This is a genomic window from Paenibacillus sp. FSL H8-0537 (genome assembly GCF_038051995.1).
In the GTDB taxonomy this organism is placed as follows: domain Bacteria; phylum Bacillota; class Bacilli; order Paenibacillales; family Paenibacillaceae; genus Pristimantibacillus.
Genome location: NZ_CP150290.1, coordinates 6,650,858 through 6,708,528, shown reverse-complemented (window position 1 = coordinate 6,708,528; position 57,671 = coordinate 6,650,858). Strand labels below are relative to the sequence as shown.

Annotated in this window: 48 protein-coding genes (1 of these 48 cut by a window edge); 35 read left to right on the top strand and 13 right to left on the bottom strand. The window is 48.4% G+C overall.

Annotated features, from left to right (window positions below; genetic code table 11):
• Both MHB80_RS28410 and MHB80_RS28405 read right to left on the bottom strand, forming a co-directional pair.
• A protein-coding gene (locus tag MHB80_RS28410; RefSeq protein WP_341280062.1) for an NAD(P)H-binding protein crosses the window boundary here: on the bottom strand, positions 1–230 show its 5' end (the start). 397 nt of this gene lie to the left of the window's left edge; the window shows 230 of its 627 coding nt (coding positions 1–230); it begins with the start codon at positions 228–230; its stop codon lies off the left edge, out of view.
• Positions 231–240: 10 nt separating this feature from the next.
• Complete coding sequence (locus MHB80_RS28405; RefSeq protein ID WP_341280061.1) at positions 241–1,815, bottom strand: histidine kinase N-terminal 7TM domain-containing protein; 1,575 nt, start codon at positions 1,813–1,815, stop codon at positions 241–243.
• A 458-nt stretch (positions 1,816–2,273) separates the two neighbouring features.
• On the opposite strand from MHB80_RS28405, the gene MHB80_RS28400 reads away from it, so the two are divergent.
• The 3 genes from MHB80_RS28400 (at position 2,274) to MHB80_RS28390 (ending at position 4,973) form a co-directional block, all read left to right on the top strand.
• On the top strand, positions 2,274–3,656 hold the full coding sequence (locus tag MHB80_RS28400; protein WP_341280060.1) for an MATE family efflux transporter: 1,383 nt from the start codon (positions 2,274–2,276) through the stop codon (positions 3,654–3,656).
• Between the two features lie 90 nt (positions 3,657–3,746).
• Positions 3,747–4,508 carry a threonine/serine exporter family protein gene (locus MHB80_RS28395; protein ID WP_341280059.1) on the top strand — a complete coding sequence of 254 codons (762 nt, stop codon included), beginning with the start codon at positions 3,747–3,749 and terminating at the stop codon, positions 4,506–4,508.
• 21 nt (positions 4,509–4,529) lie between these two features.
• Positions 4,530–4,973 carry a threonine/serine exporter family protein gene (locus MHB80_RS28390; RefSeq protein ID WP_341280058.1) on the top strand — a complete coding sequence of 148 codons (444 nt, stop codon included), beginning with the start codon at positions 4,530–4,532 and terminating at the stop codon, positions 4,971–4,973.
• A gap of 104 nt (positions 4,974–5,077) precedes the next feature.
• Here the strand turns inward: MHB80_RS28390 and MHB80_RS28385 are convergent, their stop codons facing one another.
• On the bottom strand, positions 5,078–5,770 hold the full coding sequence (locus MHB80_RS28385; protein ID WP_341280057.1) for a DUF1295 domain-containing protein: 693 nt from the start codon (positions 5,768–5,770) through the stop codon (positions 5,078–5,080).
• A gap of 144 nt (positions 5,771–5,914) precedes the next feature.
• Between MHB80_RS28385 and MHB80_RS28380 the strand changes: the two genes are divergently transcribed.
• Positions 5,915–6,526, top strand: coding sequence for a TetR/AcrR family transcriptional regulator (locus MHB80_RS28380; RefSeq protein ID WP_341280056.1), 612 nt, complete (start codon positions 5,915–5,917; stop codon positions 6,524–6,526).
• Between the two features lie 180 nt (positions 6,527–6,706).
• Here the strand turns inward: MHB80_RS28380 and MHB80_RS28375 are convergent, their stop codons facing one another.
• A complete protein-coding gene (locus MHB80_RS28375) occupies positions 6,707–7,564 on the bottom strand; it encodes a lipoate--protein ligase family protein (RefSeq protein ID WP_341280055.1) in 858 nt (285 codons plus the stop codon).
• 184 nt (positions 7,565–7,748) lie between these two features.
• On the opposite strand from MHB80_RS28375, the gene MHB80_RS28370 reads away from it, so the two are divergent.
• Complete coding sequence (locus MHB80_RS28370) at positions 7,749–8,312, top strand: CatB-related O-acetyltransferase (RefSeq protein WP_341283105.1); 564 nt, start codon at positions 7,749–7,751, stop codon at positions 8,310–8,312.
• A 134-nt stretch (positions 8,313–8,446) separates the two neighbouring features.
• On the opposite strand, the gene MHB80_RS28365 is transcribed toward MHB80_RS28370, so the two are convergent.
• Entirely contained in the window at positions 8,447–10,732 is a 2,286-nt protein-coding gene (locus MHB80_RS28365; RefSeq protein ID WP_341280054.1) for an ATP-binding protein, read from the bottom strand.
• 243 nt (positions 10,733–10,975) lie between these two features.
• Complete coding sequence (locus MHB80_RS28360) at positions 10,976–11,479, bottom strand: hypothetical protein (RefSeq protein WP_341280053.1); 504 nt, start codon at positions 11,477–11,479, stop codon at positions 10,976–10,978.
• Between the two features lie 275 nt (positions 11,480–11,754).
• Between MHB80_RS28360 and map the strand changes: the two genes are divergently transcribed.
• The 3 genes from map to MHB80_RS28345 all read left to right on the top strand — a co-directional run bounded on the left by map (position 11,755) and on the right by MHB80_RS28345 (position 15,809).
• Positions 11,755–12,501 (top strand): type I methionyl aminopeptidase, encoded by a 747-nt coding sequence (gene map, locus MHB80_RS28355; protein ID WP_341280052.1) that lies wholly within the window; start codon positions 11,755–11,757, stop codon positions 12,499–12,501.
• Between the two features lie 332 nt (positions 12,502–12,833).
• Positions 12,834–15,008: a bifunctional 2',3'-cyclic-nucleotide 2'-phosphodiesterase/3'-nucleotidase gene (locus MHB80_RS28350; RefSeq protein WP_341283104.1), complete on the top strand. Its 2,175-nt coding sequence runs from the start codon at positions 12,834–12,836 to the stop codon at positions 15,006–15,008.
• 498 nt (positions 15,009–15,506) lie between these two features.
• Positions 15,507–15,809: a DUF5412 family protein gene (locus MHB80_RS28345; protein WP_341280051.1), complete on the top strand. Its 303-nt coding sequence runs from the start codon at positions 15,507–15,509 to the stop codon at positions 15,807–15,809.
• Between the two features lie 121 nt (positions 15,810–15,930).
• On the opposite strand, the gene MHB80_RS28340 is transcribed toward MHB80_RS28345, so the two are convergent.
• The gene (locus MHB80_RS28340; protein WP_341280050.1) at positions 15,931–17,376 is read right to left on the bottom strand and encodes an RICIN domain-containing protein; all 1,446 of its coding nucleotides are present in this window, start codon (positions 17,374–17,376) and stop codon (positions 15,931–15,933) included.
• A gap of 317 nt (positions 17,377–17,693) precedes the next feature.
• On the opposite strand from MHB80_RS28340, the gene MHB80_RS28335 reads away from it, so the two are divergent.
• Positions 17,694–19,667: a translation factor GTPase family protein gene (locus MHB80_RS28335; RefSeq protein WP_341280049.1), complete on the top strand. Its 1,974-nt coding sequence runs from the start codon at positions 17,694–17,696 to the stop codon at positions 19,665–19,667.
• Between the two features lie 475 nt (positions 19,668–20,142).
• Here the strand turns inward: MHB80_RS28335 and MHB80_RS28330 are convergent, their stop codons facing one another.
• Complete coding sequence (locus MHB80_RS28330) at positions 20,143–21,240, bottom strand: putative sulfate exporter family transporter (protein ID WP_341280048.1); 1,098 nt, start codon at positions 21,238–21,240, stop codon at positions 20,143–20,145.
• Positions 21,241–21,463: 223 nt separating this feature from the next.
• Between MHB80_RS28330 and MHB80_RS28325 the strand changes: the two genes are divergently transcribed.
• On the top strand, positions 21,464–22,366 hold the full coding sequence (locus MHB80_RS28325; protein WP_341283103.1) for a LysR family transcriptional regulator: 903 nt from the start codon (positions 21,464–21,466) through the stop codon (positions 22,364–22,366).
• A 141-nt stretch (positions 22,367–22,507) separates the two neighbouring features.
• On the opposite strand, the gene MHB80_RS28320 is transcribed toward MHB80_RS28325, so the two are convergent.
• Positions 22,508–23,482: an aldo/keto reductase gene (locus MHB80_RS28320; protein ID WP_341280047.1), complete on the bottom strand. Its 975-nt coding sequence runs from the start codon at positions 23,480–23,482 to the stop codon at positions 22,508–22,510.
• A gap of 92 nt (positions 23,483–23,574) precedes the next feature.
• On the opposite strand from MHB80_RS28320, the gene MHB80_RS28315 reads away from it, so the two are divergent.
• Positions 23,575–24,222 carry a hypothetical protein gene (locus MHB80_RS28315; protein WP_341280046.1) on the top strand — a complete coding sequence of 216 codons (648 nt, stop codon included), beginning with the start codon at positions 23,575–23,577 and terminating at the stop codon, positions 24,220–24,222.
• A gap of 138 nt (positions 24,223–24,360) precedes the next feature.
• On the top strand, positions 24,361–24,777 hold the full coding sequence (locus MHB80_RS28310; RefSeq protein ID WP_341280045.1) for a glycosyltransferase: 417 nt from the start codon (positions 24,361–24,363) through the stop codon (positions 24,775–24,777).
• A gap of 148 nt (positions 24,778–24,925) precedes the next feature.
• Here MHB80_RS28310 and MHB80_RS28305 read toward each other — a convergent pair whose 3' ends face one another.
• Positions 24,926–25,672: a hypothetical protein gene (locus tag MHB80_RS28305; protein WP_341280044.1), complete on the bottom strand. Its 747-nt coding sequence runs from the start codon at positions 25,670–25,672 to the stop codon at positions 24,926–24,928.
• A 458-nt stretch (positions 25,673–26,130) separates the two neighbouring features.
• On the opposite strand from MHB80_RS28305, the gene yidC reads away from it, so the two are divergent.
• The 5 genes from yidC to MHB80_RS28280 all read left to right on the top strand — a co-directional run bounded on the left by yidC (position 26,131) and on the right by MHB80_RS28280 (position 30,422).
• Entirely contained in the window at positions 26,131–26,991 is an 861-nt protein-coding gene (gene yidC, locus MHB80_RS28300; protein ID WP_341280043.1) for a membrane protein insertase YidC, read from the top strand.
• A gap of 249 nt (positions 26,992–27,240) precedes the next feature.
• A complete protein-coding gene (locus tag MHB80_RS28295; protein ID WP_341280042.1) occupies positions 27,241–27,939 on the top strand; it encodes a pirin family protein in 699 nt (232 codons plus the stop codon).
• Positions 27,940–27,972: 33 nt separating this feature from the next.
• Complete coding sequence (locus MHB80_RS28290; protein ID WP_341280041.1) at positions 27,973–28,305, top strand: hypothetical protein; 333 nt, start codon at positions 27,973–27,975, stop codon at positions 28,303–28,305.
• A gap of 444 nt (positions 28,306–28,749) precedes the next feature.
• Positions 28,750–28,980 carry a cold-shock protein gene (locus tag MHB80_RS28285; protein ID WP_341283102.1) on the top strand — a complete coding sequence of 77 codons (231 nt, stop codon included), beginning with the start codon at positions 28,750–28,752 and terminating at the stop codon, positions 28,978–28,980.
• A 221-nt stretch (positions 28,981–29,201) separates the two neighbouring features.
• On the top strand, positions 29,202–30,422 hold the full coding sequence (locus MHB80_RS28280) for a Bcr/CflA family multidrug efflux MFS transporter (RefSeq protein WP_341280040.1): 1,221 nt from the start codon (positions 29,202–29,204) through the stop codon (positions 30,420–30,422).
• 35 nt (positions 30,423–30,457) lie between these two features.
• Here the strand turns inward: MHB80_RS28280 and MHB80_RS28275 are convergent, their stop codons facing one another.
• The gene (locus MHB80_RS28275) at positions 30,458–31,354 is read right to left on the bottom strand and encodes a GGDEF domain-containing protein (RefSeq protein ID WP_341280039.1); all 897 of its coding nucleotides are present in this window, start codon (positions 31,352–31,354) and stop codon (positions 30,458–30,460) included.
• Positions 31,355–32,111: 757 nt separating this feature from the next.
• Here MHB80_RS28275 and MHB80_RS28270 point away from each other — a divergent pair.
• From MHB80_RS28270 to MHB80_RS28260, 3 genes are all read left to right on the top strand, one after another.
• Complete coding sequence (locus MHB80_RS28270) at positions 32,112–33,860, top strand: ABC transporter transmembrane domain-containing protein (protein WP_341283101.1); 1,749 nt, start codon at positions 32,112–32,114, stop codon at positions 33,858–33,860.
• A 45-nt stretch (positions 33,861–33,905) separates the two neighbouring features.
• Positions 33,906–35,927: an ABC transporter ATP-binding protein gene (locus MHB80_RS28265; protein WP_341280038.1), complete on the top strand. Its 2,022-nt coding sequence runs from the start codon at positions 33,906–33,908 to the stop codon at positions 35,925–35,927.
• A 203-nt stretch (positions 35,928–36,130) separates the two neighbouring features.
• Positions 36,131–37,024, top strand: a complete 894-nt coding sequence (locus tag MHB80_RS28260) for a hypothetical protein (protein WP_341280037.1) — start codon at positions 36,131–36,133, stop codon at positions 37,022–37,024.
• A gap of 394 nt (positions 37,025–37,418) precedes the next feature.
• On the opposite strand, the gene MHB80_RS28255 is transcribed toward MHB80_RS28260, so the two are convergent.
• Together MHB80_RS28255 and MHB80_RS28250 are read right to left on the bottom strand one after the other, a co-directional pair.
• Positions 37,419–38,279: an IS3 family transposase gene (locus tag MHB80_RS28255; RefSeq protein ID WP_341283100.1), complete on the bottom strand. Its 861-nt coding sequence runs from the start codon at positions 38,277–38,279 to the stop codon at positions 37,419–37,421.
• A gap of 11 nt (positions 38,280–38,290) precedes the next feature.
• Positions 38,291–38,608, bottom strand: a complete 318-nt coding sequence (locus MHB80_RS28250) for a transposase (protein WP_046234943.1) — start codon at positions 38,606–38,608, stop codon at positions 38,291–38,293.
• Positions 38,609–39,422: 814 nt separating this feature from the next.
• Between MHB80_RS28250 and MHB80_RS28245 the strand changes: the two genes are divergently transcribed.
• The 15 genes from MHB80_RS28245 (at position 39,423) to MHB80_RS28175 (ending at position 57,655) form a co-directional block, all read left to right on the top strand.
• On the top strand, positions 39,423–41,210 hold the full coding sequence (locus tag MHB80_RS28245) for a hypothetical protein (RefSeq protein WP_341280036.1): 1,788 nt from the start codon (positions 39,423–39,425) through the stop codon (positions 41,208–41,210).
• Between the two features lie 17 nt (positions 41,211–41,227).
• Positions 41,228–41,935 (top strand): ABC transporter ATP-binding protein, encoded by a 708-nt coding sequence (locus MHB80_RS28240; protein ID WP_341280035.1) that lies wholly within the window; start codon positions 41,228–41,230, stop codon positions 41,933–41,935.
• Between the two features lie 12 nt (positions 41,936–41,947).
• A complete protein-coding gene (locus MHB80_RS28235; RefSeq protein WP_341280034.1) occupies positions 41,948–42,124 on the top strand; it encodes a hypothetical protein in 177 nt (58 codons plus the stop codon).
• 39 nt (positions 42,125–42,163) lie between these two features.
• Positions 42,164–42,370 (top strand): hypothetical protein, encoded by a 207-nt coding sequence (locus MHB80_RS28230; RefSeq protein ID WP_341280033.1) that lies wholly within the window; start codon positions 42,164–42,166, stop codon positions 42,368–42,370.
• A gap of 110 nt (positions 42,371–42,480) precedes the next feature.
• Positions 42,481–42,999, top strand: coding sequence for a stage II sporulation protein M (locus MHB80_RS28225; RefSeq protein WP_341280032.1), 519 nt, complete (start codon positions 42,481–42,483; stop codon positions 42,997–42,999).
• Between the two features lie 26 nt (positions 43,000–43,025).
• Positions 43,026–43,739 (top strand): hypothetical protein, encoded by a 714-nt coding sequence (locus tag MHB80_RS28220; protein WP_341280031.1) that lies wholly within the window; start codon positions 43,026–43,028, stop codon positions 43,737–43,739.
• 23 nt (positions 43,740–43,762) lie between these two features.
• Positions 43,763–44,905, top strand: a complete 1,143-nt coding sequence (locus tag MHB80_RS28215) for an efflux RND transporter periplasmic adaptor subunit (protein WP_341280030.1) — start codon at positions 43,763–43,765, stop codon at positions 44,903–44,905.
• The gene (locus tag MHB80_RS28210; protein WP_341280029.1) at positions 44,892–45,578 is read left to right on the top strand and encodes an ABC transporter ATP-binding protein; all 687 of its coding nucleotides are present in this window, start codon (positions 44,892–44,894) and stop codon (positions 45,576–45,578) included. Before MHB80_RS28215 ends, MHB80_RS28210 begins: the two co-directional genes overlap by 14 nt.
• Positions 45,572–46,780, top strand: a complete 1,209-nt coding sequence (locus MHB80_RS28205) for an ABC transporter permease (protein ID WP_341280028.1) — start codon at positions 45,572–45,574, stop codon at positions 46,778–46,780. Before MHB80_RS28210 ends, MHB80_RS28205 begins: the two co-directional genes overlap by 7 nt.
• Before the next feature lie 213 nt (positions 46,781–46,993).
• Positions 46,994–47,467 (top strand): MarR family transcriptional regulator, encoded by a 474-nt coding sequence (locus MHB80_RS28200; protein WP_341280027.1) that lies wholly within the window; start codon positions 46,994–46,996, stop codon positions 47,465–47,467.
• Positions 47,464–50,640 carry an MMPL family transporter gene (locus MHB80_RS28195; RefSeq protein ID WP_341280026.1) on the top strand — a complete coding sequence of 1,059 codons (3,177 nt, stop codon included), beginning with the start codon at positions 47,464–47,466 and terminating at the stop codon, positions 50,638–50,640. Before MHB80_RS28200 ends, MHB80_RS28195 begins: the two co-directional genes overlap by 4 nt.
• A gap of 202 nt (positions 50,641–50,842) precedes the next feature.
• Entirely contained in the window at positions 50,843–55,981 is a 5,139-nt protein-coding gene (locus tag MHB80_RS28190; RefSeq protein ID WP_341280025.1) for a tandem-95 repeat protein, read from the top strand.
• 49 nt (positions 55,982–56,030) lie between these two features.
• The gene (locus MHB80_RS28185) at positions 56,031–56,555 is read left to right on the top strand and encodes a tail fiber protein (RefSeq protein WP_341280024.1); all 525 of its coding nucleotides are present in this window, start codon (positions 56,031–56,033) and stop codon (positions 56,553–56,555) included.
• 43 nt (positions 56,556–56,598) lie between these two features.
• On the top strand, positions 56,599–57,102 hold the full coding sequence (locus MHB80_RS28180; protein WP_341280023.1) for a tail fiber protein: 504 nt from the start codon (positions 56,599–56,601) through the stop codon (positions 57,100–57,102).
• Between the two features lie 25 nt (positions 57,103–57,127).
• Complete coding sequence (locus MHB80_RS28175) at positions 57,128–57,655, top strand: tail fiber protein (RefSeq protein WP_341280022.1); 528 nt, start codon at positions 57,128–57,130, stop codon at positions 57,653–57,655.
• Positions 57,656–57,671 lie beyond the last annotated feature (16 nt).

The window sequence follows — 57,671 nt, the reverse complement described above, 5'->3', positions numbered from 1 at the left end:
TCCCCGCCGTCCGTTCCTAGCGCGCTAATGACAACGCTGCTGCTTGCTACAGCTTGCTTGAGCACAGCTTCTTCGCGGGCATCCCCGACGATGGCTGTCAATTGCGGATGAGAAAGCTCAAGCTTGTCTGCCGAGCGAACCAAGGCATGGACGCGATGTCCATCCGCAAGGGCGCGCAGCATGACTTCCCGCCCGACGCGGCCTGTAGCGCCTAATATCGTAATTTGCATGTGATTTCCCTCATTTGCTAAAAATATGAACGGCATTGCGTCCCATATGCTTGGATTGGTACAACGCCTTATCGGCTTCGCGAATCATCTCGTCCAGTTCAGCAAGCTCCGCCGCTGTTATGCCAGCTGCGCCAAAGCTTGCAGACAAAGAAACGGAACCGGCTTGTGTCAGCAGCGGACTGTCTGTAATTGCCCGGCGCAGCTTCTCGGCCAGCTCCCCTGCTTCAGCGGGTGCAGCAGCCGGAAGGCAAATAATAAATTCTTCACCACCGTAACGTCCAAATAGATCGCTATCGCTAAGCTGTTCTTGACAGACCGCTACGACATGACAGAGGGCTAAATCGCCAATGTCATGGCCGAAGCGGTCATTTATCGTTTTGAAATGGTCAATATCGAATAAAATGAGCGCAAACGGCTGTTGGTCCTGCAGCGCTTTGTTAAGCAGCAGTCTTGCTTGCTCTAAAAAATAGGTCCGATTGTATATGCCAGTCAGTCCATCTATTGTAGCCATATGCTTCAGCTTCTCCTGAAGAATAGCCTTCTCGGTAATATCCATCAGTACAATCGTTCTCCCGATCAGCTCGCCTTTGCGGCTGTGGACAGGGGATGAGCGCACGAGATAGAACGACGGCACGCTCGTATGCAGCTGAATCCAGCGCACTTCCCGCTCATGATGCTTGAATTCGTCATCATAATGAATGAAATCAGCGGCTTGACCCGTATGGAACAGCCATATGTCCTCGAAAGGCGTCCCAATCACAGTAGGCTTCAGCGATGCGATCATCTGCGATGCAGATCGATTATAATCTACAATTCGCCCGTCCATATCCAGTACAATAACGCCGTCGCGCATGCTTTCGAAAATACGTTCTCGGGCAATTGGCGCGGCCTTCAAAATGTTTGACGTCAAAATCGCCCAAATGTTCAAAATCGAAGTGATAAACATGAGCGGTGGCACGATGTCCATGCCGTAAGGCGTCAGATCAAGCAAATACATGAAGGAGGCGGTCATGGGAATGAAAATGCCGGCTGCCATCATTAAAAGCTGCTTGCGGTAAATCATCTTGGCGTGATTCCATTGACGGAGCAGCAGGTACGCGCTTACGACCAGACAGCCGAACGTAAAGCTCCCATTAATAATATACCATTCCCCAAAGACGATATCGGCTACAATGACCGATTCATTGGGACGCAGAAAAATAGAACGGTAAAACATATGATGCCATTCATTCGTTACGACCAGCAACAAAGTAATAAAGGGAATCGTAAAGAGCCAGATCAGGTTTTTACGGGTTACAAAGCGATCCATTCCAGTAAAGTACAGAATGAGCACTAGCGTAGCGGGGGAGATGAAAGGCAGTCCCAAATATTCAATGCCAATCCAGAAGCGAATTTCGGCTAATGAATCGCTTGCCAATTCAAAGGCAAAGCCGAAGGTGTAGATAGCTGAGCAAACCGAGGTCCAGATATAGGCTCTCATTCCGGCAAAGCTGGACTTTATCATATATCCGTAAATGGCAAGCAAGGCGCTGAGTACGCTGGAAATCGTTACAATAACAATATAATTGGAGATAGTCATATTCATCAGTTGTATGGCTCCAGTGGGTTAGTAATTAGGTGTTGCTGTAATGAAGCGCTCTCAGGATGCTAAATGATCTACATAGAATGGTATCACATTTTTTGCCTTTAAGGATACGCGATTTGAATGGTAATGTTACGCATAAACCGCTTTCATCCTTCTTCGGCAGCAAAAGGCCGATAAAACCCGCTTTAGTTCGTGCATTTGCCAGGCAAGTATGCTAAGATACCTTGAGTTTCTCAGAAATATAGAAAAGTATATGATTTTTTCAGCCTTTCTCTATATTTCTCGGAATGAAACGTGCCGTGCCGCCAAGGCGACGACAGCCGTTTACACTTGAAATATAGGAAAGTATATGATTATTCTATCCTTTCTCTATATTTCTACGCGAAACGATAGCTTTGCCGCCAGAGGATGGCGACAGCCGTTTACGCTTGGGATTATGAGCTGGAGAAGGTGACATCTTGGGATTTAAGCTGGGGGTTAAGCGGGATCGGGACAATAGTCTCTTTTTTTTGACTTGGCCAATATTTTTGGAATTATTTTTGTTTATGATGATGGGAACGGCGGATACATTCATGCTTAGCAAGCTATCCGACAATGCTGTTTCCGGCGTAGGTGCATCCAATCAATATTTGCACATTATGCTGCTTGTTATGGAGGTAATCGGCAACGGGGCATCGATTGTCGTCGCGCAATATATTGGCTCGCGGAAGCTGGTCGAGGCTGCGCAGCTGTCGGCGCTGGCGATTTCGCTTAATCTTTTGGCGGGCTTGCTGATGAGCTTATCTTGTTTGTTGTTCGGCAATGTCATCCTGCAGGGCTTGCATCTGCAAGGGGAAGTGTTGGCCTATGCGCAAAGCTATTTGCGAATTGTAGGCGGCTTTATTTTTTTACAGGCAATCATTAATTCACTTTCTGCAATTATTCGGGTATACGGCTTCACGAAGGAAGCCATGCTGGTATCATTGGGAATGAATATTATACATTTAGTCGGCAACTATGTGCTGATCTTTGGCAAGTTCGGCTTTCCCGAGCTTGGTGTTGAAGGTGCGGCCATTTCGACGGTTGTCAGCCGCCTGCTGGCGATGCTGGTGTTTTTCTGGCTGATGAATCGGGTTATGGTATTTAAGGTGAAGCTGCAGTATTTTTTCAAGATGTCGAAGGAATTTATTCGCAAAATATTAAAGATCGGTGTTCCATCGGCTTTTGAACAGGTCATGTACCAGAGCTGCCAGATGATCTTTCTGTATTATGTGACGTTTCTCGGTGAAGCGTCCTTGTCGGCTCGGCAATACGCCTCGAATATATCGGTGCTGATCTATTTATTCGCGATGGCGGTCGGCATGGGAACAGCGATTATGGTAGGCCGCTACGTTGGCGGCGGGCGCAGCGACGCTGCATACAAGCAGGTATTGGCAAGCGTGCTGTGGGCCAGCGGAGCGACGATGGTTATGCTTGTGTTCGTGCTGCTGTTCCGCGAGCAGCTAATGGGCCTGTTCACGGATGATGTTGACATTATACGGCTTGGAGCAAATGTCCTGCTGTACAGCATTGTGCTGGAGACGGGGCGAACGATCAATATTATATTGGTCAATTCGCTGCGGGCTTCCGGGGATGCGAAGTTTCCGCTCTGGATAGGGATGGTTACGATGGTCGGCATAAGCGTGCCGCTCGGTTATTATCTTGTTTTTCATCTGAACATGGGACTGGCGGGCATTTGGCTGGCTATTGCGACGGATGAGTGGTTGCGCGCGGTCATTATGTATTTCCGGTGGAAGAGCCGGAAGTGGGAACGGCATGCGCTGGTGAAACCGGACTTTGTAGAGCATACAGCCTCGCATTAAAGGAAGGATGGGCCTTGCAAGCGGACAGACGCTTGCCGTTCATCCGGTAATAAAGTGCTGAGGCTGCGAAGCTAGGGAGGCTGGCTACGTATGGATTACGCTAACAATGATGGTCAGGATATTGCGAGCATTTGCTTGCTGGCGGGTAAAATTATTTTGCAAAATGGCGGTGAAACGTACCGGGTTGAGGATACGATGGTACGGATCGCCGAGGCTTACGGCGTGGCGAATGCTTACAGCTATGTGACGCCGACGGGCATTATTTTTGCGCTGGATGGTGCTGCGCAGTCGACGCGGCTCGTTCGGATTTCGGAACGCTCGACGAATTTGAAGAAGGTGACGCTCGTCAATGATATTTCCAGGCGCATTTGCCAAGGAAGCTTGCAGCGTCATGAGGCTTATAAGCAATTACAGGATATTGAACAGGCGAAGGAAGATTATCCGGCTTGGCTTAAGGTGCTGGTTGCCGCTATTGCAAGCGGCTGCTTCCTGATTATGTTCCGCGGCAGCTGGAACGACTTTCTTCCGGTGGCGCTTGCGAGCGGCATCGGCTTTTTGTGCTTGCTGACGCTGCACCGCATAATGCCGATTACTTTTTTCGCGAGCTTCTTGTCGGCGGTCATTAGCGGTTCGCTCGCTGTACTAATGGTATGGCTCGGCTTCGGGCATAATTTGGATAAAATCATTATCGGCTCGATTATGCCGCTCGTGCCCGGCCTTCACATTACGAATGCGGTAAGGGACTTGATGGCGGGGCATCTCGTCTCGGGCTTGTCCAAGGGCGCTGAGGCCTTTCTTATCGCTTTTGCCATCGGTGCTGGCATTGCTTTCGTGTTGTCCGTATTTCCGTAGCCTTAAAAGGAGGGAGAAACGATGGTTGTACAGCTGCTTGAACAGCTTGCCGTCAGCTTCGTGGCCTGCGCTGCGTTCAGCCTTATCTTCGGTGTGCAGAAGCATCGCTTGGTACAGTGCGGATTGGTCGGCGCATCGGGATGGCTTACCTATACCGTGTGCAGCGCGTTTGAAATGAGGACGATTCCGGCAACGCTGCTGGCCGTCTGCGTGGTGACCATTATTAGCCAAATAATGGCGAAGCATTATCGTACGCCAATCATTGTATTCAGCGCGGCGGGCATTATTCCCCTTGTGCCGGGCAAAATCGCCTTTGATGCGATGCGCCATATTGTGCAGGAGGAATATGTCGTAGCTGTCGAGCTTGCCATGCAGGCTTTCATGATTTCAGGTTCTATCGCCATCGGGCTCGTCTTCTCCGAGGTCATTTATATTATATTTCGCAGAACGCCGCGATCATCATGACAAAAATTTGACGTACAGTGGGACGGTGACAGTTTGAAAATCGGCAACGCGAGTTGCGAACAGCTTCTTCAGCTTGATCGATCTTCCTTTTTCGGTGGTCAGACTCAATAGAAGTAAGGGATAAATGTTTTTGTTTTTTTACGGTAACGTTCAAAATCATCGCCATACTTCTCAGCAAGGTGCTTATCCAGCATCGGAATATTGTATAACGCGAAGAAACAGTATAACCATAGTGGCACGAGCAATGCCCAAGCGTTCCATGCGACAAGGGCCATCGCAAGCACCCATATTACATCGCCAAAATAGTTAATATGGATAGAATAGCGGAAGTAGCCGCCTGTGTACAGTTTTCCTTTATTCTCAGGATTTTTTTTCCATTGATGTCGAAGCCATTCGGCATGCGAATTAAAGAGTGAACCTATGACGAAGACGATGGCAAATACTATGTCCCACCCGTTCAAAGGCTTGTTATGGGTCAAGCTGAGAAGCGGAATAACGATATAATACAATGAAAAAGCCGTCGGAACACTGAACGCCTCCTGCCATGGCATGGGTCTTCTTAAAAGAAAAAACATCGTAAATTTCATCCGAACAAAAACGATTAAAATAAGGATGAATAGAAGCAAATTCCGTCCTGAATTCCCATTTGTTAAGTTCCAATGAAATAGAGCATTTAAAGCCTCCGCACCATTTAAAAAAAGCAGCCAGCCGGCAATTGCCAAAATGATTGACTCTAGTGTGAATAAGGTAAGGCGAGGATACCAATAGCCTGTGTTTTGATTGTAAAGAGTCTTCATGTTACGCCCTCTCCTAATTTTGAATTTTATTCGCTTTATATTTCAAAAATAATCATAACTTATCTTTACCTGATTCGCTATATAATTTTGAAATTTGACATCGTTATTTTCAAAATTAAAGTTTGATAGTGGGGGCGTTAACTATTGAATGGATTTGAGAGACGAACGGAACAGAAGAAACAGCTTATTTTAGCCATAACGAAAGAGAAGCTGAACCTAAACAGCTTTCACACAGCAACGATTAAAGAAATAGCCAAGGAAGCAAAAGTATCTCAAGTATCCATTTACAATTATTTCGGGAGCAAGGATGAGCTGTTATTTGAAGCTATTGGCGAAATGATGGAGGAACAGTTGGAGAGATATGAGCATTTATTAGAAGACCAGATGCCTTACCCAAAGCTCATGTATATGGTAATGACGGAGGAAATGAAATTTGTTAAGGTCATTAAAGACTGTATGAAGCAATCTGCTGATAGGGTTGCGATGCAGGAGAAAGTGGAGCGGTTTCTGGAGATGAAGTTCATTCCGTTTCTGCTGAAGCTTATTCAGCGTGGGATGGAAGAGCACTATATGGCAACGGGGCTGCGGGAAGACGAACTGCTTTTTTATTTCAACATGTACCAGAAAGCGATGAACCAATTCCACGAGACGGGCATTTCCGATCATGCTGTTATTTCAGAAGAACGCTTTATTCAATTTTTCTTCAAAGGTCTTATGGGCGATATGCGTTATATTGGTCAACCAACACAAAGCTAAAAGTGGACTTAACGAGTGCCTTGCGATACCTTCTTCGTTCCAGAATGATTATCTTTTAGAAGAATCGTTGGCCACTGTGATGACGGGACAGCCGCATACAGATCGAAGGCACATCTCCTGGAACATGCCCCCATTTTATGCGTATTTCTATAGTTTGAAAAAACTCCCTATCCAAAAGCGCTACGCCTGCGTGGTCGCATAGCGTCCGCGCAAGCGCAGCGCCATGGCTTCAATCTGCTGAGGCGACGGCATCTGGAGCCGAGCCGCTGCTTCGGCAAGGCCATCCGCCGTCTGCCCGCTGCGGATGATCTGCTTGACGGCGTCCGCGAATCGTTCCGCACCGCCGCCCTGCGCCAAGCCGACCAGCTCCTCGAGGCTGGCCGTGCTGCTGCTCTCTACGAGCGGATGCGCGCCGGGCTCGGCGTCGCCTGCTGCCCGCTCATAGAAGGAGCGGACCAGCGCCGCCCGCTCTTGGCCTGCGCCTTCTGCGACGACGAACGCCTGCACGATATAGGCGTGTGCCTGGCGGCGCTGCGCAATGCCGCAAAACTTGAAGCCGTCGATGCTGAGGTCGAAATCGCCGGGACAATACGCCCCGGCGATTTCGCCTTTGTCGACCGGCACGCCAGCCCCGGCGAGCGCGGAGCGAATGAGGCTGTACATCAGCTCAAAGTCCTGATGAAAATGAAAATCGAGCGTATTCGCCTTGGGCAAAATGAGCGAAATGTTGACGACGCCCGGATCAAGCGGCACCGCCGCACCGCCGGAGTTGCGCACCGCTGCCTTGTAGCCGAGCGATTCAAGCCAGCGGGAGGCGTCGCCCGCCAGCGGCAGCCGGCTGTCGCGCAGGCCGAGTATGAAGGCGCGCTCGTGGCGCCAAATATGGCATATCGCGGGTCCGCCCTGTCCGGTGCTGCGGCAAAGCAGCTCATCTAGGGCGAAAGGGTAAAGCGGATCTGTCTGCGAATAATCGTTCATCCGGTCAAGCAGCAGCAGATTTTGCAGTTCGGGAACCGGACTTGCTGGCTGTATCGTCATCGTGAGCTGCTCCTCTCTAAGCTTTCTGTTTCTCCATCATACTAAGCTTCCTGTTTCTCCATCATACTAAGCGTCGGGGATAGAAGTCCAGCCTGTCTCTGTAGAGGAGCGGAAGCGAAAAGGCAAGCTGTTGAATATATTATTTTAGCTCGCTGCACGGTATGGAAGGAGTGATAGAGTGGACATGGACTTGCTGCGAACGGTATTCCCTGCAAAGCAGAAGGATGGTCATACGCTAATTGGCGAATACACCTTCGGTGAACCGAATGTTTTCTCCTGGGGGGAGGGAACGAAGCTGACAGTCGGCAAATTTTGCTGTATTGCCGGAGGCGTTTCAGTCATGCTAGGAGGCAACCATCGTACGGATTGGGTATCGACTTATCCTTTTACTTCCTTTTTATCGAAGCATTTGCACATTACCGGCCAGCCGCAAACGAATGGTGATGTCGTCATCGGCAACGACGTTTGGATTTGTACACATGCGACAATTATGTCTGGCATTACGATTGGCGATGGAGCGGTCATTGGCATGAATGCGACGGTAACGAGGGATGTTCCGCCTTATGCAATCGTTGGAGGCAACCCGGCAAACCTTATCCGGTATCGCTTCAGCGACCAGGTTATTGCCAAGCTGCTGCGCATCAAATGGTGGGATTGGCCGCCGATGCGCATTCAGAAGGTGGTGCCGCTCATCGCGTCGCATGATATGAAAGCCTTTCTGGATTACTGCGAATCGCATGGCTATTGAGGAAATGGATGTGCGGGAGAAAAATGCAAAAAAGACGCGGCAGCCAGCGCGAGCAGCTGCCCCGTCTTTTTTTGTAGATCGTACATATGCGCAGCTTGCACTTGCTTTCCCTTGCGCTTGTGAGTCGCCGCCAGCTATCCGGTCGGCGGTACGTCCTGTATGACAGGCAGCCGAATTTCCACCTGCGTGCCAATGCCTTTCTTGCTTTGGAAGGACATCGTGCCGCGATGATTGGCAATAATTTGATAACACACCATCAGGCCAAGCCCGTTGCCTTCCTGCTTCGTTGTGAAAAAAGGCTCGCCGAGCCGTGACAGATTGTCCTCGGTAATGCCGAAGCCATGGTCGGTAATACGGATAATAATGCCGGTAGTTGGCGTGTAGGACAGGTCAATGTCGAGCTCGCCGCCTTCCGGCATCGCTTCAATCCCATTTTTAATAATATTGACGAATACTTGCTTTAGCTGATTAACCTCGCATTTCAATTCGGGTATTTCATTATCAAAACGGGTTGTAAACTGGACATTGCTAATATTCGCCTCGGAATCGAGCAGCATAATGATGCCGCGCATAATTTCATGAATGTTGGCACGCTGGAAGCGGCTCGCCTGCGGCTTCGCAAACACAAGAAATTCGCTGACGATAAAATTAATCCGGTCCAGCTCAGACAGCATAACATCGATGTAGGCGGGCGCCAGCTGGCCATTTTTCTTCAGCAGCTGGACAAACCCGCGCAGCGTCGTTAGCGGATTGCGCACCTCATGGGCGACGCCAGCCGCCAGCTGCCCGACGACGGACAGCTTCTCCGAGCGTCGCAGCACCTCTTCCGTTTGCTTGCGCGCTGTAATGTTCCGCGAAATCGTCGCAATCGCAATAATCTGCTCCTGCTCATCGCGGATCGAAGAGACGGTAATGCTCACATCGAGCAGCCTGCCGCTTTTGTCATAGCGCATCGTATCGTAATCAGCGACGGAGCCGCCTTGCTGGATGAACTCGAGCATAAAGGTGCCCTCCATCGCAAGCTCAGGCGGCATGTTGTCCAGCGGTTGGCCAAGCAGCTCCTCCTCCGTCCAGCCATACATTTTCTCAAACGCTTTATTCATCTGAATGACAGAGCCGTGCAGGTTGGAGACATGAATCGCATCAGAGGTATGATTGACGAACGATTCCAAATACTGCTTCGTCTGCCGCAGCTCTTCCGCCGATTCGGTCAGCCGGTTCATATACGTATGAAGATTTTGCCCCATGGCATTTACGCGATCAGCCAATACACCGAATTCATCATTGCTTTTTAAGGAAATGCGGGCGCCGAAGTTGCCATTGGAAATTTCATTGACCTTGCAGACGATTTGATTAAGCGAGCGCACCATAAAGCCGGAAATGAAGTAGCTGCACAGCACCGTCGCCAAAATCAGGCCAAGAGATATTGCGCCTTGCGTCAAAACCTGGCGCATCAGCGTTTGCTGCAGAGCGGAGTTGTTGAAGGTAATGCTAATAACGTACGGCTTGGGTCCATGAACGGGAATAAAGCTCTTGATGACCTGCTTGCTGTTCAGCTTGCTTTCAATGGTAACGATTTCGTTTTTCTCAATTGCTTTCAGTGTATTTAGGTGGTCATTAACCGAGTCCTTATAATAATATTGGCCAAAAATAATGTTGCGAACATCGAGATTATAGACAACGGTTCCATTTTTAATGCTGACAGCAGGTGCCTTGCCGAAGTAGGCAGGGTCGAAGCCAGTCACTTCGAGAATATTATTTTTATCACGCATAATTTGAGCCACGATGGCATCCGCACCATATTTCTTTTTGCTGTCCAAAAAAGTTTGCGCATGAATATAAGGATTAATCATATAGTTGGTCGTACCGTCATAATAGTTGCCCCATTTAAACACTTTATCGGGGTCGGAGGTGCCAAAGTTGATCGGTCCCGCCCAAAAATTCTCCAGCTTCTGTCCTTCGGGAATCGTAACCTTATGCTGCTCGAATAGCTGGGTAAAGGCGGTATACCAGTAGTTCCAGGTTTTCGGGCTCATATAGAGCTCATCGGGGTTTGTCGAGCGGACTGATAAAATATCGTCTTTCGTCTTGATCCACAGCGTAATGTGATCAACGCCCAGCTCCTTGCTCAGCTGGAGGAGCTCGCTGTTGCGGACCTTTTTAATATCGGGATCGAGCTTGCTTTGTATGGCAATCGCAACGGCGCGCAGACGCTCCCCCAGCGCGTCCTCTGTCAACTGGCTGTTCTGCTCGGCAGAGGCGATGGAGACGGCTATCTGATTGCCAATAAAGCGCATTTGCTGCTCTGCGTTCCGTTGCAGCTCATCCTTGGAAGACATATAGTAGATCGTAATATTGAGTAGCAAAATCACGGTAACGGTAACCGATATGAGGCAAACGAGCTTCGCTCTGATCGACAAATCCTATTCCTCCTGGCCATGGTCGCGGATGCTTCTGTATTATTTGACATCTTAAAGGCAAATTCCTTGTTAATGAGAGGAGATAGAGACTATTTTACTGCTTAATATTAATTTGGAAAATAGTTATATATGCTCTATATTGGTGTCGATGAGTGACAAACGGGAGCATCAGGCATAAAAAAACCGGCTCCGCTATAGAAGGACGATCCCTTCAAGCGGAGCCGGAGGCTCTGGCCTATGCGATTATTGCTCTTTCTTGCGCGACAGCATCGCGAAGGCTCCTACAATAATAAGAGCAATGGCAAGCAGCGGCTGCACGGTGGCAAGTTGTCCGGAGGCGGCGCTCAGCGAGAAGACGCCGAAGAAAAGCAGCGACAGGACGGCTAAAATGTTAATCGGGATAAGCAGCCACTTATTGCGGCTGCCGAACCAATAAAATTCAAACAAGCCGACAGCTACCGCCAGAATGAAGCCTGGCCACAGAATATGCCACGCCGAGAATAACGTGGAGAGCTGGCAGACGAGCCCAACGGTGAACAAAATGCCCCCCGGGATGAGCAGGCCGACCCCTTTGCCGCCTGTCACGCCAAAATACAGCCAGTGAAAAAACAGTCCTAGCGGAATGATGAACATGCTGGCCCAAAAATTCGCGAACACAGCGCCTGCTCCAAATGACTGGCCTTGGTTGAAGTAAAGAAATACACCAATCAGCATAAGGGCGGGGCCGATAATCGAGCGCTTTAACATTTTTCTTATCTCTCCTCTTTTGTTTATTTATCCGTTGTTTTTCTTAGCTACAATAGCATAGCACAGCCCCCCGCAGTATGTCGTCATGCTAGAGGTAAAGCAGCGGACTAGACTAAAGTCTAGGAAGCAAGCGAAAAAGCAGCGTCATGGCCCAGCCCATGTTCGCATATTTATCATAATATGCTACGATGGGCATAGGCATACGGCTTCTAGCGGAGCTTCTGGCGAAGTCTTGGGACGAAGCCGGGTTAATTTGATGGAAAGAAGGAACGGAAATGATCATTATTAAGACCGAGGCGGAAATCAACCGCATGCATGAGGCGGGTAAAATATTGGCGGAATGCCACAGGCAAATTGCCAAGCTCATTCAGCCCGGCATCACAACGAATGAAATCGACCAGTTTGCGGAAAAATTTATGAAGCAAAACGGCGCAACGCCGGAGCAAAAAGGCTATAACGGCTATCAATATGCGACCTGTGCCTCCACGAACGATATTATTTGCCACGGCTTTCCGAAGAAGGAAAAGCTCAAAGAAGGCGATATCGTGACCATCGACATGGTCGTCAACCTGAACGGCTGGCTTGCCGATTCGGCATGGTCCTATGCGGTTGGGGAAGTAACCGATGAAGCAAAGCATTTGCTGGCGGTAACGGAAAAATCGCTGTATCTTGGCATAGAGCAAGCGCTAATCGGCAAGCGGATTGGCGATGTATCTCACGCGATTCAGTCGTATGCGGAGGCGGAAGGCTTCTCGGTCGTGCGCGATTTTATCGGCCATGGTATTGGGAAGGACATGCATGAGGATCCACAGGTGCCTCACTATGGCCCGCCGGATAAAGGGCCTAGAATTAAAGAGGGCATGGTGTTCACAATTGAGCCGATGCTGAACGCGGGCACTTATTTCAGCAAGCTGGATTCCGATGGATGGACCGCGCGGACGCGGGATGGAAGACTGTCTGCCCAGTATGAGCATACGATTGCGATCACGAAGGATGGCCCGCTTATTTTGACCCAACAATAAAATATTACACGTATATAACGCGAAGAGGGAGAAATCCCTCTTTTTTTAATATAAGCATTTTTAAGTTTCACCCTTATAAATCGCTTATATTTCAACGCGAAACGTTAGCTTTGCCGCCGGAGGATGGCGACAGCTGTTTACGCTAGGCATGACAAAATTGGATAATTCATCTAAAATAAATAGAATGATGGGAATGATCATCCAAAAGCTCCACCTACATAACGCGATCATTACATGAATTCAGTCATTTTGGGGAGGGTATTCATTTGTTGAGATCGTCAGTCGTATGGAGAAGTGCTTTATCTATTGCGGTTACTGTTGGTTTGGTGGCAATGCCCTTTACGGCAACAGCGGCATCGGAGAACAGCAGCACAGTGAAGCTGCGTATTATGGAAACGACCGATCTGCATGTGAACATGGTGAACTATGATTATTTTGCGGACAAGCCGACCGATGAGTATGGCTTTGCCAAGACAGCGACGCTCATCAAGCAGGCGCGCGAAGCGGCGACGAACAGCTTGCTTTTTGACAATGGCGATTTGATTCAGGGCAACCCGCTTGGCGACTACACGGCGGTTATTAACCCGCTGAAGCAGGGCGAGACGCATCCGGTGTACAAGGCGATGAACCTGCTTGATTACGACGCCGGGAATTTGGGCAACCACGAGTTCAACTATGGGCTGGATTTTCTGAATAAATCGCTGGCGGGGGCAGATTTCCCTTACGTTAATGCGAACATCTATGTGGATGACAAAGATAAAGACGAATCGAATGATAAAAATCTGTTCACGCCTTATTTGATTTTAGACAAGGAAGTGAAGGATGAGAGCGGCGCAACACATAAGCTTAAAGTAGGCGTCATAGGCTTCGTACCGCCGCAGGTTATGCAGTGGGATAAGGCGAATCTCGAAGGCAAGGTGATTGCCAAGGATATCATCAAAACGGCGGAGAAGTTCGTTCCCGAGATGAAGGCGAAGGGTGCCGATATCATTGTTGCGATTCCGCATTCAGGCTTTGAGGATATTCCGCAGGCTGAAAATATGGAAAACTCCGTGCTGTATCTCAGCAAGGTCAAGGATATTAATGCGATTTTGTTCGGCCACGCCCACAAGGTGTTCCCGGACAAGTCGTTCGAGGGCAAGCCGGGCGTAGATTTGGAAAAAGGGACGATTAACGGCGTGCCTTCGGTTGAGCCAGGCTTCTGGGGCAATAATCTCGGCATTATTGACCTTGATTTGAAGCTGACAGACGGCAAATGGGCGGTTGTGGACTCCAAGATTGAGGTTAAGCCTATCTTTGATGCAGTGAACAAGCAGCCGCTTGTAGAAGCGGATCAAGAGGTGCTGGAAGCCGTAGAAGAAGACCATGAGCATACGCTGGACTATATTCGCGGCCCGGTAGGCAAGACGACGGCGCCAATCAACAGCTGGTTTGCGCTCGTGCAGGATGATCCTTCGATCCAAATTGTAACGAACGCGCAAAAATGGTATGTAGAAAAGCAAATGCAAGGGACGGAATACGAGGGCATACCGGTATTGTCCGCAGGTGCGCCGTTCAAGGCAGGCGGACGCCAAGGACCGAACTATTACACGGATATTGCGGCTGGCGATATTGCGATTAAAAACGTAGCCGACCTGTACTTGTACTCCAACACCGTTAACGCTGTATTAGTAACAGGTGCCGAGCTGAAGGAATGGCTAGAATGGTCCGCTGGGCAATTCAACCAGATTGATGCATTGTCGACAGATAAGCAGGAGCTGGTCAATCTGGATTTCCCGACCTACAACTTTGACGTCATCGACGGCGTAACGTATCAAATCGATGTGACCCAGCCAGCTAAATATGATGCAAAGGGAACAACGGTAAGTGAAAAATCGAGCCGTATCGTCAATCTGCAATTTGGTGGCAAAGCGATTGATCCGAAGCAAAAATTTATCGTAGCGTCGAATAATTACCGCGCCTCGTCGAGCAAGTTCGCGAATCCGGATGGCAAACGGATCGTTTTGGCTTCACCAGATGAGAACCGTCAGGTTGTCATCGACTATATTCGCTCGAACAAGACGATTGACCCTGCCGCTGACGGCAACTGGTCGCTAGCGGCGATCAAAGCGGACGTCAACGTTTCGTTCAAAACGTCGCCCGCTGCCAAGACGCTCGCGGATTCGCTTGACGCTTTGTCGTATGTAGGCGAAACCGATGACGGCTATGCGGAGTTCAAAATTAATTTGTCCGCAGGTGCGACCACGCCAACAACTCCGACGAGACCAACAACGCCAACGAAGCCGACCACGCCAACGACACCGCCTACGCCTGTTCCGACGACGCCTGCCAAGCCGGCAACGGGTACAACGCAGGATACGGTGTATATTGTGAAAAGCGGCGACACGCTGTATCGCATTGCATTAAATCACGGCACCACATGGCAGAAGCTTGCGGCCTATAATAAGCTGGCGAATCCGAATCGCCTATCTATTGGCCAGAAGATTTTGATTCCGGCAGCGAAATAGGAAGAGCGGAGCCTTCCATGCTTGGAGGCTAGCCATTTGAGAAAAGACAACACCCTTTCGAAATTCGTCTTTGCGGCCCCCCGGGTTTCCACGGCTGTTTGGATGAATGCTCGAAGGGTGTTATTTAATTGTAGGAGGGAAGTCTGATCAAGGTGGAGTCTGGTCTGGGGGACACAGATGACGTTATTTTGTCTAAACCGCGGGGTTTGGAGGTGTTTGCGGACTCAGGCGTCGCTATTGGTTCTCAAATCCCTGTTTTGACGCCATGATCAAGGGAATAGCGGATTTCCTGTCCGCTCACCTGTTGAAATTGCTCGAAAAGCTAAAATAGCGGAATGCCAGTCCGCCAAGAAAAGAGAGAGATCATCCGCGCGCATCCAGCCCTTGTGCTTGTATTTGCTGGTGTCGAACGTCATAGAAAGGATGCTGCTACATGAGTGAAAAAATGTATGATTTACTTTTATATCTAATGCTGGCGGTGACTGTTGCCACGGCTATTTGTTTATTGGTTTTTATCCTATTGTTCCAAGCGCTGTCGTCTCTCCAGATGGTCAATATATAATTCGGACTTATCACTATAATGGGCTTTTTTATAGAACAGCACGAGCTGAAGTTGTGGATATGGAGAGCGGGAAGAGCAAGACGATCTACTTTAATGATTATGACCGCAGTCCGGCGATTCAGTGGGCTCACAGTGGCGTGGTGAAGATTGGAAGAGAAACGTTGGATATTTCGAAAAATGAGGTTTTTGATTTCCGCGATACCTCGCATGTAAATAAAACGATGCCTCCGCAAGGATGAATACAGAATTGAAGGCGAATAGGGAATGTGGGATGTGTCCTAATCTATGAAAAACAGATGACTCTGCGCAGGCAGGGTCATCTGTTTGCTTTGAAGCGAATATTATGGCGGCAAAATCAGGCTAGCTCGTCGTCGTGAAGGAAAAATGCTTATTCGTGTTGTTATCGTCCGTCCACTGGATGGCGTCGGCACCGTTGTCGGAGGAGCCTCCCGTAATATAAAGCACTTTGCGGCTTTTGACGTTCATGATTTTGAAATAGCCGCTTCCGGCACTGAGAATGCGGAATTGCTGATTGAGCCCGCCGTTGCTCGTATATTGAATGACAGTTGCGCCGTCTGCGACCGAGCTGCTGGTAATGTCCATGACTTTGCCGCTGTTGCGGTTTTTGATCGTATAGTAGCGACCGCCTACGTCGGTAAACTGCCAATGCTGGCTCGTCCAGCCGCCATCGGTGTATTGCTCGATCTGCACGCCGTCCGTCGTACCCCCGCTGGTGACGCCAAGGAGCTTGCTGCTGGCGCGGTTAGTGATTTTATACCAGGACGTCGTATTGACAGGTGGTGCCACAGTGCCGGTGATGGTGCCCGTTGCCGTGTCAATCGTAAGCTGGTCAGCCCAGTCTAGCGTCATGGTGGTGGATGAAGGGAAGGTTATCGGCAGCCACACATATTCCGAGGTGTTGACCGCTCCGCCCCAAGCCCCGGCCCAGCGGTCGCCCATGTACAGAAACGAAGTAGTAGTCGAGCCTTCGACCGGCAGTACATACGTAGATTGTGAATTATAGGTGTTGCCATTGCCCACATTCGACAGGCCGCTCCATGTGCCGGAAATGCTGCTGGCTGTCGCATATTTCGCTTGGTTTGGCGCCCAGCCAGTCGCCCCGGAGGTGACGAGGAAGTAGGTGCTGCCCCGCTTGAACATGGCAGGCGCTTCACGGTATTGACCGACCCACAGTGTAGAGACGAGCGAGTCGATGCCAAGGAAGTCGGAGGTCAGGCGATAAATATTTAAATCGGCGTTGACGCGGGTGGCAGAGATGAGATAAGCCGTGCCATTGTCGTTGTAGACGGTCATATCACGGGAATCGTAGCCTAGCGGACGAAAGCTGCCCTGATACGTATAGGGGCCTTCAATGTTGGTGGCATATGCAACAGCGACCTGCGCATCGCCGTAGTCTACGCCGTTCTCCTTGTGCATCCACATCACATATTTATTCGTAGCCGCGTTATAAATGACTTTGGGGCGCTCAATGTTGGCGGTTGCCAGCTCGGGCGATGAGGTTTTGCTGAGGACATGGGCTCGGAACTCCCAGTTTTTCAGATCCGCTGAGCGATAGACGGAAACGTAATTGACGCCATCGCGATTTTCGCCAAACCAGTAATAATAGCTGCCTGATTTGAGAATGCCGCCCCCGTGGGCTTGAATCGGGTTGCCAGCGGTGTCTTTGTACTGGACGCCATTGTCGAACGTGACAGGAGCAGCGGACGCAGGGACGGTCATCAGACTGAGGGCCAGAGTAACGGTGAGCACATACGCGAGCAAAAGCCGGGACTTGCTTTTCATCATAAAAAACCTCCTTGGAATTTGATGAGGGCATCGCAAGCATCGGCGTAAGCATGGACCGCTTGGCTGATCGGAGCCTGGCCTAGGCTTTGCTCGGGTCATGTGGATAGAGGAGTGGCAAAAAAGTAAGCGCTTGCAAATAAGATTGTACAACGATAGAGAGGGAAAAGCATCCTATTATTTTTACTTTTTTTGGTGGGGAAACGGTAGGTGGAGGGTGCCGCAGCATTTGACGTGAATCCGCTACCGCGGTACGCTAAAAGCAAAATAAAGCCGCCATGCGGTACGGCGATGAGCAAGGCGGACAGGGGAGCAGAAGGATGGGAAACAACCGCGTGAATTGGCGCAATGTCGGGATTTTCGCACATGTTGATGCTGGCAAAACGACGACGACCGAGCATATGCTTTATGTCAGCGGGCGCACTCGGACACTCGGCAGTGTCGATACAGGAACGACGATAACGGATTCCATGGAGGTAGAGCGGGCAAGGGGCATTTCAGTTCGGGCGTCAATGACCGCATTGGAGTGGCAGGGTACGCATGTGCAGCTGGTCGATACGCCAGGACATGTCGATTTTCTCTCAGAGGTGGAGCGCGCGTTGCGGGTGATGGATGGCGCTGTTCTGATCGTATCCGCAGTGGAAGGCGTGCAGGCGCAGACGGAGCTGATTTGGAATGCTCTGCGCAAGTTGCGAATCCCAACGCTGATTTATATTAATAAAATGGACCGCGTCGGCGCCGATTCCGAAGCGGTGCTTGCCGATATCCGCAGCTATTTGACGGCGGATCTGCTCGCGGTGCAGCGTCCGCTTGGCAGCGAGCAGTTCGCTGGCGCGGAGGATTTGTGGGCGGAGGGCGCGGATGAAGGTGCGCGCACGGCGCTGCTTGAGGCGATGGCGGAGCGGGACGAGCGCCTGCTGGAGCGGTATGTCAGCGGCGAGGAAGTGCCGCTGGCGCAGTGGCGGGCGGAAGCCGCCGCGAAGGCGCGCCGGGCAGAGGTGCATCCGGTGCTATACGGCGCATCGAGCAAAGGCATTGGCGTGCAAGCACTGCTGGACGCGATGATCGAGTATTTGCCTGCGCCGGGCGGCGAGGCACAGGCGCCGCCTTCGGGCATAGTGTTTAAGATTGAGCGCGACAAGGTGATGGGCAGGATGGCTTACATCCGGCTGTATCAAGGGAAAATCCGCAATCGTGATGTCGTGCGCAATTTCACGCAGCAAATGGATGAGAAGGTGACGCAAATCCGCAAAATGGACGGATTCCGCTCCGAGGATGCCGGAGAGCTGGCGGCTGGCGGCATCGCAGCCGTTTGCGGCATGTCCCATGTGCGGATTGGCGATATTATCGGCAGCCCGGATGCCGTTCCCGAGGAGGCAAGGCTCGCTGTGCCGCTGCTGACCGTTCAAGCCCATTGGGGCGATGCCCAGCATTATCCCGCAATGGTACAGGCGCTTACGGAGCTGTCCGATGAGGACCCGCTGCTGAATGTGCAGTGGCTGCAGGATGAGCGGGAGCTGCATGTGAAGGTAATGGGCCCGATACAGCTGGAAATACTGACGAGTGTTATTGAGCAGCGGTATGGACTTGCAGTGCGCTTCGGCCAGCCGTCGGTTATTTATAAGGAGACACTAGAGGAAGTGGGCGAAGGGTATATTTCCTATTTAATGCCCAAGCCCTGCTGGGCGGTATTACGGTTTCGCATGGAGCCGGGCGAGCGGGGGAGCGGGCTGCAATATGCTTCGGTGGTGCGCTCCGAGGATTTGCTGCCGCAATACCAAAGCGAGGTGGCGCGGCGCGTGCCGGAGGCGCTGGAGCAAGGGCTGAATGGCTGGGAGGTCGTTGACCTTAAAGTGACGCTCATTGAAGGGCAGCATCATGTGTGGCATACGCATCCGCTGGATTTTGCGGTAGCGACGCCAATGGGCATTATGAATGGGCTCGCGTCTGTGGGCACAAGGCTGCTGGAGCCGATGCTTCAGTTCCGCATCGTCGTACCCGAGGAGGCGGGGGGCCGAGTAATGAACGACCTGTCGCTGATGCGCGGCACATTCGGTGCGCCTGTGCTGCATGGCGACAGGATGATTATTGAAGGGCGCATTCCCGCAGCGACCTCGCTGGAATACGCGGTGGAGCTCAGCTCGCTGACGAAAGGTCGCGGCACGATCGCCACCTTTTTCGCTGGCTATGAGCCTTGCCCGCTTGATGTGAAAGCTGAGCGCCAGCGGCGCGGTGTCAATCCGCTGGAGCAGTCGAAATATATTTTGAGCGTGCGGAAAGCTCTGCAAAGCTAGATGCGCGATGCGCTATATACGCCTAGATTAGCTAGTTAGGCTGGAGCTGTTCAGCCTCATGCTCTTCGTTTCAGTGTTTTGTTTTCTTTACTAGGAACGCCTTGGTGGACACAGCAGGCGCTATTTCGATAGGATCACGGGTTTGGGGTCAGGCCGCGGACTCAGGAGCCTCTAATGCGCTGAAAATGGCCAATTTGCTGGGTTGAAGAGGGCAATAGCGGATTTCCTGTCCGCCTACGGCCCAAAAACGGATCAACAGCCAGAATAGCGGAACCACAGTCCTCCAACATTCCAACATAAGAGCGAGCAGTCCAAGTTGTGTACAAGTTGCGGGCAAGTGGCGAGCAAGTTAGGTGTGGTCGGTCACAGCAACATTCGCAGGCTATAGTTCCTGAACCATGCAGCGTCAGATGAGATCGGCCTAAAAATGCGCAAAGCGAGGCGCAGCATGCCGACTCAAGTTTGCATACGCACCCTAGCGCCACATAATGAGCAGCAAGGACAATACCGACAGCAGAACCGACGTTATGGTCATGGCGAGCAGCGGGCGAAGCGCCCGGGAGCGCAGCTCTCTCAGATTAACGTTCAGCCCTAGCCCAACCATCGCCATTGTCAACAGGATGGTTGTAATCGTGGACATGCTGCTTAAGGCGCGAGCGGGCAGTTCCAGCGGAGTTCCAGCAGTCATGCTCCCGAATAAACTAAGGGCGATGAAGCCGAGCAAAAACCATGGAAATTCAGGCCGGGTCTTCATTTCTTGAGGACTCGCTGCCATCTCGCGGTGGCGGCGATTCATGATTGCCATCAGTATAAAGCTGACGGGTACGAGCAAAAACACGCGGCTCAGCTTTGCTAGCAGCGCCAGAGCAACCGCATCCTGTCCGGCAGGCTCTGCGGCAAGCGCCACATGAGCGATTTCATGCAGGCTGATGCCTGCCCAAATGCCATATTGCTCCGCGGTTAGCGGCAGCAGCGGCAGGAGGGCAGTGTAAGCGAGCGCGGCGATCGTGCCGACCAGCGCAACGAGTCCGACGCTTGCGGCGGTATCCTCGCCGCGAGCTTTGAGAATCGGCGATACAGCCGCAATGGCTGCCGCGCCGCAGATGCCTGTACCGATGCCGAGCAAGAGCGACAGCGGCATATCGGCTTTGAGCTTGTGGGCGAGCAGCAGCGTGAAGAGGACGGAGAAGAGGATGGTGGCGGCGGCTTGAAGCAGCAAGCCGGCCCCCTGCTCCAGCAGCACCATCATATTCAGCTTGAGTCCAAACAATATGATTGCAAGCCGCAGCAGCTGCTTGGAGGAAAAATGAATGCCAGGGCGGAGAAAAGCTGGATATCCAGCGAACTGGCGAAAAAACAAAGCAGCGATCAAGGCAATCGCCATCGGGCCCATGCGGTTGAAGCCGGGAAGCATGGCGAGTGCATAGGCTGTGGAGGCAAAAGCACCGGTCAGCGCTACCCCGCCCAGCCAAGCCGCAGTATGCCCCTTTGCATGCCTGCATAACGATCCCTGAGGCTCCGTCTTTTTCGAGGAGGACTGCGTCATCATCATCGGGTTTATTTCTGCTTTCATAGCTGACACCTCATCCTCATCCTGTAAGCGAAAAGCCCGCTGCTTCTACTGCCAATGCCGTCAAATAACGGGCGCATGCTTCCTGCCTGATTTATAAATTAAGCATAAGGGATAGCTAACGATAAGAAAAATAAATTGTTATGATTATAATCATAACTAAATACTTATGATAATCTCATGAATAGACAGCAAATGAAGAGAGAGAGAGGAGCATGTTTGAATGATGGATCAATCCCTGCTCGTTTTTATAGCTGTTGCCGAGGAGCGAAGCTTCACTCGCGCAGCGGAAGCGCTGCATATGACGCAGCCGGCGGTCAGTCAGCATATTCAATCACTGGAGGCGGCTTTGGGCTCCAAGCTATTGGATCGCAGCAACAAGTACGTCCGGTTGAATAAAGCGGGGGACATTGTGTATCGCCATGCGAAGGAAATCAGCGGATTGCATGCGAAAATGCAGAGCCTGCTGGATGACCTGCTTCACACGGCAAGCGGCGCGCTGTCGATTGGTGCAAGCTTCACTTTTGGGGAGTATGTGCTGCCGCATATGATTGCGTGTCTAAGGGCGCGGTACCCGCTTATTACACCAACGATTACTATAGGCAATACGAAGGACATCGCAGCGCTCGTTGCAGCCCGCCAGCTGGATATTGGAATTGTAGAGGGAGCGCTGCCGGAGCAGGACAAGCTGCAATGCGAGCCTTTTGCCCAAGATGCTATGTATGTCGTGGTTGGCGCTGGGCATCGTTATGCGGAGCGGCAGGATATAGAGGCTGAGGCGCTGCGAGGCGAGCACTGGATTGTGCGAGAGGAAGGCTCGGGAACGCGGACGGCAATGGAAAAAATGTTCGAGCAATACGATATTAGGCCGATGAACCCTATGGCGTTTGGCAGCACGCAAATTATTAAAGAGTCCGTTGAAGCGGGGCTCGGTATTTCGCTGCTATCGGAGTGGGCTGTACGCAAAGAAATTACGCTAGGGACGCTGAACAGGCTGACCATCGATGGCCAGCCTGTTCAGCGTGATTTTTCGATTATTACGCAGCGCGATGCTTTTCATACGAAAGCAGCGGAGCTGTTCATTGAAATGGTGCGCACCCGTGAAGGCATGCCGCAGCAGCCGATTTAAGGTTTTTCCGATATAGCAGCGATAGAGCTGCATACAGAGCAACAGCTTCTTATGAAAAATAGCCCCTGTCTCCCGGCTCATAACCAGCTGTGCTGCCTCAAGGGCATGCTATGGCGTTTTCCGTTCCTCCTAGCTCGCAGGCTAGCTCAGCCTGTAAAGCGCGAATGGCTCTCCATATTTAAAGCGCAGGCTGATTTCATCCAGCTGCTCCAGAATGGCCGGTTCCGGCTGCAGGCTGGCTGAAGCCAGATTGGCCTCCAGCTGCGCTGCGCTCGTCGCGCCGACGATAACGCTTGCCACGGCTGGCTGCTGCATCAGCCAGTGCAGGGCAAGCACAGCCGGCGTGCAGCCCGCCTCAGCCGCAAGCTCGCCGACCTTGCGGCTGAGCGTGAAGCCTTCGCCCGTGAAGAAGCGGGCGAAGTCCGGGTTTTTGTCCAGCCGCGACCCTTGCGGTGCGCTCTGCTGCTCGCTGTATTTTCCGGTCAGCAGGCCGCCGGCTAGCGGAAAATAAGGGATAATGCCGACGCCCTGGTCGAGGCATAGCGGCGTAATGTCGCGCTCCGGCGTCCGGTCGGCGAGCGAATAGCTGGTCTGAATCGACACATAGCGATTCAGGCCCAGGCGGTCGCTGATGCCGAGCGCCTTCATCAGCTCCCAGGCCGCGTAGTTCGATGCGCCGATGTAGCGGACTTTGCCGGCGCGCACCATATCATCGAGCGCCCGCAGCGTTTCTTCCAGCGGCGTCTCCGGATCAAAGGTGTGGATTTGGTATAAATCCACATAATCCGTCTGCAGCCGCCGCAAGCTCTGCTCCAGCTCAAGGCTCAAATGATAGCGGGACGAGCCGCGTTCATTCGCGCCTTGGCCGCTAGGCAGACCGGCCTTAGTGGCGATTACGGCCTCATGCCTTCGTCCTTTAAGCGCCTCGCCGATAATGGTTTCGGATGCGGTGCCCGAGTAAATATTGGCAGTATCCAGAAAGTTTATCCCGCTGCCAAGCGCAGCATGTATAATAGAGATAGAGCTTTGCTTATCCGCCCGCGAGCCGAAGGAATTGGTACCGAGGCCGAGAGAGGATACTTTTAGTCCACTATTGCCGAGACGTTTATATTTCATAAGCTAAAGTCACTCCGTTCAACGTTTAATTAGTGCAATTAGGCATAAGCATGCTTGGCATTTAATATAGCATAAGATAGCGAGGGACGACGATGGAAAGAGTGATAGCGCGGGCGCAGCTGCTTGCAGATGAAGAAATGAAAGCGTTTGCTTCTGTGGAGCGCTTGAGAGAGCAACTGCTTCCTTGGATTGAGGAAGGAAAATTCATGACAGCGGCCTTGTTTAAATGGGAGCGGAATCTTTTTTTATACGTAGAAAGCCTAATGGATGAACCGCCAGCGCCCGAGGAGCTCATGCGTGAGCTCGGCAGTTACTTGGAGCCATGGCCCGGACAGGCCGAGAAGCGCTTATGGATTCCGATGATTGATGTTTTTCATTTCAATGCGCCAGCAAGCCCAGAGCATTGGCGGCGCAAGGCAGCGGTGGAGCGGCGCGTCGGGCGCGTGGCGCATTTGAAGCCGGAGATGGTGGCGAGCTACATTTATTTCCACTACCAGCTGCAGGAGGAGCACGCGTTTCATGGTCCCAAATATGAAATCATCGCGCTGCACGAAAATTTGCTGTTCGGCTATCAGGAATTTCCGGCTGTCGTGGAGGAGCCAGTGCTGCCGCGCAAGCTAAAGACAAGTGGAACGCCTGCGGACTGGAACGAATCGCGAATGGATTTGCATTTTCAGCCATGGCCCGATGGTCATCTATATTTCAAGCCGGTGGAAACTTGGTTTGCTTTGTTTGGGTGAATAAGGAACAATCTGACAAAATTCATCATAAATTTATGAAAAATGATCAGTTAGAATTAAGGGAATCTTAAGAAAAATCATGTATAGTAGAAGGATAAGCTGTTAAAACAGCATTCGAAGCCGGAAGGGGACCTTGTTATGCGTGAGCCAGTCACTTATTCCGTAGTCATTCCTGTGTATAATGATGAGCAAATGCTTTACGACACCTACAAGCGGCTAAAACGAATTATTCCGCCCATTGGCGAGAATTACGAACTGATTTTTGTAAATGACAACAGCACGGATCGCTCAGCAGATATGCTTCGAGTTTTTTGCGCAGCAGATATTCGGGTACGTGCGATCCATTTCGCCAGCAGCTTTGGTTATGATGCGGCAGTTGCCGCAGGAGCAGATCATGCTTCGGGCGAGCAGAAGATCGTCATGGAGGTATCTGACCGCTTCCGCAGTGTCAGTGCGGGATTGCAGGGTGCTTCTCCGTTTTATGTTGTATGGGCTAAGGAAGGCTTTACCCATTCCCCGCTATGGGATTTTGCTTCGGAGAGTGCCGCATGCTAATAAATAGCACAACTGAATGGTTCTTCATTCGCATCAAATAACCCCCGCCTTATTAGGCGAGGGTTATTTTTAACTGGAGCGATGTCATTTATGCATAGCACAGGTTTGTCCCGATGTGCCTCGTAGAAGGAAGCCGTTTGCTGCTCTGTTATTGTTCAATGTAAAAACCGAATGAGTGCAGGTTGTCGGCGCTGTTGGTCATGGTGAGCGCTTCCGGTAAATCGATTTTGTCAAAAGCATTGTAATAAGGAGTTCCTGCAAGCAGCACAATAGCAATGGCTACAGCCAGCCTGCGTACCATGCGCTCGCTTGGACGGCGCTGGAGCTTCGCTTTCGGCAAGGTCACCCTGCTGCTGCGCTCGCCGTGAATCATCCAGAGAACGGCAGCAGCGAAGCCGAGCATCGAAAGCGGGAGAGCAAGTGGCATCGAATGCAGCGATACAGCGACGCATAAGGTCAGGTAAAAGATCGTTAGCGTACAGAGCGACAGCAGCTGGTAAGGCAAGATGAACGCGGGCTCTGAAGCGCGATATAGCATGCGTACAGGCAATGGATCGCTGGACTTCCGCCCTGTATTTTTGCGCATTCTGAGCAGCTTGGGAATGCTTCTAGCCCACAGCAGCGCAAGCGACAGTGTCAGGATCGGTACACAGATGAGCATGCCCAAATCGTAATCCGGTGGGAGCTTGACGGCCATGGTGACGACTCCGCCCAATGCCGCTGCTGCTGGGATGGACAGTAGAATTGTCCAAATGATCAAGTCTTTGGCACGCTGGTGCAGCTGCTGCTCGGATTTGCTGTAGAGCAGGGAGGAGGCCTTATTACCGGCAATCCAAGACAACAGCAGCGCTAGGAATAAACAACCAAGCGTAAGATGAACCAAGGTGATATACAAAATAGCTTACCTCCCAGTATAATAATGACTAGATCTATTTTATCGCCTGCGAGCTCCTCGCTATAACAGTCTCTGGTGCAGGTAGTACCTAGACTTTAGACGAGGGAATGTCAGGAATGGTTGCTTTATACTACAAGAGTAACCGATTTGAGTCTGGAGGTGAAGAAGCTGCTCGAGCTGCATGATATTATACCGTATTTTTTCTCTGTAAGCATTATCTGCACGTTCGCTTATGCAGCGTATTTCACTTTTCATGCTGCAAGCGAGCCGTCCCGCTGGTCGCAAGGCAAGGTTCATACGCCAGCACCTGCACGTATTTTGCCAACGGTTCAGCGGGCTCATACCGTTGCCCTCTGGCTTGTACGAAAAGTAAAAAGAAAAGAAGCGCCTGATGGTGATCCCACAGATTGCAGCTCCTCGTTTGTGAAGCAACATCCAAACAAACGAGGAGGATATATATGTTATCTAAATATACAATGGAATTGCTTAAAAAATACCGCTTTATCCTTATTATCGGGCTGCTGCTCATCATTAGCGGCTGTGGTGCGGCGAATGGAACGATTGACTCAGCGACACCAGGATTTTTCAACCATTACGTCGTATTCCCCATCTCTTATTTAATTCAACACATTGCGCAGTTTTTTAACGACAGTTTTGGCATGGCGATTATTGCGATTACCTTGCTCATTCGTCTGGCCCTGCTTCCGCTTATGCTTCGCCAATCCAAGAGCCAGCAGGTAATGAAGCAGAAGATGAGCGTCATGCAGCCGCAGCTTAATCAAATCAAAGAAAAATACAAAAACGACAAATCGCCTGAAGCGCAGGCGAATATGCAAAAGGAAACGATGGCGCTGTACGGCGAGCACAAGTTTAATCCGCTTGCCATTGGCTGCCTTCCGATGCTCATCCAACTGCCGATTTTGTCAGGACTGTATTATGCAATCAAAATGACGCCGGAGCTGGCGGAGCATTCCTTTCTCTGGTTCCAGCTCGGTGCGCCGGATCACATCCTGCCGTTTCTCGCTGCTGCTATCTATTATGTGCAGTTCCGCGTATCTCAAATCGGCATGGACGCTGCCCAGCAAAAACAGATGGCGCTGTTCGGTTACCTTTCACCGATCATGATGGGTATTTTCTCATTTACCGCACCTGCTGCTGTACCGCTTTATTGGGTCGTTGGCGGAGTGTTCATGATTTTACAAACCATGCTTTCGAAGCGGCTGTACCCGATGCCTATAACGCCAGTTATGCCAGTAGTAGAGGCTGTAGCGCCAACGCAGAAGAAAGCAAAAGGTAAAAAGCTGCCTGCAAAAACTTAAGCTCCATATACAATAGACGTTCCGGAGGCCTCACAACCCTCGGGGCGTTTTTTTTTATTTTCAGAGCAAAGGACAACGCTGTAGAGAATTTTAGAATTCGATCCGGTTGAAGCCTCCAAGCGGAATGAAAAGCCGCGTACAGAGAAGTTGAGGAGCTGCATGGGACAGTTTTGAACGAAGTATGATACAATAAGTGTAAGGTATGGTTTGACATGCGGACAGTTAAGTGTAAAAAGGAGGCCTTGCACGATGATTAAGCGTTATCCTGCGAACGAGCGGAACTTTTTTGATATTGGATGGTTGAGGGGCTCACGCAGCTTCTCATTCGGTGATTATTATGATCCGGATAACGCTCAGTTCGGCGTCATGCGTGTATGCAACGAAGATGAGATTGCGCCGGGCCGTGGCTTCGGAGCGCATCCTCATAGCGACATGGAGATTGTGACCATTGTGTTGAAAGGCCGCCTTAAGCATGAGGATAATTTGGGCAATATGGAGGTTACCTCTGCTGGGGAGATCCAGAGGATGACAGCGGGCTCCGGCATTGTCCATGCAGAATACAATGATTCAGAAACCGAAGAGGGACATTTTCTGCAGCTATGGTTTATGCCTCGCGAGCGCGGGCTGACGCCTTCCTATGAGGTGCATCGGTACGATCAGGAGAAGCTGGTCAATGCTTTTCTGCCTATTGTCACACCGGAAGGGACGAACGGCACAGCGATGATTCATCAGGACATGTCGATTCATTTGGGCCGTGTTGAGGCAGGAAAACGTCTTTATTACAGTCAAAAGGCAGGCCGACGTGTGTTTTTGATGCTGATCGAGGGCGCTGCCGACGTCAACAACATTCATATGATGGCGAAGGACAGCCTTCGTGCGGAGTTTGAACCGGAAATTCTGATCAAGGCGAAGGAAGATACATTCGTCATGCTCATTGATATGCCTTAAGGACGGAATTTTCTGCGCGAGGGGGAGAAAGCGATGAAGGAAACGTTACTAATCAAGCATGCGGTTGGAGGAAGAACCTTTGTAGATTCCAGCAAGTATGACGTTCATTATCACATTGAGCAGGCTGCTGATTTATGGGCGTTCACGGTCACGACGCCGCCGGAGCTTGATTTGGGCAACCTGCTTGCGTGGAAGGAAGAGCTGAACGTCTTTCTTTTCCAAGAGCATGAGGATAAGCCAACGGTCAAAATTTGGTTCTACGTACAGGAACAATCCGTCAGCTTTCAAGCTGTAGAACGCAAGCTTGCGTTCAAGGCGAAAGCGATGATTGAATATATTCCACATAACTACGGCTACAAGCTGTAAAGCGGGGCCAAGCAAAAACGACTTCGTCGTCCTTCTGGAACGAGCGAAGAGCTTTGTCGGAGAATTCTAAGTGGATAAGGATAAAACTTATAAATGCTTAGAATTCAAGGTGAAACGGCTGTCGCCGTCCTCTGGCGGTAATGTTAACGTTTCGCGGTGAAATATAAGCTAAGTATAAAGAGAAAACTTATACTTTCTTATATTTTAATAAAATCGCCCGCTGCTGCATATACATCCTTTATGCGAATGAAGGACAGGGTGCCTTGGTTTTATCTTATTCAGGCGTACCGATCAGATGTACAACGATTCAATGCTTGGGCTCGAGGCGGCTGGTAATCATTTGCGTTCAATTCCTATGTATGGAATTTCGTAATTTATCAAACGCTAGAAGCAGGAACAGGTTTATCATGGCAATAGCATGTCCAATTAAAGGAGGCGTTGACGATCTATAGTCGGAAAAAGTTTCAAGAGGAAGTCCCTGAGGTCAGCACGAAAATATGGGCTTGCACGAGTGATGTTTGCAATGGCTGGATGCGTGCAAACTTTTCGTTCGAGCAGTCGCCCACTTGCCTGCAATGCAATTCTCCTATGGAAGAATCGGAGAAGATGCTGCCACAACTCGTCAACTCCAATGATATAAATCGGGCGAAAAACAGCATTCCAGTAGCGGAATAAACCAAATAATCGAATTAGCCGAATATATGGCGGATTCAAGCAAAGGGCGTCCAATTGGGCGCCCTTTCTTTGAGCAAATCGGCCAGGCAAAGTCCACTGATTCCCACTAATGCTCTACTAATACCCTAATGCCCAAGCATTGACACCTAGCGCATGTTGTAATTATAATTGTTACAGAGTATAAGCACGTAAATGGAAGATAGAAATGGAGAGACAATTTGATGAAACAACAGGTGTTGATTTCGAAGCAGCAGCCGACTTCCTCTGCACGCATAAGGATGGCGCTGCTGCTTGGCGCTTTAGCTGCCTTCGCTCCATTGTCCATTGATATGTATTTGCCGGCATTGCCGGAGCTGGCGAATTATTTTGGTGCTAGCGCCTCTATGGCGCAGCTGAGTCTGACAGCCTGCTTGCTTGGTATTGCAGTGGGTCAACTCATCATTGGACCTTTAAGCGATATTTATGGCAGAAAAAAACCGCTTATGATTGGACTCATCGTATACGTTATAGCCTCGGTGCTATGTATCGTCGCGCCTTCGATTGAGACGTTCGTACTGCTGCGGCTCGTGCAAGGCTTGGGCGGGGCAGCCGGCATTGTGCTGTCCAGAGCGATTGTCCGGGATATGTATGACGGGCCCGAAATGACGAAGTTTTTCGCCTTGCTTATGCTGGTGAACGGGGTAGCGCCAATTGCAGCACCGATTGCGGGCGGACAAGTGCTGCAATGGACATCATGGCGCGGCGTTTTCCTTGTGCTTGGCGCCATTGGGGTTGTAATGCTGTTTGCGTCGTGGCTCGGGCTTAGGGAGACGCTGCAGGAGCAAAATCGATTAAAGGGTGGACTGCAAAGCACGCTGCGCACCTTCGGTACACTAATCCGGGACCGCGTATTTATGGGCTATGCGCTTTCCCAAGGCTTTGTAACCGCGGCGATGTTTGCTTACATATCGGGCTCTCCGTTTGTACTGCAGGAGATTTTTGGCGTCTCGCCGCAGATGTTCAGTGTATGCTTTGCTATTAATGGTGTTGGCATCATTATTGCCAGCCAAACGGCTGGCAGGCTCGCTGGCAAGGTGAGCGAGACGAAGCTGCTCATCGTTGGGCTCAGCATGGCATCCATTGGCGGTGTCGCGCTGCTGCTTGTCATATTAGCTGATCTTGGGCTGATTGCCGTTCTTATTCCGCTATTCTTCGTCGTATCCAGCGTCGGCGTCATCCAGACGGCGAGCTTTACGCTGGCGATGCAAAGTCAAGGTAAAGCAGCCGGAAGCGCCTCGGCGCTGATCGGCTTGCTATCCTTCGTCATTGGCGCCATTGCTGCGCCGATGGTAGGTCTGGGCGGCAGCCACACGGCGCTGCCGATGGGCATCGTTATTGCAGCATCAAGCATCATTGCTGTGCTGTTCTATGTGTTTATGGCGCGTAGAGGGAGCGTACATTAGACGTCGGTCGGCACAAGAACGACTATCCGAGCAGGTTATCGGATAGTCGTTTTATTTTTGCCGCTATTTTTCGAATCGTAGAGGGCTTGATCGGCTTCCTGGAAGCTCGCCTCTTTGGATTCGCCAGGGAGATGCTCGTGCAGGCCAATGCTGACAGTGACGGATTGATTGTCCATTTCGGCGATTTTGGTCTGGGAGATGGACACGCGAATTTCCTCAACGAGCGCAAGCGCCTTCTCCAGGCTTTCTTCATGGAGAATGAGTATAAATTCTTCCCCGCCATAACGGGCGGCAAAATCATCGGTTTTCAAGTGCTTCAGCAGCGTCGCGGCCATCTGTCTAAGCGTAATATCGCCAACCCAATGCCCATAAGTATCATTGACATGCTTGAAGTTGTCGATATCTATAATCGCGAGCTGGAAGTTGAACGGGTTAGCGTCTTGGTATTCAATGAGCTTTTCCACATATTCATGAAATGTTTTATGGTTATACAGATCGGTAAGAGGGTCGATTTTCGACATTCGATCCATCACGATATTTTTGATCAGCAGCTCTTGCTCGGATTTAAGCGTACGGTTGAGCGTGACAAGCAAGCCTCTCGTCCGTTGAATAATTGCGAATCCTACTAGTGCTGTGGCAATTAGAATACCCGCGAAGAAGAAGGCGTCGAGATCAGTAAATCCTTCATCATAATAATAAGAAAAATAAAGATAAAACAGGTAAATCATCGAGACGAGCAAAGAAACAAATAAATAATAAGGCCGCAAAAATAACACCGTTATCAGCATCGGAAGCAACAGCAGGGCGGGTGCTGTTAAAAGCTGGGCGTTTAAAAAAAATAAGAAGCTCATCGTAATGAGATGAGCGCCGATAATGAGTGCTTTCTCAATAAAGCGGCTTGCATAGCGGATAATGACTTCAAGGGACACCATAACGACCAGCAAAAGGATGTTTTGTACCAGGATGTCATATGAAAATAGTCGGTTTGAGAAAAGGGTTTCATCCGGTGAAGTATTTTGGAGAGCAAATATCGTGTATTCACAGGTAAGTGCTAGTATACATAATACCCAATACACATTGAGCATAATGCGATACCAGCTTGATGAATCATGGCGGGGTAATGAAGATAGACTGAACATATCTGCCTCTTTTCCAAAATGGTGCCTTTCGTTAGATGGCTAGCTGAATAGCTTCGACAGACCATTCCTGCTATCCTGCAAATTCGACACTTATTCATGTGAAACTTAGAGGATTGCTGTAGAAAAATGCTTATTAAGGTAAAAGGAACCTTGTCAACCTGTAAAATGGGCACAACTGTTTTCGAAATAAGGTATTGACAGTATTTACATGCGGTGTTAAAGTGGCAGAAGATTAAACAACTTGAAAGGAGGATTATGTCTCATGCGTAAATTTACTGCACATCTCACAACAGAATTTGATTTTGTAAATAACAATTTAATGAGCGTAATCCATCCGTGCGTTAATTCTCTTTGATGAATAAGGGAGCTTTCCCATAAATCAAAGGCGTATGGTTGCGTTCGATGCAGCCGTGCGCCTTTTTCAATGCCTTCGACCCGCTATAGGTCGATGATGCATGTGAAGGAAGCGTATCGTGTAACCGATGCGTTTCCTTTTTTTGTGGGAAAAATAAACGTTTGGATGGATATGGGGAGGTATCAAAGCAGCGCTATGTTTATCGTACTTAAGAAGCTTGGATGGTTTTTCAAAATGGATTGGAAGCGCTACGCGATAGCGGGCGTGCTGCTCATTTTGGTTGGCGTATTGGATATTATTCCGCCTTGGATGACGGGCTATGCCATTGATGGCATTTCGCAGGGATCACTTGCTGACAAAGAGTTTTATTTCATCATTGGCGGCTGGATTGCCATTACAATTGTAGGTTATATCATGTCCTATATTTGGTTTTATCAATTATTCGGCGGGTCCTTCCTTTTGGAGCGCATAATGCGTTCCCAACTGATGAAGCATTTTATGAAAATGTCGCCGACCTTTTTTGAGCGCAATCGTACTGGCGATTTGATGGCTCGGGCAACGAATGACTTGAAGGCTGTCTCTAACACAGCAGGCTTCGGCATATTGACGCTCATTGACTCGACCTTCTTTATGTTCACCATTCTCGCGGTGATGATTGCGACAATCAGCTTCAAGCTGACGCTTGCTGCACTGCTGCCACTGCCGCTTATGGCGCTGGCGATGAGCTATTTTGGCGGCAAAATTCACAGCCGCTTCATGGAGGCGCAGGATTCCTTCGGCGAGCTGAATGACCAGGTGCTGGAGGCGGTGTCTGGCGTGCGCGTTATTCGTGCCTTCGTGCAGGAGGAAGCGAGCCAGCAGCAGTTCAGCCGCAAGACGGACGAAGTTTATGAGAAAAATATTGCGGTTGCCCGCATCGATGCGCTGTTCGAGCCGACGATGAAAATTCTTATCGGCCTCAGCTATTTGATCGGCTTATGTTATGGCGGCTACATGGTGTTCAAAAGTGAAATTACACTGGGCGAGCTGGTTTCGTTCAATATTTACTTGGGGATGCTGATCTGGCCGATGCTGGCGATCGGAGAATTGATTAACGTTATGCAGCGGGGCAATGCTTCGCTTGATCGGGTTAACGAATCACTAAACTACAAGCCAGATGTAAAGGATGCTTCAGAAGTAGTTGCAGTGGAAGAGCCAGAGACGATTTCATTCCGTAAGGTGACCTTCCGTTATCCTTCGTCGAAGGTCGATAATTTGGTTAATGTCTCCTTTTCGATTCGCAAAGGCCAGACGTTAGGTATTGTTGGCCGCACAGGAAGCGGCAAAACGACATTGCTCAAGCAGCTGCTCCGCGAATATCCAATTGGACACGGAAATATTTCCGTCTCGGATGTGCCCATTGAGAAGCTCGAAATTCAGCGCTTGCTCGGCTGGATCGGCTATGTACCGCAGCAGCCCGTGCTGTTCTCCCGTTCAATTCGCCACAATATATGGTTTGGGAAGAAGGGCGAGGCGAGCGAAGCGGATTTGCAGCGTGCGCTTGAACGGGCTTCCTTTGCCAAGGATATTCAGTTTTTGCCTGAAGGCTTGGAAACGATGGTCGGTGAGAAGGGGGTTGCCCTTTCAGGTGGGCAGAAGCAGCGTGTGAGTATTGCGCGTGCGCTCATCGCCGATCCGGAAATCTTAATGCTGGATGATGCGCTGTCTGCCGTAGACGGCAAGACGGAGGCGGAAATTATCGAGGGTATCCGCACAGAGCGTGCCGGCAAAACGACGCTTATTACGACGCACCGCCTGTCCGCGATTCAGCATGCGAATTGGATTATTGTGCTCGATGAGGGCCGCATTGTGCAGGAAGGCACTCATGAGGAGCTGCTGCAAGCGGGCGGCTGGTACAAGGAGCAATATGATCGCCAGCAGCTGGAGTCGATTGTTGAGTCCTAATATACAACGTAAGAAAAGCAAAGGAAATGGGGGGCGCTAGGGACAATGGGCTTAACAGGTAAACGATTGTTTCAATACGCCATGCTATATAAGAAGCCGATTATTGGAGCTCTTGTGCTGCTGCTGTTAGCGGTAACCGCAGAGCTCGCGGGACCGTTCATTGCCAAGCGCATGATCGACCAAAACATACTTGGCATTGAGAAGACATGGTATGAGACGGCGAAGCAAGACAGCTTCGCGGTTGAGCATAATGGAAAATGGTACAAACGCGTGGATCACCTGTCGGCTGGAGAGCCGCAGGGTGAGAGTGTGCGGATATTGCAGTCGGGAAGAACGTTTTATTGGCTTGAAGGGAAGCTGCCCTTCGAGGATGGAAAACGCAAGGTAGAGGGGCAGCAGATGACCCTTACGAGCAAAGCGACAGGAGAGATGGTTACTTTCCCTGTAACCGCCTTGTCCGCAAAAGAGCTGTTCGCCTTCTACAAGCCGGAAACACCTGGCATTATTAAGCTTGCGGCGCTTTATTGCGTGCTGCTGCTCATAGGCGGATTTTTGACATATGGCCAAAGGCTGCTGCTGCAGACGTCAGCGAACAGCATCGTCCGCCGCATGCGTAATGATGTATTCGAGCATACGCAGCGGCTGCCCGTCAATTATTACGATACACTGGCCGCAGGCCAAGTCGTATCACGCATTACGAATGACACCGAGGCGGTGCGGGAGCTGTATGTTTCGGTATTGGCGAACTTTTTCTCAGCCATCATTTATATGTCGGCGATCTATGTAGCATTGTTCTTTCTTGACTGGCGTCTGGCGTTGTTCGCACTGCCGCTGGTGCCGCTGCTGCTCGTATGGATCAAGGTATATCGCCGCTTTGCGGCGCACTACAATAAGGTTATTCGAGCTAAGCTCAGCGAAATTAACGGCATGATCAATGAGGCTATTCAAGGGATGCCGATTATTCAGGCTTTCCGCCGCCAGAAAGAGACGATGGAGGAATTTGATGAGCTGAATAATCATTATTTTAAATATCAAAACAAGCTGCTTCATTTAAATTCCATCACCTCGCATAATATGGTTCAGGTCATCCGCAACATTATGTTTTTGGTTGTCATTTGGATGTTCTGGGGCAATTGGTTCGGTACGATTCTGCTCGTCGGTACGCTGTATGCTTTTATTGATCTCATGAACCGGATGTTCCAGCCGATTGTCGGCGTGGTGAACCAGCTCTCCAATCTGGAGACGGCACGCGTTTCAGCGGAACGTGTATTCAAGCTGATGGATGAAGAAGGCATTGACGTTGAAAGCGGTAAAATCGAGCGTTACAAGGGCGAAGTGCAGTTCAAGGACGTCACCTTCGCTTATAAAAAAGAAGATTATGTACTCAAGAACATTTCCTTCGTCGCTCGCCAGGGCGAGACGGTAGCGCTTGTAGGACACACCGGCTCCGGCAAAAGCTCCATTCTCAACCTGCTGTTCCGGTTCTATGACTTAAAGCAAGGCAGCATCCTGATTGATGGGCGCGATGTGCTGGATATTCCGAAGCAGCAGCTGCGCCAGCATATGGGCATCGTGCTGCAGGACCCGTTCCTATTCACGGGAACGATCGCGTCGAACGTCAGTCTAGGCAACCCGGAAATTAGCCGGGAGCGGGTAGAGCAGGCGCTGCGCGATGTTGGGGCGTACGAGATGTTTATGCAGTTTCCCGGCGGCATCGATGCGCCGGTTATCGAGAAGGGCAGCACGCTGTCCGCGGGCCAGCGCCAGCTGATTTCTTTTGCCCGGGCGCTCGCGTATGACCCGGCGATTCTGATTTTGGATGAAGCGACTGCGAGCATCGATACCGAGACAGAGGCGATTATTCAGGAGGCGCTTGATGTGCTCAAAAAAGGGCGCACGACGTTTGTTATTGCCCATCGCCTGTCGACGATTCGCCAGGCCGATCAAATTTTGGTGCTGGATCATGGCGAGATCGTTGAGCGGGGCAGCCATGATCAGCTGATGGAGCATAGCGGAAAATACTTCGCGATGTATCAATTGCAGCTGGGAGCGCCTGTAACGGCTTAGGGCTGAAAGCTTTATTTTCGAAAACGAGCATGATCGTATAGGATACAGGGCGGAGCTGATGAGGCTCCGTCTTTTTATTGTTTTTTTCTGAATAAATCCTCACGATTTTCAGGTAATATTCAGCTGGGTTTATAACTGAGCTAAGAATGGATGCCTATGATAGGAAATGTAAGGCAAATTCAACTGAAAGGTGGAATACAGTCATGAAGGGTACGAAAACGATCGTTGCAAGCGCCATTGCATTATCGCTGGTACTAGGAGGAGGTGCGCTGGCCATACCGGCTATCTATGCAGCTTCGACGGATACAAGCACGCAAAGCAGTGCGGATGGAAGCGGAAAAATGCGTGAAGCAGGCAAGCACAAGGGCGGATTTTTCGGTTTTGGACAGTGGAAAACGCAGCTTGCTGAATATTTGAAGCTTGATGAAGCGACGCTGGGTACGCAGCTCCAAACGCAAACGCTTGCCGAGGTCGCTTCCGCTCAGGGCGTAGACCGCGAGACGCTGAAGGCCAAGCTGGTGGAATGGATTGATGCAACTGCTGCTGCTCGCCAAGAGAAGCTTCAAAGTGAAAATTCAGACAAGACGCTGGGTGCGACAAAAGCAGACAAGCAATGGGATAGCTCGGCAATAGCTGATAAAATATTGGATTCTAATGGCCCAGCTGGCCTTGGCGGTGAAGGCGGCCAACGTGGCCAACATGGCGGCGGCAAAGGCGGATTCGGTAAGGGTGGCTTCGCCAGCGAGGAAACAGCGGTCGTTCTTAGTATGACAGTCGATGAGCTAAAAGCAGAGCTGAAGGCTGGCAAAACGCTGGCGACTATCGCGACTGAAAAAGGCGTAGACGTGCAGAAGGTGATTGACCAAAAAGTAGCGGAGGAAAAGACGCGTCTCGATCAAGCACTCGCGGATGGCAAGCTGACACAGGAGCAATATGATGCGAAACTCGCTGCCCTCACGGAGCGTGTTACCCAGTTCGTTAATGGCGAGCTCAAGAAGCCGGAAGGCGATGGAAAGGGACGCCAAGGCAAGCACGGGAAGCATAATGCGGCAGCCGAATCTACGGATACAGCCGCAGCTGCTGATCAAACGGCTTAAGCTGACGGCTTAATGAGACATACAGTGTAGGGCAAAACTTGAGAGTTGAATACTAGGCTGCGTGAAGGTTCATAACAGGACCTTTACGCAGCCTATTTGTAATGAGGGATGGAAATTTTTTGAGTAAGTATTCTGGGACGTGTATGCAAACGTAAGTAAATCAGATCATGATAGATGCCAGCGACAAACGTGTCGCTTCTCCTACTGGGAATGTCACACCTTCTGAATGTAATCCTACGCACCGAAAAGCTACTTCATGCTCTTTGTTTCAAGGATCTACTCCCAGCACAAAGATAGACTTGGTGGACACAGCAGCCGCTATTTCAACCGGATCACGGGTTAAGGCACAGGCTGCGGACTCAGTGTTCTTCTGTCAATAGAGTGGACACGCCTATTATGCTATTTTTTCGTAATAAAGCTGCTCGAAACGTAAGGGTGACATATAGCCAAGCGTGCTGTTTGAACGTTTTCGGTTATAAAAGAATTCCAAATACCGATACAACTGCTCATAGGCTTCTTGCTTGGTTTTAAATTTGGGATTACAGTAAATTAATTCACGTTTTAAAATACTGTGAAAGGCTTCAATACAAGCGTTATCGTAGCAGTTTCCTCGCCGGCTCATACTGGCCTTCATCTGGTAGGTGCTGAGTTGCTCACGGTAGGCTTTTGACGCATACTGCGATCCACGATCGGAGTGGTGGATGAGTCCTTTTTCTGGCTTTTTCGCTGTGTAAGCTTGCCTCAGGGCATCTAGTACCAGATCCGTTGTCATGTGGTCACTTAATTGCCAGCCTACGATTTGCTTCGTGTAGAGATCCAAGATGCTCGCCAAATAGAGCTTCCCTTGGCGACAGGGAATGTAGGTGATGTCCGCCACCCACTTCTCGTTGGGCCTAGTTGCCGAAAAGTCTTGCTGCAGCTCGTTTGGTGCGATCGGCCACTCGTGATTCGAATCGGTTGTCGTGACGCGGAACTTGCGTGACATGCAGGAACGCAGCCCCTTTTCGCGCATAATGAAGCTGACCGTACGCTCCGATACGACCCAGCCTTCTTTTAGAAGCTCGTTGTAGATACGGGGGCTTCCATAACGGAATAGCGAGTCATCGTAGTGCCACGTGATTCGCTGGGTGAGCTTTTCTTTTCGCTGTTGCCTTCCGGACGGCGCTGCGGTGCGCCATTTATAATAGCCGCTCCTGGATACGTGAAGCACCTGGCACATCTTCTCCACTCGAAATTCGGAGCGATGATCTTCGATGAAGGAGAACCTTAGTTCTTTTCTTTGCTGAAGATGTGCAGCGCCTTTTTTAGAATCGCCATTTCTTCTTTCAGATCCGCCATTTCCCGCTCTTTACGACGGGTTTCCGCTTCCCTTTCTTTGAGGGTTTGTTCGAGCTTACGGATTTTTTCTGGATAGTTGACTTCCTCCTGATCGAACGCTCGAAATTGACCGATCCATTGATGCAGGGTGCTTTTGGGAATATTAAGCTCCTCACAAATGTCGGATATGGTCTTGGTCTTTTCTTGTACGTACTTAACCGTCTGTCTTTTGAATTCTTCGTTGTATCGTTGCCGTTGTTCTCCCATTCGCGGACACCTCTTCTTTTTCGTTACGTCTATTATTAGGCGTTCCTTAATGCTGTGTCCACTTTTTATTCTAGCTACACTGGAGCCGCTATCGCGCTGCAAATGACCATTTTGCTGGGATGATAAGGGCAATAACGAATCTCCTGTCCGCTTACAGCTTGAAATCGGATCAAAAAACAAAATAGCGGAAGCTCAGTCCTCCAAGAAAGGAATGAGCGTCCCAGGCTGCGGGGGTCAGCAACAATCACATGTTGCGGCTCCCCAGCCTTGATTCGTCAAAGGATGAAATTTGTCTTTATTTGACGAAAAGTCAGGATATAATTGGAATATGATGTAATAATTGAAAGGGTGTATTTGTTCTTCGCTCATTGCCAATTGAGTTTTGTCTCCGAAAAAGAAGGAGTCTGCGTTTTTGTGGCCTACTTTAGCATCCGGATCGGTAAAGGTTTGTACTTGCTCCACACCGTCCGTCCTGTTCAAGCACCGCAACTAATTGCTGAAGTATGTAAAAGCAAGCCAAGAGCTAAATGGATGAAATGGATTGGTTAAAAATACTCTTAGAATCATTCTTTTTCGAAGAAAATATGACATTTGTTGTAATAATGAACAGTTATAACTAGACATTATTCTGTTTTTTTCGACAGTCATTTGCTAAAAATTTATATTGACTCAAACATAGTAATATATAATATGGGTAATAGGATTTAGACATTAAAAATAGTGAATTAAAATTGGAAAAATGGTTGACAGTTCCTTAAATTTGTAATAATCTTATTTATGAAGTTAATGGAAAAAAACTAAAAAATATATGGAGATGGCTGCTATTTCATTGTTGGTATGGCTCAAGTGGAGGCTGAAAATTCGTTGGAGAAACGAATGGAGTAAAATAACAATTAAATTTGTACTCATTCTATTTTTAGAATTATTCAAAATTTGTTTTAATCTTACTATTTACCTTGCTGTAATATTTATTTTTATTCTTCATAGCGACAATTTAAAAGAAGTAGTTACTTTTTTAAACAATGAAGAAATTGAAAATCTCATTAATGGAATTAGTGCATTAACTGTTCAAGAAAAAACGAACGTTGTTTGGACAATCTTTTTCGTTCAATTTTGTATTTTTTCGATTTTCTCAGGTATTCAGGCTTCGAAATGGGAACTCAATAACGGTGATGATTATCTTTTTCAGAATGTCTTCTGGAATAATCAAGATAAGAAATTCATTTTGTTTTATGAACAGATGGTTTGGAATATTAAACGCTTATTTACAAGCCTGATCCCATTTTTAATCGCAATAATCCTTGTGACAAGGCCTTTATTTTTACAAGGATTAGTTACATTTGTAATCATTATAGTTACATATATTGTCCAAACACAGCTAATAGCTATCATTCATAATTACTTAACTATCAGGAAAATTAGAAATGAAAGATACTTTAACTACCTAATCATACAATCATTAATATTAAAAATAGCCATTTTGACAATGGGTTATTTTTTTGGGAAGGTAGTATCACCTTGGATAAATACTTTTCCTATTTTAGGAAGAGTAATAAATCAAAAAGCATATGAGGAATGGCTATTCGAAGGGAGACGGATTTTACAACAAGGATTAAATTATATTTTCGACGTATTCCTTTGGAAATATTGGCCGCACAATTTCATGTCTCGATTAGCTGTTGCTAGCAGTGAATTAATCAGCTGGATATATTGGAGCGCATGGATTATAACGTCTATATTTGTTTTATTTCTATTAGCTAGAATGGCTGAAAGGCAAATTTCTACGAGAGTAATTGAAAAACCTACTTGGCTGGAAAAAATGTTTTTGGTTGTTGCAAAGGGACTAGTTCGGTTGAATAAACAAATCATCATTGCACGAGTTAAAGTTTTTTGTCGGGATTCCTATACGCTGCAGCGTGCTTCCGGTTTGTTTGGGGGAATGTTAATTTGGGGGTTAATTGGGGCATGTAGCTCCTTAGTCAGATACACGGAATCGGATAAAGTCTATTATTTAGTAACAACTATGGTGTCGTATATAATCATATTCCAACTATCTGCGCTATTGTTCGATTCGTTTTTGGGGCATTTTTCTTTGGACAGTGATGGAAAAAAACTTTCGTTATACTTATCATCAGGTCAAACGATATGGAACTTGTTTATACAGAAACTCCAATTATTTTTAATTATTTCTTTGCCACAATTTATTTTGTGCGAGATTGTGTTTATTATCCTTGGAGGTCATGTAGGATATTTAATGATGATTTTTGTTCATATCGTTAATTACTTATGTTTCGCGGTCGTCCATCAAATAGCTAGCTTTATCAGTCCGCATTACAATTTCATTAATAAAGAACAGCTAGATGAGTATACGGACAGGACAACAGTGAACACGATAGTTAGAATGTGCATGCTTAGTTTTGTTATTCCTTGCCTATTGCTGCCGTTGGCATTTTATATTGCAGATTATATGGATAAAACGTCTTTTCTCATTATCCAGTTTGTAATTTCTCCAATCACGATACTAGCAGTATTGATAGGAAGCTTGTTTTATGTCAAAAGAAAGCACAACCGTCGGCTTTATATTGATGATTTTAATTTATAAAAAAACAGGTGAGTATCATGAGCTTGCAATTGTCTAATGTTAATAAAGTAATGAATGAGAAGACGATCGTGTCTGATTTGTCTTTAACCGTTCCTAAAGGGAAAATAATCGGGTTTCTTGGGCCGAATGGTGCTGGGAAGACGACAACCTTGCATATGGCAGCGGGGCTAATGAAGCCAACGTCAGGAGAAATCTTAATTAATGGAATTTCTATACATGAAAATTGGAAAAAAGCAAAGAGTCAAGTATCAATAATTGCGGATTACCCGTTATTGTATGATGAATTGAGCGGGATGGAATATATTAAATTTTCAATGGAATTATTCGAGTTGAAAATGACAGATAGTCAGCTAGCAGCGGAAATTGAGAGATTTCGGTTTACCGCAGAAATTGCAAAGAGAATCAAACACTATTCGCTTGGCAATAGGAAGAAGCTAGCGTTACTTGTCGCATTATTGAAGCAACCTAAAATATTATTATTGGATGAGTACATATCGGGGTTAGATCCGCATAATTCAATATTGGCCCGTGAAATATTTATTGATTACGCTGCAAAAGGAGGAGCTGTTTTGCTATCAACGCATCAACTTGAGATTGCTGAGAAATTTTGTGACGAAGTAATCTTAATTAAAGAGGGGCGTTTATTAGATAAAAGCAGCTTATCCGAGGTGTTGGAACAAAGCGATTCTTTGGAACAATATTATGTGTCTCAAATCAAAACATAAAGGAGAACTCATATGAGTAAAGCTAAATCGAAAAATACAAAAATACTGATATATATCATGATCTTATTGTTGGGATTACCGCCTCTGGGGCTGCAAATTTATCAAGGCCATTGGTTATATGCATTATTTTTGATTGTTTGTATCGTAGTATTGATGGGTTTGTCCGGAAGGACATTTAAAGACAAATAAGGATCAGACAGCTAATGGCTATGAAGGGAGGTGAGAAATATGTTGGAATTATTGGTTGCTAACCTGGCTGCTTATGCAGGTATATCTACTGCATGGGCTACAGTTATCGTTACCGCGATAAATGCTGGAGCCACTGTTGTCGCACTAGTTTCGATTTTTGCTTCTGCTGGAATCAGCGCAGGCCTTATTGTTGCTATTAGAACAGCGACGTTGAAAATGACGACTAAAGCTGCAATTGCATGGTAATTAGGGTTACCATGCGTTGCTAACAATCTTTTTCGAGTTAGGGTAAGATAAATGATTTTTTAATTTATCTTACCCTATATTTTTTAGTATGTAAAGTATGGTGAAAAATCTTGAAAATAGAAAATTTGAAATTTCAATATTTTTTTTGGGGTGCTTTTTTCATTTTTATTACTGGAGTAGTCAGCGGGATCGTAGTTGTTTATTCTATGCATGATCAAGACTGGTTAGAATCATCTGAAATTTTAGTGAACAATAAAGTAGGATTTGAAGCTTCTCTTGGTATCTTTATGCGTAATATCGGTGTTGCTGTGATTTTGGCATCTGGTTTACTTTTATTTGGATTACCCACTCTAATTGTTTTATTCATAAATGGGCTATGGATAGGGACTGTTATTGCCAGCAGGCTAGCAGAGGGCGTCTCTTTAGCAACCCTTCTATTAAAGCTGCTGCCGCATGGTGTGTTTGAACTTCCGGCATTATTACTTGCGGGTGCTATTGGCTTAAAAGGATTTGTTTTTTATTACGAACCAAAGAAAGGTTGGCGTCTTTACTTTAGGTTGACGGGATGGATTATATTGATGCTATTAGTAGCTGCATTAATAGAGGGTTTTGTGACTTCAGTAGTGTGAAAAGAAAGCATGAATTAGGAGTGAGCATGGTGAGCGTTAATCAAGCTTCAATTACACCGGAAAAAGCAACAAAAAAACAAAGCTTATTTGATCTAATTAAAGTTATATATTCTCCTGCTGAAGTATTAGGTTCCATACTACCTACATACCGCATGAAAGGTATTATATTTGTTTTTTTTATTTTGTATTATGCCTTCAATTATTTTGTGTCCAATAAGCTCATAATGACGGATGAAGTACAGAAAATTCTTGGCGAAAGTGGCTTGGAAATGCCAGCCTCTGTTATGCAATTGCTGCAAATCATTACAACCTTTTTTTCGACCATTATTGCATTCGTGATTCTGTTGGTCACATTTGTTTTATTGCGTATTAGTACGAAACTATTTAAATTATCATTTAGTAAGAAGCAGCTTTTTTTGGTTTTATTATATGCGCAAGTACCTATTTTAATTGGCAAGGGATTGAAATTGGCATTTATGAATTGGGGAGATTTAAGTCTGGCTAGTCCTGTTTCTACGGGGACGATTACCAATTTGGGATTGCTTGCGAGTCAGATCACCACCAATGAATTTCTAATCAATTTGTTATCAAGCATAGATTTGTTAGAGGTGTGGAGCTATTTTCTAATTGGATTAGGAATTTCACTTATTGGTCATACGACGATGAAAAAAGGTGTGTTATCATCCTTTGCAATATGGGGATTTTTATTCGTTATTAATGTCGTTGTTGCACTGATTTAGAGGAGGGGATTCGCTAGGGCATCATGAAACAAAACAGGATTCTTATAGTCGTAAGCCTTATTATAGCGGGGATTATCGCAGGGAATATCTTTTTACTTAATAGAACCGGAACTTCCCGTTCTGAAGTGATCAATGTTGATACTGCAAAGGCAGTAACACAACCCATATCAGAGACATTAATTGCTTCTGGTATTGTTATCGCTAATGAGAAAGCTGAAATTTACAAGGATACGACAATGGGAGAAATTAAAAAATGGCATGTTGATGAAGGTACCCAGGTTGAGAAAGGGGATCTTTTATTTGAATATGCGAATGATGAATGGCTCCTAAGCATTGAGCAGCTTGAGAATCTCCAAAGCAGTCTGCGGCTCACTCTGCAAGAGAAGCAAGAAAGTTTTGATGAAATAGAAAACGAATTTAGGCAGGATTTAGAAGAAGGAATTGATGTGGAAATAGCTAAAAAAAATACTAAAAAAAAGATCTCTGCACGAAAGCGTGAAATCCAATTTACAGAGCTGGAAATAGAGAGTAACACAATGAAAATGAAGGCTTTGAAAAAAAGGGAAGCTGTTTTTAAAGTTATAAGCCCTGTGGCAGGAATGGTTAAAATAAATAATCCAAACAATATTCTTGAATATCATTCTGAGGGCCCGCTTTTGCGAATTCTAACTTCTCAATCGCCGATCATAAAAGGGACATTAACTGAGTTTGATGCAACTAGCGTTAAAGTGGGCCAATTGGTTAAAATTCATGCTAAAGCAATGCCTGAAGAAGAATGGATAGGGGTTGTGGAAGCCCTCAGTTTTACTCCGATTCAATCTATTAATGGTCAAGCAAGTGCGGTAACATCTTATCCTTTTCTAGTCTCAATAAAAGAAAATGACAAGAGTTTGCCAGAGGGTTTTCATGTATCTTTAGAAATTGAGTTAAATTCGAAACAAAATGTTGTTGTTGTACCTTTTGATGCAGTTCTTATTGAGAATGATAAGGAATACGTGTATGTTGTCGAACAGGGTAGAATTCGTAAACGGGAAGTTAAGATTGGCCTAATAGATGATAACTGGGAAGAAGTTGTATCTGGAATTCGAGCAGGGGAAGTAATTGTCAGGAACCCTCAGGCGGATTGGATTGAAGGAATGGAAGTGAAGTTGAATGTTATCCCTTAACAATGTCCATAAATCATATTTGTTAAGTTCAAACGAAGTTCCTGTGCTAAGGGATATTAATCTTTCCATTGAGTCAGGTGAATTTGTAGCAATCATGGGAGCCTCAGGGTCTGGAAAATCAACATTAATGCACTTATGTGGGCTTTTGGATTTGAAATTAATGTCAGGGGACTATCATTTCTTTGGCTATAATGTATTTTCTCTTAGTGGAAATGAATTAGCGCGGTTGCGCAATCAGTACATTGGTTTTGTGTTTCAACAATTCCATCTGCTTTCTAAACTAAGTGCGATTCTTAACGCTGAGCTGCCATTGGTATATTCAGGAGTGAGCAAACGTGTGCGGAAAGAAAAAGCACGGGCAGCTCTACATAAAGTGGGTCTAGGAAATCGGGAGGATTACTATCCTAATCAGTTATCAGGTGGACAGAAACAAAGAGTAGCAATCGCAAGGGCGATTATCAATGACCCAAAGATTATTTTTGCCGATGAGCCGACAGGAGCATTGGATTCTAAAACGAGTGAGCAAATTATGGAGCTGTTTGCGATGTTAAATAAAGAGGGAAGAACGATAGTGATGGTGACCCACGATAATCATGTAGCAGCATATGCTAGTAGAAAGATTGTATTAAGGGACGGAGTAATTATTGATGATAGAAGAGTAAAATCATGTTAATAAGGGAAAGTATACTTATGGCTTTCTCTGCCTTATATGCACACAAGTCGAGATCTATTCTGACAATGCTTGGAATCATTATAGGTGTAGCTTCCGTTATCGCTATTGTTGCCATTGGTGAGGGAGGAAGTGCATCCCTTAAAACTTTTTTTGTAGGAAGCGGAAATAATACATTTGAAGTAGTATATCAAAGTGTAGATGAGGAAGGGAATGTTCTCTCTGATGAACCGAGTGAACCGGCTTTTGAAGAAAATGCCTTGCTAGCTTTGGAGAAAATACCCGAAATAGAGAAGGTTATCGCTAATAATAGGACTACTTCTACTTTGAATTACCTGGATAAGACATTAATGGTTCAGCTAAATGGTACATCTGAATCTTATTTTAGTTTAAATAATGCAGAGTTATTGTCAGGTCGGAATATTGCAGCCAGAGAGTTTGAAAAGGCCCGCAAGGTAGCGCTTATTAGTGAGGATACGCTGAAACGCTTAGATCCGAATGATTCTATGATTGGGAAAATTATTGAACTGGAAGGCACGGCGTTTAAAGTTATTGGCACGTTTAAGGAACAAAAAAGTATTTTTAATGTTGGAGCGTATCAGATCCTGATTCCTAATGCCGTTTGGCCATCTTTATTTGGTGAAAGCAAAATAGATTCACTAACCATTCAGGTTCAAAGCGCAGAGGTTCTGCAATTAGCAGGAGAAGCCTCAATAGAAGTGCTGAACTCTCTAAATCAGGAAAAGCATGGTCAAGGGGAATATATTGTTTTAGATATGCAGCAAATTCAAGATTCAGTTGCATCCATTACGAGAATTATGACAGCGATTATAGGTTCAGTAGCTAGTATTTCCTTGTTTGTCGGAGGCGTTGGAGTCATGAATATTATGCTCGTTTCTGTGACAGAACGCACACGGGAAATTGGAATACGTAAAGCGCTGGGAGCTACCAGAGGTAACATTCTGACGCAGTTCTTAATTGAATCGGTGGTATTGACTACCTTTGGTGGGATTGTAGGGATAGGATTGGGAGTTGGCGGAGCGAAGTTAATCTCGCTAGTTACGCAATTACCATTATTAGTCCCGATGTATGTTATTGTGGGCGGTGTTCTATTCTCAATGTTGATTGGAATCGTTTTTGGAATGCTTCCAGCTAATAAGGCATCAAAATGGGAGCCTATGGACTCTTTATTGTTTGAATCCTGAAGTAATATTTTTAATCTCTAAACGAAGATCGTACGTTTAAATGATTCGTGAAGCCCATGCGATTGCGCACGGGCTTATTTGATTTAGTGTTTTACTTTTTTATAAAATCAACTGCTTGACGCATTTGGGTGGTCTTTGATATAGTTCTACTAGTGAACTATTTCATTATAGAACCTTTTAAAGAGAGAGCATAAATGGAAAGGAGGAAGCCAGATGGTAGATCAAAGGCTGTTGATGGACATTATTGCGCGGTATGAGGCGACCTATTTTGCCGTCAATCGTCAAATAAACAGCTTGTTCCGGGAAGCGATGCCGGAGGGGCTTACGGTCGAGCAATATTCCGTGCTTCGTTATCTGCGGACGCAGGGAAAGACGACCTCTTCCGAGCTTGCGGATACGTTTTGCGTAGGACGAAGCTCCATTACGGCACTAACGACACGTTTATTCGATAAACAGCTCATTGAACGGCAGCAGGACCCGAAGGACAGGCGAGTTACTTATTTAAAGCTTCTGCCAGCTGGTGAGCAGCTGACCGATCAATCTGAATTGAAAATTCAAGAAATGCTGGCCTTGCATATTCAGCATTTTGATGAGCAGGAAGCACTGCAGTTTATTACTACCTATGAGAAGCTGGCTAAAGTTATGTCTGGCACGCACGGGATAGAAGGAGGAGAAATACAGCAATGAAGACGGTATTAAAGCTAAGATGGGTACTCATGCTTGTATGGCTGCTTGTCACAGTCGGATTAATGGTGAGCGCGCCGAATATGGAAGGGCTCGTTCGTGAAAAAGGGCAGGTGTCTGTTCCGCAAGGGTATTCTTCCACGATTGCCGAGAAAATGATCGAGGAGATTGGCGGCAAGGATGCGGGCAATGGCTCTTCGACCGTGCTTGTGTTCCATGATCCGGAGGGCTTATCCGATGCGGACTTGGCAGCCGCCAAGCAAGGTGTGGAGAAGCTGAAGGCTGGGAAGGAACAGTATCATATTACCTCAATTACGACGCATTTTGATACGGAAGAGCTTAAAAAACAAATGCTGTCGGAGGATGGCAAGACGCTGCTTGTGCTTGTGAAGGTAGACACCTCCAGTGGTGATTTGTCTGGAATACGAGAGGGACTGTACAGCGCCGTTTCGGATGTCCCAATGACGCACTACTACACGGGCGGTTGGATTATCGGTGACGATGTTGCGTCAAGCGCACAAGAGGGCTTGAAGAAGACAGAGTTCATAACCGTAGGCTTTATTTTAATTATATTATTCCTAGTGTTCCGTTCGGCCGTGGCGCCGATTGTACCCTTGCTGACGGTGGGCTTTACTTATTTGTTGTCCCAATCCATCGTCGCGTTTCTTGTGGAATATTTTGATTTTCCACTTTCGAACTTTACGCAAATTTTCCTAGTTGCTGTTTTATTCGGAATTGGTACGGATTATTGCATTTTGCTGATCAGCCGCTTTAAGGAAGAGCTGGCGCATCGGGGCGGAGACATTCAGGAATCGATTTTGGCAACCTACAAAACGGCGGGCAAGACGGTATTGTTTTCTGGTCTTGCGGTATTTGTTGGCTTTGCCTCTATCGGCTTTTCAACCTTCGTGCTGTATCGTTCGGCGGTTGCAGTAGCGATTGGCATCGCGATTTTGCTGATTGCCTTGTTTACGATTGTGCCGTTCTTCATGTCGGTGCTAGGCGCCAAGCTGTTCTGGCCATCGAAGGGAGCGCTTGAGCATAAGGAGAGCGGGCTGTGGGGAGCTGTTGGAAGCTTCTCGCTGCGCAAGCCGCTTTGGGCGCTGGTTGTCGTTATGGTACTGACGGTTCCTTTTCTAGTGGCGTACAAAGGCAATGTTTCCTTTAACTCGCTTGATGAAATTGGCGATAAATATGATTCGGTTAAAGCATTTAACCTCATTTCGGAAAGCTTCGGGCCTGGTGAATCGCTGCCTTCGACGGTTGTAGTGAAAACAGCTGTACCGATGGATACAACGGATGGACTGGCGACCATTGAGCAAATTACCCGTGAGCTTTCGAAGGTTGAAGGTGTGGCGCTTGTTCGCAGTGCTACCCGCCCAACAGGCGAAGAGCTTGATGATTTAATGGTATCTGATCAAGTGGGGACGCTGAAGGATGGCCTCGACAAAGGCGAGGAAGGCCTTGGGAAAATAAGCAGCGGTCTTGCTGAAGCCAGCACCAAGCTGAGTGAAAACGAGCCAAAGCTTAATGAAGCGGCGGAAGGCGCAGGCAAGCTCGCTGCGGGAACGAAGGATTTGAAAAGCGGCATTGTGCAGCTTGGAGATGGCTTGAAACGCATTCAGCAAGGGCTGAATGATGGCTCCGCTGGAGCAGGTGAGCTTGCTGAAGGCTTGAAGCAGGCGAAAGCTAGCGCTGATCAATTGGCAGCGGCCAGCAAAGAGCTGTTGACGAACTATGAGAAGATGGAAGCGGGCGTTGGCCAGCTGTCGCAAGCCTACGGCGGCATTGCGGCTGGGCAGCAGCAATTGGCAGGCGGACTTGCGGATCTTCACAAAGGCATTAGCGGCTTAGGCGAGAAGTACCCTGAGCTGGCAGGCGATGCTGACTATGCACAGGTATTAGGCGCAGCTTCCCAAATGGAGCAGTCAGCGACCATGCTCAGCGAGCAGCTGACGCAAATTAATGGACAGCTGGGCGGCATTAATGAAGGGCTGAAGCAGGCGAATGCAGGACTTTCCCAAGCGTCAGCTGGCCAAGGCGAGCTTGCAAAAGGTTTGGAGAAGCTGGCACAAGGCATTTCCCAGCTTCAGCAGGGCATCGCGCAGGCCGCGGCTGGCCAAGGCCAAATTGTAACGAAGGTTCCTGACATAACGAAGGGGGCTGACCAACTGGCAAGCGGACAATCCGAATTGCAAGCAGGCTTTGCCGATTTGAACGGTCAGCTCAGCCAGCTGACGGACGGACTTGATCAAAGCGTGGATGGCATTACGCAGGTTAGCGACGGGCTTGGGTCAGCGAAAAACTATTTGAGCGAGCTTGGTTCCTCGCCAAACAAACAAATGACGGGCTGGTTTATTCCAGAGGAAGCGATCGTGAAGCCCGAATTCCAACAGGCTCTGGATGTGTATATGTCCGAAGATCGGATGAGTGCTAAATTCGATGTCATTTTCAGCGGCAACCCGTATGATATGGCAATTATGGCGAAAATCGACGATTTAAATGCTGCGGTTGGCCGTGCTCTTCAAGGTACAGCCTACGCGCAGGCTGATTATGCAGTGGGCGGGGTGACCAGCTCCAACCATGATTTGAACAATATCTCGAACGAGGACTACACTCGCACGATGATGCTGATGCTGATCGGCATTACGATTATTCTGATCATCTTGTTCCGCTCTATTGTTATGCCGCTTTATTTGATGGCATCACTTTTGTTGACCTTCTATACCTCTATGGCGATAACAGAAGTGATTTTCGTCCGCTTGCTCGGCAACTCGGGCATCAGCTGGGCGGTTCCGTTCTTCGGATTCGTTATGCTGGTCGCGCTGGGCATCGACTATAGCATTTTCCTAATGGATCGTTTCCGGGAATTTCGCGATCTTTCGCCGACACAGGCGATTTTGAAGGCAATGAAGAGCATGGGCGGCGTTATTATGTCGGCAGCCATTATACTTGGCGGTACTTTTGCAGCGATGCTGCCTTCTGGGGTTATGTCGCTGCTGCAAATCGCGACACTCGTATTGTGCGGATTGTTCATGTACGCGCTCATTATGCTGCCGCTGTTCATTCCAGTCATGGTGCGCATGTTCGGCAAAGCCAACTATTGGCCGTTTATGAATGAGAGCGAGCATGAGGTTCGTTATTCACCGACTAAGGATATTTCGCATCATTCTTAAGATTAAGATATGAACCATTCACTAAGCCTTCTTATCCATTGGATAAGGAGGTTTTTTGTGTATTGGCGGCAGAGAAATTGCTATTTTGGCAGATGCAGCGGGTGGCTCCTCGTTCAGAATGCGTTCAGAGGCAATTGGTATAATTAGGGCGATAATAATTGGATTTGGATAGGGGAAAGCATAAGGATAAGGAGAGGAAAGCGTGAAGAAGAAGAAGGGATTCATAGGTTTATTGACTGCTATCGTAGCAATCCATTTTATATTTGGTGGACTATATGGAACTGGAACGGTGCATGCAAGCTCCTTGGCCGGACCGCCGCTGGCGTCTATAGCCGGGCATGATTTTACGTATGGCGCTTATGTAGGAGCTCCTTATTATATTGGTATTCAACATGGCGGAACCAAGGAATATCACGCATATTTGAGGTTCAACAAAACCGCAAACGTACCTGCAGGGTATAAGGCGTATTTGAAAATCAAAGTAGGCAACGACTATGGCGCAGGCCTGGAGGATCGGGCAATTCGCGGTACTCCGATTGCCAAGGTGTGGGCGTACAAGTCAGCTTCTATCCCAACCAGTAACGATCAAATGCATACGGGCTGGCCGACCATGAATCAGGTGTTAAACACGCCAAGCACCTATGAGCTGCTGGATAGCCATCTGGGATCGATTGCTACCGGTGATCTGCTCTCACTTGATATTACTGACTATTTCAATCAGGCTTCAAACGGCATGCTTACCTTTTTTCTTACAGGTGCGGAAAGCTTGATTGGCGATATACCGGATGAAGTTCACCGGTTCCGGTTTGATACCAATCCATATATTGTCTATGAACAGGCTGTTACGAATCAAGTGCCAACGGTACCTGACTATACAGAATGGGTTAATGAGGATGAATTCGTGACGGGTAACATTGTTGGCTCCGACAATGATGGCGACATGCTGACCTATTCGGTGTCGCAGCAGGCAGCGAACGGGACGGCAACGGTCGATGCGTCGACCGGGGCATGGGAATATATTCCGAATGAGAATTATCACGGCCAGGACGTATTTAAGGTGTTGGTTAACGACGGCAAAGGGGGCACGGCAACCAGCATGGTTACAATCACCGTCGATCCGGTGAATGATCCACCTGTCACGAGCGACGACACCACGGCAACCAATAAAAATGAGAAGACGACGGGTCAGGTGACGGCAAGCGATATGGACGGCGATACGCTGACCTATTCCATTTGGCAGCAGGGGGCTTATGGTTCGGCAGCCGTTGATCCGGTGACAGGAGCATGGGAATATACCCCGATGGACGATTATTATGGTCAGGATGTATTCAAGATCGAGGTTAGTGATGGCAACGGCGGCATAGCAACGAGCACAATAAGTGTAACGATTGTGAACGTAAATGCAGCTCCGACAACGTCGGACGATTCGGCCACGACTGACGAGGATACAAGTGCGACTGGTCAGGTAACCGCAACGGATGCGGATGGTGACATACTGATCTATTCAGTGTCGCAGCAGGCGGCGAACGGGACGGCAACGGTCAATCCGTCAACCGGAGCATGGGAGTATGCTCCGAATGCGGATTATCACGGTCAGGACGTATTCAAGATTGAGGTTAGTGACAGCAATGGAGGTACGGCGACTAGCACCATTACCGTAACTGTGACTCCGGTGAATGATCCACCTGTTACGAGCGATGACACCGCGACAACGAATAAAAATGAGAAGACGACGGGTCAGGTGACGGCAAGCGATGTGGAAGGCGATACGCCAACCTACTCTATTTCGCAGCCGGCAACTCATGGAACAGCAATAGTTAATCCGGCGACAGGTGCATGGGAATATGATCCGGATGAGGGCTATTACGGTCAGGACATATTCAAGATTGAGGTTAGCGATGGTAACGGCGGCACCGCAACGAGCGCAATAATCGTCACGGTTGTGAAAGTAAATGTAGCTCCGACGACGTCGGACGATACGGAAACGACCGATGAGGATACAAGCACGACCGGCCAGGTGACGGCATCGGACGCGGATGGCGACACGCTGACGTATTCGGTATCACAGCAGGCAGCCAGCGGAACAGCAACGGTCAATCCGTCGACCGGAGCATGGGAGTATGCTCCGAATGCGGATTATCACGGCCAAGATGAATTCAAGATTGAGGTTAGCGACGGCAATGGAGGCATGGCGACCAGTACCATTACCGTGACTGTGACGCCGGTGAATGATCCGCCAACAGCTATGGATGATTCCGTAACGACTGATGAGGACACAGCGGTTACCGGACAAGTATCGGCAAACGATGTGGAGGGTGACATGCTGACTTATTCCCTTTTGCAGCAGGCTACCCATGGAAATGCAACGGTTAATGCGACGACCGGAGCGTGGGAATACACGCCGGACGCTAATTATTATGGTCAGGATGTATTTAAAGTTGAAGTAAGCGACGGTAACGGAGGCACAGTGGTCAGCGCGATATCGGTCACCATCACTTCGGTAAACGATGCTCCTGTAATGACGGGAATTGCCGCCGCTCCATATGAGCTGTTGGATACGGAGACGGAACAGCCCTTTACTGGTGTATACATAGAGGATGCGGACCCTGAACAGACGCTGACAGTCAGCATTTCACTCGATACTGCGGCAAAAGGCGGATTTACAGCCGTCTCCCTTCAAGCAGCCGGATTCAGTCTGGTCGGCAGTCAATATAAGGCGAGCGGAACGGCTGATGATTTGACGACAGCCATTCGCCAATTGGTATTTACTCCGGAGGCGAACCGGATTGCTCCGAAAACGACGGAGACTGTTGTTTTAACGGTGATGGTAGATGATGGAATAGCTGCACCAGTAGTAGACAGTCAGACGTCCCTGATTGTGACATCGGTGAATGACACCCCTACGGTAAGTACGATTTCCAATCAAAGCATAGGTAAAAATACAGCTACGCAGGCTCTAAGCTTTACCATTACTGATCCTGACGCAGAGCCGAGCGATTTTGCAGTAACTGCCGAATCGAGCAATACCGCTCTTGTTCCGCTCAGCGGAATTACACTAGCAGGCAGCGGAAAGCAACGCGCGGTTACAGTGGAGCCGGCTCAAGGAATGCAAGGCTCAGCTACCATTACAATTCATGTATTGGACAGCAGTCTGGCGGAAGGCACATCCAGTTTTACGGTGACTGTGGGGAACAGCAAGCCCGTTGTAACGGCGATTGCTCCTCAGCAAATGGATGAGGACGATGTATTGAGCTTGACGCTGTCGGGTACGGATGAGGATTTGGATACGCTATCCTTTCTGGTCGATGCTCAGGCGGAGCACGGTCAAGCGGTTATTGCCAATGGCAATCAGCTGACATACACGCCTAATCAGGATTTTAAAGGAGACGACAGCTTTGCAATAAAGGCCTTTGACGGGGTAGATGAATCCGATCCGATTACGGTCCAAGTGACGGTCATGCCGGTGAATGACCAGCCGATAGCTGAGAATGCAAGCTACGATGTAGAAAGTCTGACATCTTTGACCCAAAAGCTGCATGCAACTGACGTGGACGGAGATTCATTGACCTTCCGTATACTCACAACCGGTACGAAGTCCTCCAGCGTGACGATTATTAACGGCGATGAGTTTGTTTATGTGCCGAGCCCGGGTCAGCTAGGGACAGACAGCTTCACCTATGTAGCTTCGGATGGACAGGAGGATTCCGATCCAGCCGTTGTTACAGTAAATATTACACCTTATGGAATTAGCGAATTAGGAGCGCTTTCGACCAGCACGGGCAGCCTGTCGCCTGCTTTCAACAAGGATACGCTGAGCTACGAGCAAAATGTAGCTTACGCAGTTGAAGCAACGACAATTACAGCTGAAGCCTTTGATCCGCTTGCCACGGTGACGATAAACGACCAATCGGCAGACAATCCGGTTACCGTGCAATTAAATGTCGGGCTGAATGAAATTCCGGTCACAGTTGCAGCGGCCGACAGCTCCAAGCCGAGTCGTACTTATCTGGTGAAGGTGACACGCGCCCAGCAAAGCTCAGGTTCAACTCCTTCAACAGGCACTTCCGTTCAAACGGGGACAGTTGCAGCGGGAACTGGAATTTCAGTATATGTAGACGGAGTGAAGCAGGAGCAGACGGCTACGGTGCAGACGTTCACCAGCAATCAGCTGCGTTATGCGACGGTGACGCTTGAGAACGACAAAATCATTAAAAAGCTGGAGTCCGAATCCAATCGCGAAGTCGCGATTCCGTATACAGAAGCGGCAGACAGCGTGAACAGCTTGCTAAATGGTCAACTGCTCAAGGTAATGACAGATAAAACGGCGACGCTTGAAATACAAACGGCCTCGGCCTCCTATGCATTCCCGGCATCGCTTATCCCTGTTGATGCGATTGCCAAGGAGCTAGGAGCGCAGAACAGCTTAAAGGATATTATTTTCAGTATTACAATTGCAAAATCGGCAAAATCGGAGTCTGATCAAGTATACGCCGCGGCATCTGGCCAAGGCATGGAGATTGCTGCTGTGCCGCTGGAATTCCATATTACAGCTTCGTACGGCGGAAAGAAGACGGATGTTTCCGCCTTTAGCGGCTATGTGCAAATGATGATCCCAATGCCAGAGGGAGCCAATGCGAATCGTATTACGACAGGAGTTGTGCTGCACTCCGATGGACAGCTCTATCATGTGCCTACCAATATTACGATGCTGAACGGGAAGTATTATGCAGTGATCAACAGCTTGACAAACAGCACGTATTCAGTCATTTGGCATCCGCGTGAAATGCAGGACCTGGCGCAGCATTGGAGCCGCGATGAGGTGAACGACCTGGCTTCCCGTATGGTTGTACAAGGGACAAGCGAGACGGCCTTCTCTCCGGATGCTTCGATTACCCGCGCTGAGTTTGCGGCGATTATCATACGTGGCTTAGGCTTGCGCCCAGCGGTTCTACAAGGGCAAAGTAAGTTTTCAGATGTACAGGCCGGAAGCTGGTATGCCGGTTATACGGAAACAGCGGCGGCTTATGGCCTTATTACTGGTTATGCTGATGGTACATTTGGCGCCTTGAAGACTATTACCCGCGAGGAAGCAATTGCGATTATCGCAAGAGCTGTAGCTTATACGAAGCTGAGTGCTTCGGGATCTATGGATAAGCTGTCCGCTTTCGCGGACCAGAATGAAATCAGCAGTTGGGCAAAAGACGCTATGGCCGCTGCGGTTGAGCTTCAAATGGTGACGGGTAATTCCGGACAGCTGCATCCGCAGGACAACATTACCCGTGCGGAGGCTGCTGCACTCATTCGCAGACTGCTGCTGCAGGCTGATTTAATCAACGGGTAGTCTGCTAAACAATCGGCACAGAACAAAAAAATTCGAGGAGGAGATTGAAATGGCAGATTCATATTTAGGCGAAATCAGGCTGTTTGTCGGCACGTACGCGCCGCAGGGTTGGGAACTATGCAATGGGCAAGTGCTGAAGGTTCAGGATCATGAGGCGTTATTCAGCCTTATCGGCGCAACCTACGGTGGGGACGGGCGAACAACGTTTGCCCTACCTGATTATCGAGGGCGCGTTCCCATTCATATGGGTACCAGCTCAACAGGCAGTACATTTTCCCTAAAAGATAAAGGCGGGATGGAGACGGTCCAGCTGACGCAGGCACAGCTGCCAGCCCATACGCATTTAGCGGCAGCCCAGCAGTCTGCGGGCGATGAGGCTTCGCCGGCAGGCCATTTTTGGGCGGCGAGCACGGTCAAGCAATATTATGAAGGAACAGCAGCGCCGAACGCTGCAATGGAACAAGCGGCTTTGTCCTCAGAAGGTGGCAATCAGGCACATAACAATATGATGCCTTTCATGGCGCTAACTTATATTATTTGCATACAAGGCACCTACCCTATGATGGATCATTAAGCAATTCTAAGACCATCGATAATTAAGAGGAGGAAGGAATTATATGGAAGAATGGTTTCTTGGCGAAATACGTTTGTTTGCAATCGGCTACGCTCCCGCAGGCTGGGCTCAATGCAATGGACAAATGCTTAAAGTGAGTGAGCATCAAGCTTTATTCTCGATTATTGGCAATAAATTCGGTGGGGATGGCAAAACCACTTTCCAACTGCCAAATCTGCAGGGAAGGGCTGCCATAAATCCAACAATAGACGAAGTATTCCCTGTATATTCGACCGGCGGAACAGAAACGCATGCCTTGACGATAAATGAAATTCCCCAACACACGCATTCGCTGTCTGCCAGCTCGGCCACAAGTACAAAAGGAGCGGCTGCCTCCAATGTATGGAGTGAAAGCAGCGCAAAGCCCTACAGCAACACGGCGGATGGTTACATGTCGCCTAAGGCAATCGGGATGACGGGCGCCACACAGGCCCATTCCAATATGCAGCCCTACGCGGTCGCAAATTTTTGCATTGCAATTTCAGGTACTTATCCGCCGAAAAATTAATTAGAATCAGAAAGCGAGGCTTGACATGGACGCTTTTATTGGAGAAATTCGTTTATTTACAGGAAACTACGCTCCGGAGGGCTGGGCCTTTTGTCATGGACAGCAGGTTTCTCTCCCGCACAATCAAGTATTATACTCGGTATTAGGAGGTGCTTTTGGCACGGACAAAAAAACGTATTTTACACTGCCTGATTTGCGGGGCCTCGTACCGATACATCAAGGCAGCGGAGCAGGTCTGACTCCGAGGCAGTGCTATGAAAAGGGCGGCAGCATGACAGAAACGATTACCACCTCTGAAATGCCAAATCATACACATCAGCTGAATGCTCATACAACGGGCAATACGATGGATGCATCCAATAATATATGGGCGACTACACCGCGCGGTACTACAGTTAGTGTGTATAATGAGGAACAACCGGATGCGAGCATGCATCCGAACGCTATAACTGCAAGCGGAGGGTCTCAAGCGCACAATAATATGCAGCCATACTTAGCGATCAATTACATTATCTGTATAACTGATGGCATTTATCCGGTTAAAAACCAGTAGTAGCGGAGAATAGAAT

What these genes read in the sequence shown, in the direction of transcription:
- MHB80_RS28335 (WP_341280049.1), top strand. Translation starts at nt 17,694, where the DNA reads ATGGGAAACAACCGCGTGAATTGGCGCAATGTCGGGATTTTCGCACAT.
- MHB80_RS28405 (WP_341280061.1), bottom strand. Translation starts at nt 1,815, where the DNA reads ATGAATATGACTATCTCCAATTATATTGTTATTGTAACGATTTCCAGC.
- MHB80_RS28265 (WP_341280038.1), top strand. Translation starts at nt 33,906, where the DNA reads ATGGGCTTAACAGGTAAACGATTGTTTCAATACGCCATGCTATATAAG.
- MHB80_RS28360 (WP_341280053.1), bottom strand. Translation starts at nt 11,479, where the DNA reads ATGTTAAAGCGCTCGATTATCGGCCCCGCCCTTATGCTGATTGGTGTA.
- MHB80_RS28250 (WP_046234943.1), bottom strand. Translation starts at nt 38,608, where the DNA reads ATGGGAGAACAACGGCAACGATACAACGAAGAATTCAAAAGACAGACG.
- MHB80_RS28385 (WP_341280057.1), bottom strand. Translation starts at nt 5,770, where the DNA reads ATGAAGACTCTTTACAATCAAAACACAGGCTATTGGTATCCTCGCCTT.
- MHB80_RS28235 (WP_341280034.1), top strand. Translation starts at nt 41,948, where the DNA reads ATGAGTAAAGCTAAATCGAAAAATACAAAAATACTGATATATATCATG.
- MHB80_RS28215 (WP_341280030.1), top strand. Translation starts at nt 43,763, where the DNA reads ATGAAACAAAACAGGATTCTTATAGTCGTAAGCCTTATTATAGCGGGG.
- MHB80_RS28390 (WP_341280058.1), top strand. Translation starts at nt 4,530, where the DNA reads ATGGTTGTACAGCTGCTTGAACAGCTTGCCGTCAGCTTCGTGGCCTGC.
- MHB80_RS28240 (WP_341280035.1), top strand. Translation starts at nt 41,228, where the DNA reads ATGAGCTTGCAATTGTCTAATGTTAATAAAGTAATGAATGAGAAGACG.
- MHB80_RS28375 (WP_341280055.1), bottom strand. Translation starts at nt 7,564, where the DNA reads ATGACGATACAGCCAGCAAGTCCGGTTCCCGAACTGCAAAATCTGCTG.
- MHB80_RS28280 (WP_341280040.1), top strand. Translation starts at nt 29,202, where the DNA reads ATGAAACAACAGGTGTTGATTTCGAAGCAGCAGCCGACTTCCTCTGCA.
- map (WP_341280052.1), top strand. Translation starts at nt 11,755, where the DNA reads ATGATCATTATTAAGACCGAGGCGGAAATCAACCGCATGCATGAGGCG.
- MHB80_RS28340 (WP_341280050.1), bottom strand. Translation starts at nt 17,376, where the DNA reads ATGATGAAAAGCAAGTCCCGGCTTTTGCTCGCGTATGTGCTCACCGTT.
- MHB80_RS28200 (WP_341280027.1), top strand. Translation starts at nt 46,994, where the DNA reads ATGGTAGATCAAAGGCTGTTGATGGACATTATTGCGCGGTATGAGGCG.
- MHB80_RS28180 (WP_341280023.1), top strand. Translation starts at nt 56,599, where the DNA reads ATGGAAGAATGGTTTCTTGGCGAAATACGTTTGTTTGCAATCGGCTAC.
- MHB80_RS28230 (WP_341280033.1), top strand. Translation starts at nt 42,164, where the DNA reads ATGTTGGAATTATTGGTTGCTAACCTGGCTGCTTATGCAGGTATATCT.
- MHB80_RS28175 (WP_341280022.1), top strand. Translation starts at nt 57,128, where the DNA reads ATGGACGCTTTTATTGGAGAAATTCGTTTATTTACAGGAAACTACGCT.
- MHB80_RS28195 (WP_341280026.1), top strand. Translation starts at nt 47,464, where the DNA reads ATGAAGACGGTATTAAAGCTAAGATGGGTACTCATGCTTGTATGGCTG.
- MHB80_RS28245 (WP_341280036.1), top strand. Translation starts at nt 39,423, where the DNA reads ATGGCTGCTATTTCATTGTTGGTATGGCTCAAGTGGAGGCTGAAAATT.
- MHB80_RS28295 (WP_341280042.1), top strand. Translation starts at nt 27,241, where the DNA reads ATGATTAAGCGTTATCCTGCGAACGAGCGGAACTTTTTTGATATTGGA.
- MHB80_RS28325 (WP_341283103.1), top strand. Translation starts at nt 21,464, where the DNA reads ATGGATCAATCCCTGCTCGTTTTTATAGCTGTTGCCGAGGAGCGAAGC.
- MHB80_RS28320 (WP_341280047.1), bottom strand. Translation starts at nt 23,482, where the DNA reads ATGAAATATAAACGTCTCGGCAATAGTGGACTAAAAGTATCCTCTCTC.
- MHB80_RS28185 (WP_341280024.1), top strand. Translation starts at nt 56,031, where the DNA reads ATGGCAGATTCATATTTAGGCGAAATCAGGCTGTTTGTCGGCACGTAC.
- MHB80_RS28290 (WP_341280041.1), top strand. Translation starts at nt 27,973, where the DNA reads ATGAAGGAAACGTTACTAATCAAGCATGCGGTTGGAGGAAGAACCTTT.
- MHB80_RS28395 (WP_341280059.1), top strand. Translation starts at nt 3,747, where the DNA reads ATGGATTACGCTAACAATGATGGTCAGGATATTGCGAGCATTTGCTTG.
- MHB80_RS28370 (WP_341283105.1), top strand. Translation starts at nt 7,749, where the DNA reads ATGGACTTGCTGCGAACGGTATTCCCTGCAAAGCAGAAGGATGGTCAT.
- MHB80_RS28315 (WP_341280046.1), top strand. Translation starts at nt 23,575, where the DNA reads ATGGAAAGAGTGATAGCGCGGGCGCAGCTGCTTGCAGATGAAGAAATG.
- MHB80_RS28260 (WP_341280037.1), top strand. Translation starts at nt 36,131, where the DNA reads ATGAAGGGTACGAAAACGATCGTTGCAAGCGCCATTGCATTATCGCTG.
- MHB80_RS28210 (WP_341280029.1), top strand. Translation starts at nt 44,892, where the DNA reads ATGTTATCCCTTAACAATGTCCATAAATCATATTTGTTAAGTTCAAAC.
- MHB80_RS28220 (WP_341280031.1), top strand. Translation starts at nt 43,026, where the DNA reads ATGGTGAGCGTTAATCAAGCTTCAATTACACCGGAAAAAGCAACAAAA.
- MHB80_RS28275 (WP_341280039.1), bottom strand. Translation starts at nt 31,354, where the DNA reads ATGGTGTCCCTTGAAGTCATTATCCGCTATGCAAGCCGCTTTATTGAG.
- MHB80_RS28350 (WP_341283104.1), top strand. Translation starts at nt 12,834, where the DNA reads ATGCCCTTTACGGCAACAGCGGCATCGGAGAACAGCAGCACAGTGAAG.
- MHB80_RS28310 (WP_341280045.1), top strand. Translation starts at nt 24,361, where the DNA reads ATGCGTGAGCCAGTCACTTATTCCGTAGTCATTCCTGTGTATAATGAT.
- MHB80_RS28270 (WP_341283101.1), top strand. Translation starts at nt 32,112, where the DNA reads ATGTTTATCGTACTTAAGAAGCTTGGATGGTTTTTCAAAATGGATTGG.
- yidC (WP_341280043.1), top strand. Translation starts at nt 26,131, where the DNA reads ATGTTATCTAAATATACAATGGAATTGCTTAAAAAATACCGCTTTATC.
- MHB80_RS28205 (WP_341280028.1), top strand. Translation starts at nt 45,572, where the DNA reads ATGTTAATAAGGGAAAGTATACTTATGGCTTTCTCTGCCTTATATGCA.
- MHB80_RS28330 (WP_341280048.1), bottom strand. Translation starts at nt 21,240, where the DNA reads ATGAAAGCAGAAATAAACCCGATGATGATGACGCAGTCCTCCTCGAAA.